52 protein-coding genes (1 of these 52 running past the window's edge) are annotated in these 56869 nt (G+C 58.4%); 31 read left to right on the top strand and 21 right to left on the bottom strand.

Translation table 11 applies throughout. The features are described from left to right. Positions 1–96 precede the first annotated feature (96 nt). The 3 genes from feoA to feoC are packed head-to-tail and all read left to right on the top strand — an operon-like array spanning position 97 to position 2920. Entirely contained in the window at positions 97–324 is a 228-nt protein-coding gene (feoA, locus tag HCH49_RS18075; protein ID WP_008503050.1) for a ferrous iron transporter A, read from the top strand. Positions 325–354: 30 nt separating this feature from the next. Beyond that, the gene (gene feoB / locus HCH49_RS18070; RefSeq protein WP_221703152.1) at positions 355–2673 is read left to right on the top strand and encodes a Fe(2+) transporter permease subunit FeoB; all 2319 of its coding nucleotides are present in this window, start codon (positions 355–357) and stop codon (positions 2671–2673) included. 10 nt (positions 2674–2683) lie between these two features. Next, positions 2684–2920, top strand: coding sequence for a [Fe-S]-dependent transcriptional repressor FeoC (gene feoC / locus HCH49_RS18065; RefSeq protein ID WP_048976275.1), 237 nt, complete (start codon positions 2684–2686; stop codon positions 2918–2920). A gap of 33 nt (positions 2921–2953) precedes the next feature. On the opposite strand, the gene HCH49_RS18060 is transcribed toward feoC, so the two are convergent. Next, positions 2954–3223 carry a YdgH/BhsA/McbA-like domain containing protein gene (locus tag HCH49_RS18060; RefSeq protein ID WP_033146824.1) on the bottom strand — a complete coding sequence of 90 codons (270 nt, stop codon included), beginning with the start codon at positions 3221–3223 and terminating at the stop codon, positions 2954–2956. Positions 3224–3334: 111 nt separating this feature from the next. After that, positions 3335–4108, bottom strand: coding sequence for a pimeloyl-ACP methyl ester esterase BioH (gene bioH / locus HCH49_RS18055; protein WP_045888430.1), 774 nt, complete (start codon positions 4106–4108; stop codon positions 3335–3337). A gap of 36 nt (positions 4109–4144) precedes the next feature. Here bioH and gntX point away from each other — a divergent pair, with 36 nt between their 5' ends. From gntX to gntT, 3 genes are all read left to right on the top strand, one after another. Then, positions 4145–4828 (top strand): DNA utilization protein GntX, encoded by a 684-nt coding sequence (gene gntX, locus HCH49_RS18050; protein WP_033146826.1) that lies wholly within the window; start codon positions 4145–4147, stop codon positions 4826–4828. Between the two features lie 61 nt (positions 4829–4889). Continuing rightward, positions 4890–5465 (top strand): Fe-S biogenesis protein NfuA, encoded by a 576-nt coding sequence (gene nfuA, locus HCH49_RS18045; RefSeq protein WP_008503055.1) that lies wholly within the window; start codon positions 4890–4892, stop codon positions 5463–5465. Between the two features lie 390 nt (positions 5466–5855). Next, positions 5856–7172 carry a gluconate transporter gene (gntT, locus tag HCH49_RS18040; RefSeq protein ID WP_039263070.1) on the top strand — a complete coding sequence of 439 codons (1317 nt, stop codon included), beginning with the start codon at positions 5856–5858 and terminating at the stop codon, positions 7170–7172. A gap of 80 nt (positions 7173–7252) precedes the next feature. Here gntT and malQ read toward each other — a convergent pair whose 3' ends face one another. Both malQ and malP read right to left on the bottom strand, forming a co-directional pair. Then, positions 7253–9334 carry a 4-alpha-glucanotransferase gene (gene malQ / locus HCH49_RS18035; RefSeq protein ID WP_221703151.1) on the bottom strand — a complete coding sequence of 694 codons (2082 nt, stop codon included), beginning with the start codon at positions 9332–9334 and terminating at the stop codon, positions 7253–7255. A gap of 9 nt (positions 9335–9343) precedes the next feature. Further along, positions 9344–11737 (bottom strand): maltodextrin phosphorylase, encoded by a 2394-nt coding sequence (gene malP / locus HCH49_RS18030; protein ID WP_221703149.1) that lies wholly within the window; start codon positions 11735–11737, stop codon positions 9344–9346. 586 nt (positions 11738–12323) lie between these two features. On the opposite strand from malP, the gene malT reads away from it, so the two are divergent. After that, positions 12324–15029 (top strand): HTH-type transcriptional regulator MalT, encoded by a 2706-nt coding sequence (gene malT, locus HCH49_RS18025; protein WP_221703145.1) that lies wholly within the window; start codon positions 12324–12326, stop codon positions 15027–15029. A 61-nt stretch (positions 15030–15090) separates the two neighbouring features. On the opposite strand, the gene HCH49_RS18020 is transcribed toward malT, so the two are convergent. The 3 genes from HCH49_RS18020 to glpE are packed head-to-tail and all read right to left on the bottom strand — an operon-like array spanning position 15091 to position 17076. Then, entirely contained in the window at positions 15091–15849 is a 759-nt protein-coding gene (locus tag HCH49_RS18020; RefSeq protein ID WP_008503060.1) for a DeoR/GlpR family transcriptional regulator, read from the bottom strand. A gap of 16 nt (positions 15850–15865) precedes the next feature. Further along, entirely contained in the window at positions 15866–16696 is an 831-nt protein-coding gene (gene glpG / locus HCH49_RS18015; protein WP_045888427.1) for a rhomboid family intramembrane serine protease GlpG, read from the bottom strand. Between the two features lie 47 nt (positions 16697–16743). Then, complete coding sequence (gene glpE, locus HCH49_RS18010; protein ID WP_006177908.1) at positions 16744–17076, bottom strand: thiosulfate sulfurtransferase GlpE; 333 nt, start codon at positions 17074–17076, stop codon at positions 16744–16746. 250 nt (positions 17077–17326) lie between these two features. On the opposite strand from glpE, the gene glpD reads away from it, so the two are divergent. After that, the gene (gene glpD, locus HCH49_RS18005) at positions 17327–18835 is read left to right on the top strand and encodes a glycerol-3-phosphate dehydrogenase (protein WP_069303382.1); all 1509 of its coding nucleotides are present in this window, start codon (positions 17327–17329) and stop codon (positions 18833–18835) included. Positions 18836–18930: 95 nt separating this feature from the next. Here the strand turns inward: glpD and glgP are convergent, their stop codons facing one another. The 6 genes from glgP to asd all read right to left on the bottom strand — a co-directional run bounded on the left by glgP (position 18931) and on the right by asd (position 29652). Continuing rightward, positions 18931–21378 (bottom strand): glycogen phosphorylase, encoded by a 2448-nt coding sequence (glgP, locus tag HCH49_RS18000; protein ID WP_029740650.1) that lies wholly within the window; start codon positions 21376–21378, stop codon positions 18931–18933. An 18-nt stretch (positions 21379–21396) separates the two neighbouring features. Then, the gene (gene glgA / locus HCH49_RS17995) at positions 21397–22830 is read right to left on the bottom strand and encodes a glycogen synthase GlgA (RefSeq protein ID WP_023309509.1); all 1434 of its coding nucleotides are present in this window, start codon (positions 22828–22830) and stop codon (positions 21397–21399) included. Further along, on the bottom strand, positions 22830–24125 hold the full coding sequence (glgC, locus tag HCH49_RS17990; RefSeq protein ID WP_023337914.1) for a glucose-1-phosphate adenylyltransferase: 1296 nt from the start codon (positions 24123–24125) through the stop codon (positions 22830–22832). Before glgC ends, glgA begins: the two co-directional genes overlap by 1 nt. Positions 24126–24142: 17 nt before the next feature. Next, positions 24143–26116 (bottom strand): glycogen debranching protein GlgX, encoded by a 1974-nt coding sequence (glgX, locus tag HCH49_RS17985; RefSeq protein WP_047059850.1) that lies wholly within the window; start codon positions 26114–26116, stop codon positions 24143–24145. Further along, positions 26113–28299, bottom strand: coding sequence for a 1,4-alpha-glucan branching enzyme (gene glgB, locus HCH49_RS17980; RefSeq protein WP_047059922.1), 2187 nt, complete (start codon positions 28297–28299; stop codon positions 26113–26115). The genes glgX and glgB overlap by 4 nt, the downstream gene beginning before the upstream one ends. 249 nt (positions 28300–28548) lie before the next feature. Next, positions 28549–29652 carry an aspartate-semialdehyde dehydrogenase gene (asd, locus tag HCH49_RS17975; protein ID WP_033146834.1) on the bottom strand — a complete coding sequence of 368 codons (1104 nt, stop codon included), beginning with the start codon at positions 29650–29652 and terminating at the stop codon, positions 28549–28551. Positions 29653–29831: 179 nt separating this feature from the next. Between asd and yhgN the strand changes: the two genes are divergently transcribed. Continuing rightward, a complete protein-coding gene (gene yhgN / locus HCH49_RS17970; protein WP_003861574.1) occupies positions 29832–30425 on the top strand; it encodes an NAAT family transporter YhgN in 594 nt (197 codons plus the stop codon). Between the two features lie 153 nt (positions 30426–30578). Here the strand turns inward: yhgN and tusA are convergent, their stop codons facing one another. Beyond that, positions 30579–30821 (bottom strand): sulfurtransferase TusA, encoded by a 243-nt coding sequence (gene tusA, locus HCH49_RS17965; RefSeq protein ID WP_008503071.1) that lies wholly within the window; start codon positions 30819–30821, stop codon positions 30579–30581. A gap of 167 nt (positions 30822–30988) precedes the next feature. On the opposite strand from tusA, the gene HCH49_RS17960 reads away from it, so the two are divergent. Further along, complete coding sequence (locus tag HCH49_RS17960) at positions 30989–31654, top strand: 7-cyano-7-deazaguanine/7-aminomethyl-7-deazaguanine transporter (RefSeq protein ID WP_033146835.1); 666 nt, start codon at positions 30989–30991, stop codon at positions 31652–31654. Between the two features lie 72 nt (positions 31655–31726). Next, a complete protein-coding gene (locus HCH49_RS17955) occupies positions 31727–32284 on the top strand; it encodes a DcrB family lipoprotein (RefSeq protein WP_023309515.1) in 558 nt (185 codons plus the stop codon). 4 nt (positions 32285–32288) lie between these two features. Here the strand turns inward: HCH49_RS17955 and HCH49_RS17950 are convergent, their stop codons facing one another. Continuing rightward, complete coding sequence (locus HCH49_RS17950; RefSeq protein ID WP_039263064.1) at positions 32289–33506, bottom strand: MFS transporter; 1218 nt, start codon at positions 33504–33506, stop codon at positions 32289–32291. Positions 33507–33651: 145 nt separating this feature from the next. Between HCH49_RS17950 and HCH49_RS17945 the strand changes: the two genes are divergently transcribed. The 20 genes from HCH49_RS17945 (at position 33652) to acpT (ending at position 50744) form a co-directional block, all read left to right on the top strand. After that, positions 33652–34701, top strand: coding sequence for an AI-2E family transporter (locus HCH49_RS17945; RefSeq protein ID WP_032662225.1), 1050 nt, complete (start codon positions 33652–33654; stop codon positions 34699–34701). Positions 34702–35038: 337 nt separating this feature from the next. Continuing rightward, positions 35039–35428, top strand: coding sequence for a hypothetical protein (locus tag HCH49_RS17940; protein WP_221703143.1), 390 nt, complete (start codon positions 35039–35041; stop codon positions 35426–35428). Between the two features lie 69 nt (positions 35429–35497). Then, positions 35498–36562, top strand: coding sequence for a class I SAM-dependent methyltransferase (locus HCH49_RS17935; protein WP_221703142.1), 1065 nt, complete (start codon positions 35498–35500; stop codon positions 36560–36562). Between the two features lie 66 nt (positions 36563–36628). Continuing rightward, complete coding sequence (locus HCH49_RS17930) at positions 36629–37351, top strand: beta-ketoacyl synthase chain length factor (protein ID WP_069303387.1); 723 nt, start codon at positions 36629–36631, stop codon at positions 37349–37351. Continuing rightward, entirely contained in the window at positions 37348–38163 is an 816-nt protein-coding gene (locus HCH49_RS17925; protein ID WP_221703140.1) for a 1-acyl-sn-glycerol-3-phosphate acyltransferase, read from the top strand. The genes HCH49_RS17930 and HCH49_RS17925 overlap by 4 nt, the downstream gene beginning before the upstream one ends. Next, positions 38144–38401, top strand: coding sequence for a phosphopantetheine-binding protein (locus tag HCH49_RS17920; RefSeq protein ID WP_008503081.1), 258 nt, complete (start codon positions 38144–38146; stop codon positions 38399–38401). Before HCH49_RS17925 ends, HCH49_RS17920 begins: the two co-directional genes overlap by 20 nt. Positions 38402–38411: 10 nt before the next feature. Then, positions 38412–38663, top strand: a complete 252-nt coding sequence (locus tag HCH49_RS17915; RefSeq protein ID WP_024908875.1) for an acyl carrier protein — start codon at positions 38412–38414, stop codon at positions 38661–38663. 6 nt (positions 38664–38669) lie between these two features. Next, positions 38670–39257: a hypothetical protein gene (locus tag HCH49_RS17910; protein ID WP_221703139.1), complete on the top strand. Its 588-nt coding sequence runs from the start codon at positions 38670–38672 to the stop codon at positions 39255–39257. Continuing rightward, a complete protein-coding gene (locus HCH49_RS17905) occupies positions 39250–40611 on the top strand; it encodes an AMP-binding protein (protein ID WP_221703137.1) in 1362 nt (453 codons plus the stop codon). The genes HCH49_RS17910 and HCH49_RS17905 overlap by 8 nt, the downstream gene beginning before the upstream one ends. Then, positions 40598–40951, top strand: coding sequence for a hydroxymyristoyl-ACP dehydratase (locus HCH49_RS17900; protein ID WP_069303391.1), 354 nt, complete (start codon positions 40598–40600; stop codon positions 40949–40951). Before HCH49_RS17905 ends, HCH49_RS17900 begins: the two co-directional genes overlap by 14 nt. Continuing rightward, entirely contained in the window at positions 40942–42633 is a 1692-nt protein-coding gene (locus HCH49_RS17895; RefSeq protein ID WP_221703135.1) for a glycosyltransferase, read from the top strand. The genes HCH49_RS17900 and HCH49_RS17895 overlap by 10 nt, the downstream gene beginning before the upstream one ends. A gap of 3 nt (positions 42634–42636) precedes the next feature. Beyond that, a complete protein-coding gene (locus HCH49_RS17890) occupies positions 42637–43059 on the top strand; it encodes a thioesterase family protein (protein WP_023309526.1) in 423 nt (140 codons plus the stop codon). After that, a complete protein-coding gene (locus HCH49_RS17885) occupies positions 43056–43661 on the top strand; it encodes an outer membrane lipoprotein carrier protein LolA (protein ID WP_094934873.1) in 606 nt (201 codons plus the stop codon). Before HCH49_RS17890 ends, HCH49_RS17885 begins: the two co-directional genes overlap by 4 nt. After that, a complete protein-coding gene (locus tag HCH49_RS17880) occupies positions 43630–45954 on the top strand; it encodes an MMPL family transporter (RefSeq protein ID WP_221703133.1) in 2325 nt (774 codons plus the stop codon). The genes HCH49_RS17885 and HCH49_RS17880 overlap by 32 nt, the downstream gene beginning before the upstream one ends. Beyond that, positions 45951–46529 (top strand): DUF3261 domain-containing protein, encoded by a 579-nt coding sequence (locus HCH49_RS17875; protein WP_221703132.1) that lies wholly within the window; start codon positions 45951–45953, stop codon positions 46527–46529. Before HCH49_RS17880 ends, HCH49_RS17875 begins: the two co-directional genes overlap by 4 nt. Before the next feature lies 1 nt (position 46530). Beyond that, positions 46531–47700, top strand: a complete 1170-nt coding sequence (locus tag HCH49_RS17870; RefSeq protein WP_221703131.1) for a beta-ketoacyl-[acyl-carrier-protein] synthase family protein — start codon at positions 46531–46533, stop codon at positions 47698–47700. Further along, positions 47697–48170 carry a 3-hydroxy-fatty acyl-ACP dehydratase gene (locus HCH49_RS17865; protein WP_033146847.1) on the top strand — a complete coding sequence of 158 codons (474 nt, stop codon included), beginning with the start codon at positions 47697–47699 and terminating at the stop codon, positions 48168–48170. Before HCH49_RS17870 ends, HCH49_RS17865 begins: the two co-directional genes overlap by 4 nt. Continuing rightward, positions 48167–48898, top strand: a complete 732-nt coding sequence (locus HCH49_RS17860) for a 3-ketoacyl-ACP reductase FabG2 (protein ID WP_032662188.1) — start codon at positions 48167–48169, stop codon at positions 48896–48898. The genes HCH49_RS17865 and HCH49_RS17860 overlap by 4 nt, the downstream gene beginning before the upstream one ends. Next, a complete protein-coding gene (locus HCH49_RS17855; protein ID WP_058842005.1) occupies positions 48895–50124 on the top strand; it encodes a beta-ketoacyl-ACP synthase in 1230 nt (409 codons plus the stop codon). Before HCH49_RS17860 ends, HCH49_RS17855 begins: the two co-directional genes overlap by 4 nt. 2 nt (positions 50125–50126) lie before the next feature. Then, a complete protein-coding gene (gene acpT, locus HCH49_RS17850; RefSeq protein WP_221703130.1) occupies positions 50127–50744 on the top strand; it encodes a 4'-phosphopantetheinyl transferase AcpT in 618 nt (205 codons plus the stop codon). Here the strand turns inward: acpT and arnF are convergent. The 6 genes in view from arnF to arnC are tightly spaced (each overlapping or abutting the next) and all read right to left on the bottom strand, a layout consistent with a single transcriptional unit that may run on beyond the window. Next, on the bottom strand, positions 50692–51081 hold the full coding sequence (gene arnF / locus HCH49_RS17845) for a 4-amino-4-deoxy-L-arabinose-phosphoundecaprenol flippase subunit ArnF (protein WP_221703127.1): 390 nt from the start codon (positions 51079–51081) through the stop codon (positions 50692–50694). The genes acpT and arnF overlap by 53 nt on opposite strands. Further along, a complete protein-coding gene (arnE, locus tag HCH49_RS17840; RefSeq protein WP_039263049.1) occupies positions 51078–51413 on the bottom strand; it encodes a 4-amino-4-deoxy-L-arabinose-phosphoundecaprenol flippase subunit ArnE in 336 nt (111 codons plus the stop codon). The genes arnF and arnE overlap by 4 nt, the downstream gene beginning before the upstream one ends. Continuing rightward, positions 51413–53068, bottom strand: coding sequence for a lipid IV(A) 4-amino-4-deoxy-L-arabinosyltransferase (gene arnT / locus HCH49_RS17835; protein WP_221703124.1), 1656 nt, complete (start codon positions 53066–53068; stop codon positions 51413–51415). Before arnT ends, arnE begins: the two co-directional genes overlap by 1 nt. Further along, positions 53065–53967: a 4-deoxy-4-formamido-L-arabinose-phosphoundecaprenol deformylase gene (gene arnD / locus HCH49_RS17830; protein ID WP_023309538.1), complete on the bottom strand. Its 903-nt coding sequence runs from the start codon at positions 53965–53967 to the stop codon at positions 53065–53067. The genes arnT and arnD overlap by 4 nt, the downstream gene beginning before the upstream one ends. Next, positions 53964–55946 carry a bifunctional UDP-4-amino-4-deoxy-L-arabinose formyltransferase/UDP-glucuronic acid oxidase ArnA gene (gene arnA / locus HCH49_RS17825; protein ID WP_221703123.1) on the bottom strand — a complete coding sequence of 661 codons (1983 nt, stop codon included), beginning with the start codon at positions 55944–55946 and terminating at the stop codon, positions 53964–53966. Before arnA ends, arnD begins: the two co-directional genes overlap by 4 nt. Next, positions 55943–56869: the 3' portion of an undecaprenyl-phosphate 4-deoxy-4-formamido-L-arabinose transferase gene (arnC, locus tag HCH49_RS17820; protein WP_047059886.1), read on the bottom strand. Its footprint extends 57 nt past the window's final position; only the last 927 of its 984 coding nucleotides appear in the window; its start codon lies off the right edge, out of view — the gene reads right to left on this strand; its stop codon occupies positions 55943–55945. The genes arnA and arnC overlap by 4 nt, the downstream gene beginning before the upstream one ends.

The raw sequence follows: 56869 nt of genomic DNA, 5'->3' as shown, positions 1-56869 counted from the left end.
AAACAACATTCCGTCACAGTTTTAATATTGCTGATAAAAACTATTCTCATTATCATCCCATAGTAGATAATTTAACCTTTCGTGGAATCAGGCGTTATGCAATTCACTCCAGACAGTGCATGGAAGATTACCGGTTTTACCCGCGAAATTAGCCCAGCCTATCGGCAAAAGCTGCTGTCGCTGGGCATGCTGCCCGGCTCGTCATTCCAGGTCGTGCGCGTGGCGCCGCTGGGCGATCCGGTTCATATCGAAACCCGCCGCGTGAATCTGGTGCTGCGTAAGAAAGACCTCGCGTTAATAGAAGTCGAAGCCTTATCCCGATAACAAGCCAGCGGTTTCAGTGAGTCTAAAAAAATGAAAAAGTTAACTATTGGCTTAATTGGCAATCCTAATTCCGGCAAGACTACGCTTTTTAACCAGCTAACCGGAGCCCGCCAGCGAGTGGGCAACTGGGCGGGCGTGACGGTTGAACGTAAAGAGGGCCAGTTCACGACAACGGACAACCAGGTGACGCTGGTTGACCTTCCCGGCACCTACTCCTTAACCACCATTTCGTCGCAAACCTCGCTCGATGAGCAGATTGCCTGCCACTATATTCTTGGCGGCGACGCGGACCTGCTGATCAACGTGGTCGACGCATCCAATCTCGAACGTAACCTTTATCTGACGCTGCAGCTGCTGGAGCTGGGCATCCCCTGCATCGTGGCGCTCAACATGCTCGACATTGCGGAGAAACAAAAGCTTCGTATCGACGTCGATGCCCTCTCCGCGCGCCTGGGTTGCCCGGTCGTTCCGCTGGTCTCGACGCGCGCTCGCGGTATTGATGCGCTGAAGCTGGCCATTGACCGTCACCAGGGAAATCATGACATTGAGCTGGTGCATTACGCGCAGCCTCTCCTGCGCGAAGCCAATGTGCTGGCGCAGGAGATGGACAAAAGCATGCCTGCGAAACAGCGCCTGTGGCTTGGCCTGCAGATGCTGGAAGGGGATATCTACAGCCGCGCTTACGCCGGGCATGCGGCTGATAAGCTGGACGCGACGGTGGCCCGTCTTAGCGACGAGCTGGACGACCCGGCGCTGCACATCGCCGACGCGCGTTACCAGGCCATCGCCTCGATTTGCGACGTTGTCAGTAACGCGCTGACGGCAGAGCCCAGCCGCTTTACGGCAGCGGTGGATAAGGTCGTGCTTAACCGCTTCCTCGGTTTGCCCATCTTCCTGCTGGTGATGTACGTGATGTTCCTGCTCGCCATTAACATCGGCGGCGCCCTCCAGCCTATTTTCGACGCCGGTTCCGTCGCGGTCTTCGTTCACGGAATTCAGTGGGTGGGTTACACTCTGCACTTCCCTGAATGGTTAACCATCTTCCTCGCACAGGGGATCGGCGGCGGTATCAACACCGTTCTGCCTCTGGTGCCGCAGATCGGCATGATGTATCTGTTCCTCTCGTTCCTGGAAGATTCCGGCTACATGGCGCGCGCCGCGTTCGTGATGGATCGTCTGATGCAGGCGCTGGGTCTGCCAGGTAAATCCTTCGTCCCGCTGATTGTCGGCTTCGGCTGTAACGTACCGTCGGTGATGGGCGCACGCACCCTGGATGCGCCGCGTGAACGTCTGATGACCATCATGATGGCGCCGTTTATGTCCTGCGGTGCCCGTCTGGCCATCTTTGCGGTCTTTGCCGCAGCCTTCTTTGGTCAGCAGGGCGCGCTGGCGGTCTTTTCGCTGTACGTGCTGGGCATCGTGATGGCTATTCTTACCGGTTTAATGCTGAAGCACACCATCATGCGCGGTGAAGCGTCGCCGTTTGTGATGGAGCTGCCGGTGTATCACGTGCCGCATCTGAAAAGCCTGGCGATCCAGACCTGGCAGCGCCTGAAGGGCTTTGTGCTGCGCGCCGGTAAGGTGATTGTCATCGTCAGCATTTTCCTGAGCGCGCTGAACAGCTTCACCCTCAGCGGGCAGGCGGCAGATAACATCAACGACTCTGCCCTCGCCTCCGTCAGCCGCGTCATCACGCCGGTCTTCAAACCGATTGGCGTGCATGAGGATAACTGGCAGGCAACCGTCGGGCTATTCACCGGCGCGATGGCGAAAGAGGTGGTTGTCGGCACCCTGAACACGCTTTACACCGCAGAGAACATTCAGGAACAGGAATTTAATCCGGCAGAGTTTCATCTCGGTCATGAACTGCTGGGTGCCGTAGAGGAGACCTGGCAGAGCCTGAAAGACACCTTCAGCCTGAGCGTGCTGGCGAACCCTATTGAGGCCAGCAAAGGTGACGGCGAAATGGCAACAGGTGCCATGGGCGTGATGGGCGAGAAATTTGGCAGCGCGTCCGCGGCCTACAGCTACCTCATCTTTGTCCTGCTCTACATTCCGTGCATCTCCGTGATGGGGGCGATTGCCCGCGAGTCCAGCCGCGGCTGGATGGGCTTCTCCATCCTGTGGGGGTTAAACATTGCGTACTCGCTGTCGACGCTCTTTTATCAAACCGTTAATTTCAGCCAGCATCCGCGCTACAGCCTGGTCTGTATTCTCGCGGTTGTGCTGTTTAACGTGATAGTGCTCGGTTTGCTGCGGCGTGCGCGCAGCCGCGTCTACATCGACCTGCTGGCAAACCGTAAAACCGCCGCGACCTGCTGCAGCAGCCCGGCGGGCGACTGTCACTAAGGAGCAAACCATGGCATCGTTGATTCAGGTTCGTGACCTGCTGGCACTGCAAGGGCGAATGGAGGCGAAACAGCTGAGCCTCAGCCTGCATACGCCGCAGCCGATGATCGATGCCATGCTGGAAAGACTGGAAGCCATGGGGAAAGCCGTGCGGATTCAGGAAGAAGCGGACGGTTGTCTCTCCGGCAGTTGTAAAAGCTGTCCGGAAGGAAAGGCCTGCCTCAGGGAGTGGTGGACGCTGCGTTAACAAAGCCGGGCATCGCTGCCCGGCTTTATCGTATTACTTGTAGACGTCCGCCGTTGCGCGTACGTTTTTGGTCTGTTTTTCTGCACTGGTGACGACGTAGTACGTTCCGCCCAGCTCATCCGCTTTCTTCGACAGCTCTCTGCGAGCATCCATCGGCGCGGTGGTGTCAGACGTAGAAATCTCACCAATTTTCGTCAGATTCATGCCGGCAACTTTATCTTTTTCCAGCTCTTTTGCCGCAAAGACGCCAAATGACAGTGACCCAATAACCAGAGAAGTGACAATACCTGTAACAAGTTTCATAGCCTGACTCTCCATAGGATTGTTGTTTTGATTATCGTAGGCAGAACAACCGCAACGACATCTGGAGTATGGTTGCGGTGTGTTACTTTTTCCAGGCAGGATAGAAAATAATCAGTCGAAACGTTGACTTAACGCAATCAGCGCTGAACAAAATTCCGTCGGATGAGAGATAAACGGGGCATGTGCGGCTTTGGCAATAATCTGCGATTCACTCTCCGGCCAGAGCGAATCCAGCAGCGGAACCACTTTGCGCGGCACAATCCCGTCGAGATAACCGTAGATACGCAGGTGCGGCACCGTCAGCGCGGCCAGCGGCTCGCGCAGGTCAACCGTTTTCAGGAGCTCAAGTCCGCCGTTTAGCACCTCAACCTCCGGCATCGGCAGCGAAAGCACGGTCTGCTTCAGCGTTCGGGCATCCTTACGCGCGGTGTCAGTGCCCATTGTCTGCAATGCCAGGAACCGCTCTACGGTCCGCTGGAAATCTTCGCTCAGCTGCTGCTGGAAGCCCGCCAGCACGTCAGGCTTGATCCCCGGCCACTCTTCCTGCGCGCTAAAACAGGGCGATGACGCCACCGTCACCAGCGCTTTTACGCGTTCAGGCCGCGACAGCGCAATCTGGCTCGCCACTAGCCCGCCCAGGCTCCAGCCCAGCCAGACCGCGTTTTGCGGCGCAGCGTCCAGAACCTGCTGCGCCATTTCATCAAGCGACAACGCGCCATACCCGCGGCTGCGGCCAAAGCCGGGTAAATCCACCAGATGCAGCGTGAAATGCGAGGCAAGTTCCTCACGTATGCAATGCCATATCTCCGCATTCAGGCCCCATCCGTGCAGCAGCACAAGATGGCAATTTCCTGTCCCGACGGTCTGCCACCACAGCGTCTTCATCAGTTACTGTTCTCTTTTTTCACATGGAGGTTGCACATGCTAACAGTACCCGGCTTGTGCTGGCTATGCCAAATGCCGCTGGCGCTCAGCGGGTGGGGCGTCTGCTCCGTCTGCACGCGATCGCTGCAATGGCGTATCGGGATCTGTCCACAATGTGGTTTACCGGCCACGAACCCCTCGTTGCCCTGTGGCCGCTGCCTGAAAAAATCCCCGCCGTGGAGTGCGCTGGTGGCAGTGGATGATTATGTTCCGCCGCTGAACAGGCTGATCCACGCGCTGAAGTTTTCCGGGCAGAGCTCGCTGGCACAGCCCCTTTCCCGACTGCTGTTGCTGGCGGTTTTGCAGGCGCGACGTCACCGGGCACTGCCGAAAATTGACATGGTGGTGAATGTCCCCTTATACCGCCGTCGGCACTGGCGGCGCGGCTATAACCAGAGTGACCTGCTCTGCCGTCCCCTCGCGCGGTGGCTCGGCTGCCGGTATGAGGCCCGCGCGCTGACACGCGTTCATGCCACCGCCATCCAGCATCAGCTCAGCGCACGGCTTCGCAAAAGAAACCTCAAAAATGCCTTTCGCCTTGAATTGCCGGTTGACGGTCTCCATATCGCGATTGTGGATGATGTCGTCACCACGGGCAGTACCGTTGCTGAACTTTCCCGACTGCTTTTGCGAAGCGGCGCCGCGTCGGTTCAGGTATGGTGTCTGTGCCGTACCTTGTAGCCCTTCTTCAATGGGCGTATGATTATACCCAGGTAATTTAGTCAACTATTAGGCCAAAGCTATGATCCGTATTTCCGATTCTGCACAAGCGCACTTTGCCAAACTGCTGGCAAATCAGGAAGAAGGGACGCAGATCCGCGTGTTTGTGATTAATCCAGGCACTCCGAATGCAGAATGTGGTGTTTCTTATTGTCCTCCGGATGCTGTGGAAGCGACTGACACTGCCCTTAAATTTGAACAGCTCACCGCCTACGTTGATGAGCTGAGCGCACCGTATCTTGAAGATGCGGAGATCGACTTCGTCACCGATCAGCTGGGTTCTCAGCTGACCCTGAAAGCGCCGAACGCGAAAATGCGTAAAGTGTCTGACGATGCCCCGCTGATGGAGCGCGTTGAGTATCTGCTGCAATCCCAGATCAACCCACAGCTGGCGGGCCACGGCGGTCGTGTTTCCCTGATGGAAATCACCGACGAAGGTTTTGCCATTCTGCAGTTTGGCGGCGGCTGTAACGGCTGCTCAATGGTCGATGTAACGCTGAAAGAAGGGATCGAGAAGCAGCTGCTGAACGAGTTCCCGGAACTGAAAGGCGTGCGTGACCTGACCGAGCACCAGCGCGGCGAGCACTCTTACTACTAATTCAGTATCCGTCTGTATCGCCCGGTGGCGCTGCGCTTACCGGGCCTACAGAAATAGTGAGGTCTGATGCCCTCACCCCCGGCCCTCTCCCACGGGAGAGGGTGAAAACATTAAAAACGGTAACCTCATGGTTACCGTTTTGCGTTTACCTCCCATATGTTGACCTGCGTCTCATAATTCAAATTTAGCCTCCCAGGGTGATTCTCAATCGAGCCATGTTACCCGTATCATTCTCGTGGGCACTCAGCATCCTTATAACAGCCGACTAAACTTAATGGTTTCGAAGGCATCAGTATGAGTGCCGTTAACACTCTGTTCCCAGTTGGGACAATCGGAATTTGTCGTTGAAACAATGACGTTACCCATAACAATTCAAAGGCCAGGTAAATCATGCCATTAGTCATCGTTGCTATCGGTGTTGTGTTATTACTGCTCTTGATGATCCGTTTCAAAATGAACGGATTTATCGCTCTGGTTCTGGTGGCACTTGCAGTCGGTCTGATGCAGGGTATGCCGCTGGTTAAAGTTATCAGTTCCATCAAAGCCGGCGTCGGCGGTACGCTCGGCAGCCTGGCGTTGATCATGGGCTTCGGCGCCATGCTCGGCAAAATGCTGGCAGACTGCGGGGGCGCGCAGCGAATCGCCACCACGCTGATTGCCAAATTTGGCAAGAAGAACATCCAGTGGGCGGTGGTATTAACCGGTTTTACCGTCGGCTTCGCGCTGTTCTATGAAGTGGGCTTCGTGCTGATGCTGCCGCTGGTGTTCACCATCGCGGCTGCGGCAAACATCCCGCTGCTGTATGTCGGTGTGCCAATGGCTGCGGCGCTGTCCGTGACTCACGGCTTCCTGCCGCCGCACCCGGGTCCAACCGCTATCGCAACCATTTTCCACGCGGATATGGGTAAAACCCTGCTGTTCGGTACGATTCTGGCGATCCCAACCGTGATTCTGGCGGGCCCGGTTTATGCCCGCTTCCTGAAAGGCATTGATAAGCCGATTCCGGAAGGTCTGTACAGCGCCAAAACCTTCACCGAAGAAGAGATGCCGGGCTTTGGCGTCAGCGTCTGGACCTCTCTGGTACCGGTGATCCTGATGGCGATGCGTGCCGTGGCGGAGATGATTCTGCCGAAAGGTCATCCGTTCCTGTCCGTTGCGGAATTCCTCGGTGACCCGGTCATGGCAACGCTGATTGCGGTGCTGATCGCGATGTTCACCTTCGGCCTGAACCGCGGTCGTTCAATGGATCAGATCAACGACACGCTGACCTCGTCCATCAAAATCATTGCCATGATGCTCCTGATCATCGGCGGTGGCGGCGCATTCAAGCAGGTTCTGGTCGACAGCGGGGTGGATAAATACATCGCTGCCATGATGCATGAAACCAACGTATCGCCGCTCCTGATGGCCTGGTCTATTGCCGCGGTTCTGCGTATTGCGCTGGGTTCTGCGACCGTTGCGGCAATCACCGCGGGCGGTATCGTTGCCCCGCTGATTGCGACCACGGGTGTTAGCCCTGAGCTGATGGTTATCGCCGTCGGTTCCGGTAGCGTGATTTTCTCTCACGTTAACGACCCTGGCTTCTGGCTGTTCAAGGAGTACTTCAACCTGACGATCGGTGAAACCATCAAGTCCTGGTCCGCGCTGGAAACCATTATTTCGGTGTGCGGTCTGGTCGGGGTACTGCTGTTGAATATGGTGGTTTGATGTAAAAAAGCCGGGTAGCGCTGACGCTTACCCGGCCTACATTCTATTCCCTCTCCCTCCGGGAGAGGGTTAGGGTGAAACTACCGCTTCTTGCCCACCGCCCTTCTGTGTTTGTCCAAATCCTTAATCAGCTTGTTCACCCCGTCATCGGCAAACATCTTCTCAAGCGATGTGGACAGCTTGCGACGCCAGTTCTTGTACTGATAGCTGGTGCCCGGAATGTTCACCGGCTCCGCCATATCAATCCAGTCTTCCGGCTGCAGACCCAGCAGGGCGCTGTTGCTGTCGGCAATATAGCGCTGCAAGCCGCGATTGAGGGTAGCGGTCATCGACATCAATGACGCCTTATGTCCGGCACGTTTCGGCAGACAGCCCTGCTTGTGCAGCGCATCCAGCAGCCCCTGTTTGGAGAGCTCGCGATCCTGATACAGGCCGCGCAAAACCTCTTCATCAGGGTACAGCCCGAGCGTTTTGCCGAGCGTCAGATCGCCGCTTTCCCAATAGCCACGAAGCGTAGGAAGGTCATGCGTCGTCGCGACTGCCATTGACTGTTCAGGGTACGCTTTCGGCGCGCGGAAGGTTTTCTCATGGTCGTTTTCAAAATAGAGCACTTTATAGGAGTAGACGCCGCTGTCGCGGAGCTTGCTGACAATTTCCACCGGCACGGTACCGAGATCTTCACCGATCACCATGCACTGGTGGCGTTTACTTTCCAGGGCCAGGATCGACAGCAGATCGTCAACCGGATACTGCACGTACGCCCCGTGATCGGCCGTTTCACCGTACGGGATCCACCACAGACGCAGCACGGACATCACGTGGTCGATACGCAGCGCGCCGCAGTTCTGCATGTTCGCGCGCAGCAGGTCGATGAACGGCTCGTAGGCGCGCGACGCCATGACGTGCGGATCCATCGGCGGCAACCCCCAGTTCTGACCGAGCGGCCCAAGAATATCCGGCGGCGCGCCGACGGAGGCTTTCAGACAGTAAAGCTCACGGTCGCACCAGGTTTCCGCGCCGCCCTCTGCCACGCCGACGGCCAGATCGCGATACAGGCCGATCGGCATCTTATAGCCCTGGCTCACCTGCCAGCAGGCGGCAAACTGGCTGTACGCCAGCCACTGCAGCCACAGGTAGAAGTCCACTTCATCGGCATATTTTTTACAGAACGCTTTTACTTCAGGCGTGTCGACAGACTGATACGCTTCCGGCCAGACCGGCCAGCCCCAGCGCATTTCGTCCTCCTTCACCTGATACGCGTGCAGCGCATCAAACGCCGCCTGCCAGTACAGGCTCTCGCCCTCCTGCGTCACAAACTGGCGGAACGCGGCCATCTGCTCGTCATCGCGCTGCGAAAAGCCTTTCCACGCCAGACGCAGCGCGGCCATTTTCAGCGCCGTGACGGTGGAATAGTCCACCCACTCCGCGTCGCGCGCCTGCTTCAGGGCCTGCTGCGTGGTGCTGAGTTTCCACCACGCCTGCGCCTCTTTGCTGTTTTTGAAGTCATCTAACGCGTTAACGTCGATATAAATCACGTTCAGCCAGCGACGGGACGACGGGCTGTACGGGCTGGCGCTCTCCGGATTGGCCGGATAGAGCGCGTGGATCGGGTTGAGCCCGATAAACGCGCCGCCGCGCTCGCCCACATCCACCAGCATCTTTTTCAGATCGCCAAAATCACCGATGCCCCAGTTGCTGTCGGAGCGCAGCGTATAGAGCTGCACGCAGGCGCCCCACAGCTTTTTGCCTTCGAGCAACGCCTGCGGCTCGTAGCAGCGTTTTGGCGCGACGATCACCCGGCAGTGGAAACGACGATCGTCCTGGGTGAGCGTTAAGGTGTGATACCCCTCCGGCAGCTTCGCCGGAAGGTTTAACGTTTTGCCGCCGGTGGCGTGGCCTTTGTGCTGATGCCCCTCTTCGGTGGTAAGCAGCCAGCTAAACTCGCCGCGCCCCTCCACCGCCAGCGGCATCTTTTTGCCTGCGGTGAACACCTTCACGTTCGGCACCGGCGCAACCGACGCTTTCGCGTCGGCTTTGTGCATGGCATCCAGCAAACGTCTTTTGGTGTCGGCGCCAATAGACTGCGGTTTGCCGTGCGCATTAATGTAACTGAGGCTGATCCCCGCCGCCTGCGCGGCGCTGTCCAGACGTTTACTCTCCATCGCGCTTCCTTAGCGTTTTGCCTGCCAGATACGGGCCTGATAATCACGGATTGAACGGTCAGAGCTGAACATACCGCAGCGGGCGGTGTTCAGAATGCACGCGCGGGTCCACGCCTCCTGGTCACGATACAGCACGTCGACCTGCTTTTGCGCTTCTACATAGGCCGTGAAGTCCGCCATCACCAGATACGGGTCACCGCCGTGTTTGTCCATGCTGTGCAGCATCTGGTCAAACGCGTGCTTGTCGCCGTCGCTGTATTTACCGCTTTCCAGCTCCTTCAGCACCGCGTCGAGCACTTTGTCTTTCTTACGCCATTTCACCGGGTCATAGCCTTTGGCCTTGATGGCCTTCACCTCTTCCACGGTGTGGCCGAAGATAAAGATATTCTCTTCCCCGACCTTCTCGGCGATTTCGACGTTTGCCCCGTCGAGCGTACCGACGGTCAGCGCGCCGTTCAGCGCCAGCTTCATGTTGCCGGTACCGGACGCTTCTTTACCTGCCGTCGAGATCTGCTCGGAAATATCCGCCGCCGGGATCAGCATTTCAGCCGCCGAGACGCAGTAATCCGGCAGGAACACCACCTTCAGCTTGTCGCCCACTTTCGGATCGCTGTTGATCGCCGCCGCCACTTTATTGATGGCGAGGATAATGTTTTTCGCCAGGTAATAGCCCGGTGCCGCTTTCGCACCGAACAGGAACACGCGCGGCACGCGGTCGGCCTGCGGGTTCTCGCGGATCTCTTTGTACAGCGCCAGAATATGCAGCAGGTTCAGGTGCTGGCGTTTGTACTCGTGCAGACGTTTGATCTGGATATCGAAAATGGCATTCGGGTTGATCTCAATGCCGGTACGCACTTTCACAAACTCCGCCAGGCGAACCTTGTTCTCCAGCTTGATCGCGCGGTACTGCTCGCGGAATTTCGCGTCGTCAGCGTATTTTTCCAGGTTGATGAGCTGGTCCAGATCGTTGGCCCACTCTTTCTTCAGGGTCTTATCCAGCAGACCGGCCAGCAGCGGGTTGCACTGCTTGATCCAGCGACGCGGCGTGATGCCGTTGGTCACGTTGTGGAATTTGGTCGGCCAAAGCTGGTGGTATTCCGGGAAGAGATCTTTGACCACCAGATCCGAGTGCAGCGCCGCCACGCCGTTCACCGCAAAGCCGCTGACCACGCACATGTTCGCCATGCGCACCTGCTTGTCATGCACAACCGCCAGCTTCGCCCAGACCGCTTTGTTGCCTGGCCAGGTTTTATCCACCAGGGTTTTAAACTGGTCGTTAATCTTGTTGATGATCTGCATGTGGCGCGGCAGCAGCGTTTTCACCAGCTTCTCATCCCAGCACTCGAGCGCTTCTGGCATCAGGGTGTGGTTGGTGTAGGCAAAGGTACGGCTGGTGATGGCCCAGGCGTCATCCCAGCTCAGCTGGTGCTCGTCGATCAGCACGCGCACCAGTTCCGGGATCGCAATCGTCGGGTGCGTGTCGTTGAGCTGAATCACTTCGAAGTCCGGCAGCTGCGCCAGCTTGCGGCCCGCCAGATGATGGCGACGCAGAATGTCCGCCACGGAGCAGGCGCACTGGAAGTACTGCTGCATCAGGCGCAGCTTTTTACCGGCCAGGTGGTTGTCGTTCGGGTAGAGGACTTTGGTCAGCTTCTCGGCGTCGATGCCCTGCTGCTCGGCGCGCAGGAAATCGCCGTCGTTGAATTTGGTCAGGTTAAACGGATGCGCGTGCTTCGCCTGCCACAGACGCAGCGGCTGCGCCACGCCGTTACGGTAGCCGAGCACCGGCAGATCCCAGGCTTCACCGGTAATGGTGAACGCCGGTTCCCAGAGCCCCTGCTTTGTCACTTTCCCGCCAATACCGACCTGCACATCCAGCTGCGCGTTGTGGCGGAACCACGGATAGGTATTGCGATGCCAGTCGTCCGGCGCTTCCATCTGATGGCCATCGGCAAACGACTGACGGAACAAGCCATACTGATAGTTCAGGCCATAGCCAATTGCCGACTGGCCGACGGTCGCCATGGAGTCGAGGAAACAGGCCGCCAGACGTCCCAGACCGCCGTTGCCCAGCGCCGGGTCAATCTCTTCTTCCAGCAGGTCGGTCAGGTTAATGTCGTGTTCTTTAAGGACGTCACCAACGTCCTGATACCAGCCGAGGTTCAACAGGTTGTTGCCCGTCAGGCGGCCAATCAGGAATTCCATTGAAATGTAGTTTACATGGCGCTGGTTCTTCACCGGCTTTGCCAAAGGTTGAGCATCCAGCTGTTCTGCGAGCGCACCGCTCACGGCCTGCCACCACTGGTGAGGCGTCATCTCGTTTGCAGCATGAAGGCCAAAACGCTGCCACTGACGCGTCAGGGCAGCCTGGAATTGAGCTTTGTTGAAGGTAGGCTGTGACATAGGGGATCGGCATCCTTTAGAAAGAAAACACAAGTTGGCGCTAGTGTGCCTGGCTCATTTCCCCTCTTCCTCCTCCTGTGGGGGATTAGACAGGGAGGAGTAGCGGGGATGAGCATAAAAGTGTGATCGAGGCCACTCTCAGAGCATAGTTCGAGTGTGCCCGGAAGATAAAAAAGTAACCGGGGAGAATGTCAAAGAAATGAAATGCAGTTTCGGGTGAAATTAATCCGTTCTGAAATGATTACTTACGTAGAATAATAATTTAGCCATCGGGACAGATCTCAAAAGACTATTACTCTCACTCAACTTTACCCGCACTTTATTAAATTTGACGTCACTATACCTTTCTGAAACCAGTTTCAGCGCAGCGGCAATGTATACAGACAAACCAGCAGTGACGCGGCGTTACGGCCCTTTCGAGAAAGTTCCAACATTTGCCTGAATGTTTTGTGACAGAGTGCAAATTCAGAACCACAAAACCCAGACATAACTTGCAATAGTTCTCTTTCTGTTCGACCTTATATCGTATTAATTACGAAGCGCAAAAAAAATAAAATCTCTCGTTCCCCACAGTGAAGTGAAACCTATGTTGATTCCGTCTAAATTAAGTCGCCCGGTTCGTCTTGACCATACAGTGGTCCGCGAGCGTCTGTTGGCTAAACTTTCCGGCGCGCATAATTTCCGACTGGCGCTGGTTACGAGCCCTGCAGGCTATGGAAAAACAACGCTCATTTCGCAATGGGCCGCGGGTAAAAGCGATCTTGGCTGGTACTCCCTCGACGAGGGCGATAACCAGCAGGAGCGTTTTGCCAGCTATCTGATTGCCGCCATACAGCAAGCCACCCATGGACACTGCGTCGCCAGTGAGGTGATGGTGCAAAAGCGCCAGTACGCCAGCCTTTCCTCCCTTTTCTCTCAGCTGTTTATCGAACTGGCCGAATGGCATCGTCCGCTTTACGTGGTGATCGACGATTACCATCTCATCACGAATCCGGTGATTCATGAATCGATGCGTTTCTTCCTGCGCCATCAGCCGGAAAACCTGACTTTAGTGGTGCTGTCACGCAACCTGCCGCAGTTGGGTATTGCCAACCTGCGCGTGCGCGATCAGCTTCTGGAAGTGGGCAGCCAGCAGCTGGCCTTTACCCACCAGGAAGCGAAACAGTTCTTTGACTGCCGCCTGACATCACCGATTGAGGCCGCCGAGAGCAGCCGTCTGTGTGATGACGTTGCCGGCTGGGCCACGGCGCTGCAGCTTATCGCGCTCTCTGCCCGACAAAACAACAGTCCGGCGCATCAGTCTGCGCGGCGTCTGGCGGGCATCAACGCCAGTCACCTTTCCGACTACCTGGTGGATGAGGTACTGGACAGCGTCGATCCCTCGACGCGTAATTTCCTGCTGAAAAGCTCTCTGCTGCGCTCCATGAACGATGCGCTCATCGTGCGCGTGACGGGCTGTGAAAACGGTCAGCTGCAGCTCGAAGAGATTGAACGTCAGGGCCTTTTCCTGACGCGCATGGACGATCCCGGCGAGTGGTTTAGCTATCACCCGCTGTTTGGCAGCTTCCTGCGCCAGCGCTGTCAGTGGGAACTGGCGGTTGAACTGCCGGAGATCCACCGCGCCGCTGCCGAAAGCTGGATGGCGCAAGGCTTCCCGAGCGAGGCCATCCACCACGCGCTGGCCGCCGGTGATGCCAGCATGCTGCGCGATATCCTCCTCAACCATGCGTGGGGCCTGTTTAACCACAGCGAGCTGACCCTGCTGGAAGAGTCTCTCAAAGCCCTGCCGTGGGAAAGCCTGCTGGAGAACCCGCGTCTGGTGCTGCTGCAGGCCTGGCTGATGCAGAGCCAGCACCGCTACAGCGAAGTGAACACCCTGCTGGCGCGCGCCGAGCAGGAGATGGAAAGCGAAATGGATACCACCCTGCACGGCGAGTTCAACGCGCTGCGCGCTCAGGTGGCCATTAACGACGGCGACCCGGACGAAGCTGAACGGCTGGCGATGGTCGCGCTGGATGAACTGCCGCTGGCTAACTTCTACAGCCGCATCGTGGCGACCTCTGTGCACGGTGAAGTGCTGCACTGCAAAGGCGACCTCACGCGTTCGCTTTCACTGATGCAGCAAACCGAACAGATGGCGCGTCGTCATGATGTCTGGCATTACGCGCTGTGGAGCCTGATCCAACAGAGCGAGATTTTATTCGCGCAGGGATTCCTGCAGGCCGCCTGGGAAAACCAGGAAAAAGCGTTCCAGCTGATTCGTGAACAGCACCTGGAACAGCTGCCGATGCACGAGTTCCTGTTGCGTATTCGCGCTCAGCTGCTGTGGGCATGGTCGCGTCTGGATGAAGCAGAAAACTGCGCCCGCCAGGGTGTGGATGTCCTTTCCAGCTTCCAGCCTCAGCAGCAGCTGCAGTGTCTGGCGCTGCTGGTACAATGCTCGCTGGCACGCGGCGATCTCGATAACGCCCGCAACCATCTGAACCGCCTGGAGAACCTGCTCGGCAACGGTCAGTATCACAGCGACTGGGTCTCAAACGCCGATAAGGTCCGGGTGATTTACTGGCAGATGACCGGCGATAAAAAATCCGCCGCCAACTGGCTGCGTCAGACGCCAAAACCCGAATTTGCGAACAACCACTTCCTGCAGAGCCAGTGGCGCAACATTGCCCGCGCGCAGATCCTGCTCGGTGAATTAGAGCCCGCAGAGATTGTGCTGGAAGAGCTGAACGAGAACGCGCGCAGCCTGCGTCTGATGAGCGACCTGAACCGCAACCTGCTGCTGCTGAACCAGCTTTACTGGCAGGCGGGTCGTAAAAACGATGCCCAGCGCGTGCTGCTGGAAGCGCTGCAGCTGGCTAACCGCACCGGTTTTATCAGCCACTTTGTAATTGAAGGTGAAGTGATGGCGCAGCAGCTGCGTCAGCTTATTCAGCTCAACACGCTGCCGGAGCTGGACCAGCATCGCGCCCAGCGCATTCTTCGCGAGATTAACCAGCATCATCGACACAAGTTCGCGCATTTTGATGAGAACTTCGTTGAACGTCTGCTGAACCACCCGGAAGTGCCGGAGCTTATCCGCACCAGTCCGCTCACCCAGCGCGAATGGCAGGTTCTGGGTCTGATCTATTCAGGCTACAGCAACGAGCAGATTGCCGGTGAGCTTGCGGTGGCGGCGACCACCATCAAAACGCATATCCGCAATCTGTATCAGAAGCTGGGCGTGGCGCATCGTCAGGATGCGGTGCAGCATGCGCAGCAGCTGTTGAAGATGATGGGGTATGGCGTTTAGGACCTCTGCGGTCTGATGCCCTCACCCCGGCCCTCTCCCACTGGGAGAGGGTGAACGGCTTTTAACACAACTCTAACTGCAAATTATTATCTTTAATCACCTGCATCACGCCCGCCGGCGGCATCACGTCGGTATAAACAGCATCCACCATGCTGATGCTGCCCATGTTTACCATCGCATTTCGGCCAAACTTCGAATGGTCGACCACCAGCATCACGTGACGTGAGTTCTCAATAATCGCGCGCTTGGTGCGCACCTCGTGATAATCAAACTCCAGCAGCGAGCCGTCGCTGTCGATGCCGCTGATCCCGAGAATGCCGAAGTCGAGGCGGAACTGAGAGATAAAATCGAGGGTCGCTTCGCCGATAATGCCGCCGTCGCGGCTGCGCAGTTCGCCGCCCGCGAGGATGATGCGGAAGTCATCTTTCTGCATCAGGGTATTGGCCACGTTCAGGTTGTTCGTGACCACGCGCAGGTTCTCGTGATCCAGCAGCGCATGGGCGACCGCTTCCGGCGTGGTGCCGATATCAATAAACAGCGTCGCCCCGTTCGGGATCTGGCTGGCGACCTTGCGGGCAATGCGCTCTTTCTCTGCCGTCTGCGTGGCTTTACGGTCATGCCAGGAGGTATTGACCGAACTGGACGGCAGCGCCGCCCCGCCGTGGTGGCGAAGAATGCGGTTCTGATCGGCCAGGTCGTTCAGGTCACGACGGATGGTTTGCGGGCTGACGGCAAACTGCTCCACCAGCTCTTCGGTGCTAACGTATCCCTGTTTTTTTACCAGTTCGATAATAGCGTCATGACGTTGTGTTTGTTTCATCAATTATCCCTGAGAATTATGTTCGTTTTCGCGCATGGAGCGTGTCGGCAAAGGCCATCGCCAGCCCCACGGCCAGCCCGGCGACGTGCGCACCGTTGGCAATAGACATACCAAACAGATCAAACCATCCGGCAATAAGCCATATTAACGCAAAGGTTATTAATCCGCGCTGCAGATAGATGCCGCTTTCCGGATCGCGCTCCCCGCGAAGCCAGACATAGCCCATCAGGGCATACACGACGCCCGACAGCCCGCCGAACCACGGCCCGCTGAACTTGTGCTGCACATAGCCGCTCAGCAGGGCGCTGATAAGGGTGATAACGATCAGCTTGCCGCTGCCCAGACGCTTTTCAACAGCGCCGCCGAGATACCACCACCAGAGCAGGTTGAAGAGGATATGCATCACCGAGAAGTGCATCAGCGCGTGGCTAAAGTAGCGCCAGACGTCAAACTCAAGAGACGGGTCATAGGGCCAGGCCAGGGCAATCATCACGCTCTGGTCGCCCACCACGTTCATAATGATGAAAACGATAATGCAGGCCGCCATCAGCAGCAGCGTAAACGGGCCGGCGCGCTCGCGGATGGTGGCGAGGAAGGGAAAACGGCTGTAGTGCAGTCCGCTGTCGGTCTGCCCGGACTGCCAGCTGGCCGCCAGATAGCGCGGGTCGCCGGGGTTCTCAAGAAAACGCGCCAGCTCTTCGTTTACGCGCGCGGCCTGGCTCTCGTCGGCCAGCCAGACGTCGGTCTGCGTATGTTGCTGAATGGTCAGAATAACGCCCTGCGTCGCCATATAGTCGACAAACGCCTGGGCGACGCGCGGGTTGGTAAAAGAGGTGATCATCAACATGGGCAGCGGTCGCTTATTTCCACACAAAAGGGGACAGTATAGCGGGATCAGCGCTCAAAAGCGTATTCCACTTCTGCCGGGAAATGACGATGCCAGGCATCGAAGCCGCCGTCGACGCTGTACACCGCGTCGTAGCCCTGCTGAAGCAGATACTGCGCCGCGCCTTTGCTGCTGTTGCCGTGGTAGCACATGACCATCACCGGCGTCTCGAAGTCGTTATCGCGCATAAACGCGCCCAGCGTGTCGTTAGTGAGATGAAACGCGCCCGGCGTGTGGCCCATCGCAAAACTCTGCGGATCGCGGATGTCCACCAGCACCGCTTTTCCCTGGTGCATCTTCTGGTGGGCTTCTTCTACGTTAATACATTCAAACTGATCCATGGTGTTCTCTTTCTGTTGTTCAGGTTGGGTGCGCGCTGATGCCCTCACCCCAGCCCTCTCCCACGGGGAGAGGGAGAAAAGTTAGTCGCACTATTTTACCCCGTAGTGTACGTCCTGGCGGCGGGTAAACGCCATTATGTTATCCATATCACTCTAAATTGTTTTTTTGATGTTACCAAAAGCGCGTTCCTTTGCTATTATGAGCGATATCGAACATTTTTGAGCTTTAACGAAAGTGCATGAGGGTGTTATGGAAACCAAAGATCTGATTGTGATAGGCGGTGGCATCAACGGTGCCGGTATTGCGGTCGATGCCGCAGGACGCGGTTTATCCGTACTGATGCTGGAAGCTAACGACCTCGCCTGCGCGACGTCGTCCGCCAGCTCCAAACTGATTCACGGTGGCCTGCGCTACCTGGAACACTACGAATTCCGCCTGGTCAGTGAAGCACTGGCCGAACGTGAAGTGCTGTTGAAAATGGCCCCGCATCTGGCGATTCCGATGCGCTTCCGCCTGCCCCATCGCCCGCATCTGCGTCCGGCGTGGATGATTCGAATCGGTCTGTTTATGTACGATCATCTGGGTAAACGCACCAGCCTCCCGGGTTCGACAGGTTTGCGTTTTGGCTCAGAATCGGTCCTTAAGCCTGAAATCGTGCGCGGTTTCGAATATTCCGACTGCTGGGTGGACGATGCGCGTCTGGTGCTGGCGAATGCCCAGATGGTCGAGAAGAAAGGTGGCGAGGTGAAAACCCGTACCCGTGCGACCTCTGCCCGTCGTGAAAACGGCCTGTGGATTGTAGAAGCGGAAGACATCGATACCGGCGAGAAATTCAGCTGGAAAGCGCGCGGTCTGGTGAACGCCACCGGCCCGTGGGTGAAGCAGTTCTTCGACGACGGCATGCATCTGCCTTCGCCGTACGGCATTCGCCTGATCAAGGGCAGCCACATTGTGGTACCGCGCGTGCATACGCAAAAGCAGGCCTACATTCTGCAGAACGAAGACAAGCGCATCGTGTTTGTGATCCCGTGGATGGACGAGTTCTCGATCATCGGTACCACCGACGTGGAGTACAAAGGCGATCCGAAGAACGTCGAGATCGACGAGAGCGAAGTGAACTACCTGCTCAAAGTGTATAACACGCACTTCAGGAAACAGCTGTCACGCGACGACGTGGTCTGGACCTACTCCGGCGTGCGTCCGCTGTGCGATGACGAGTCTGACTCACCGCAGGCGATTACTCGCGACTACACGCTCGATATTCACGACGTTGACGGTCAGGCGCCGCTGCTTTCCGTGTTTGGCGGCAAGCTGACCACCTACCGCAAGCTGGCCGAGCACGCGCTGGAAAAACTGGCACCGTACTATAAAGGTATTGGCCCGGCGTGGACCAAAGGCGCGGTACTGCCCGGCGGTGATATCGGCGACAATCGCGATGATTACGCCGCGAAGCTGCGCCGTCGCTTCCCGTTCATCACCGAAGGGATGGCGCGCCACTATGCCCGCACCTACGGCAGCAATACCGAGCTTTTCCTGGCCGACGCGAAGGACATTGCGGATCTGGGCGAACATTTCGGCCACGAGCTGTACGAAGCCGAGCTGCGCTACCTGGTTGAGCACGAGTGGGTTCGTCGTCTGGATGATGCTATCTGGCGTCGTACCAAAGAAGGGATGTGGCTCAACGCCGAGCAACAGTCTCGCGTGGCGCAGTGGTTACAGCAAAATGCGGGGAAGCGTGAGCTGTCGCTGGCGTCGTAATACGATCGGTGCGGGCTGATGCCCTCACCCTGACCCTCTCCCACAGGGAGAGGGAACAAACACTAAAAACGGCAACCGAGGTTGCCGTTTTGCTTTTACAACCTCACCGGATCAATATGCCAGATCGTCTCGGCATACTCCTTGATGGTCCTGTCGGACGAGAAATAGCCCATATTGGCGATGTTATACATCGCGGCGCTGGTCCACTTCTCCTGCTGACGGTACAGCTCGTCAACCTTATCCTGACAGTCCACGTAGCTGCGATAGTCCGCCAGCACCTGGTAGTGATCGCCAAAGTTAATCAGCGAATCGACCAGATCGCGATAGCGGCTCGGTTCATCCGGGCTAAACACGCCGGTCGCGATCTGCGTCAGCACCTGACGTAACTCTTCATCCTCTTCGTAATATTGACGCGGCGAGTAGCCTTTCCTGCGCAGCGCCTCCACCTCTTCCGTCGTATTACCGAAGATAAAGATATTTTCTTCGCCCACGTGCTCCAGCATCTCGACGTTCGCCCCGTCAAGCGTACCAATGGTCAGCGCGCCGTTAAGAGCAAACTTCATGTTACTGGTGCCGGATGCTTCCGTACCCGCCGTGGAAATCTGCTCAGAGAGATCCGCCGCCGGGATGATCATCTGCGCCAGGCTTACGCTGTAGTTTGGAATGAAAACCACCTTCAGCTTGTCGCCAATGTCCGGATCCTGGTTGACCACCTTCGCCACGTCGTTGATGAGATGAATGATGTGCTTCGCCATGTAGTAGGCGGAGGCCGCCTTACCGGCGAAGATCTTCACGCGCGGCACCCATTCGGCCGTTGGATCGGCCTTAATGCGGTTGTAATGGGTGATCACGTGCAGCACGTTCATCAGCTGACGCTTGTATTCGTGGATGCGTTTGATCTGAACGTCAAACAGCGCTTTCGGGTTTGCCACCACGTTGAGGTGCATCGCCAGCCAGACCGCCAGACGCTTTTTGTTCAGCAGCTTGGCTTCGCGCACGGCTTTGTTCACCGTCGGGAAATCAATATGCTGTTCCAGCTCGCTCAGCTGGCTCAAGTCGGTACGCCAGGTACGGCCGATATTCTCGTCCAGCACCTCAGAGAGCGGCTGGTTGGCCAGCGCCAGCCAGCGGCGCGGCGTGACGCCGTTGGTCACGTTGCAGAACCGCGTCGGGAAGATTTTCGCGAAGTCCGCAAAAAGCGACTGCACCATCAGGTTCGAGTGGAGCTCGGACACGCCGTTGACCTTGTGGCTGATGACGACCGCCAGCCAGGCCATGCGCACGCGGCGCCCGTTCGATTCATCAATGATGGAAGCGCGGCTCAGCAGCCCGGTATCGTTCGGGTATTGCTCCTGCAGGGTCTTGAGGAAGTAGTCGTTAATCTCAAAGATAATCTGCAGATGGCGCGGCAGGATTTTGCCGAGCATGTCTACCGGCCACGTTTCCAGCGCTTCGCTCATCAGCGTGTGGTTGGTGTAGGAGAATACCTGACAGGTCACTTCAAACGCGTCATCCCAGCTGAACTTGTGTTCGTCGATCAGCAGGCGCATCAGCTCCGGAATGGAGAGCACCGGGTGGGTGTCGTTAAGGTGGATCGCGGTTTTCTCCGCCAGGTTGGCGTAGGTTTTGTGCAGCTGATGGTGGCGGCTGAGGATGTCCTGAATCGTCGAGGAGACGAGGAAATACTCCTGACGCAGGCGCAGCTCGCGACCTGAGTAGGTCGAGTCATCCGGGTACAGCACGCGGGACACGTTTTCGGAGTGGTTTTTGTCTTCCACCGCCGCAAAGTAGTCCCCCTGGTTGAATTTACCGAGGTTGATTTCGCTACTGGCCTGGGCGCTCCACAGGCGCAGCGTGTTGGTGGCATCGGTGTCATAGCCGGGGATAATCTGATCGTAGGCCACGGCCAGGATCTCTTCCGTTTCTACCCAGCGGGATTTTTTGCCTTCCTGCTGGATACGTCCGCCAAAGCGCACCTTGTAGCGCGTATTGTGGCGCTTAAACTCCCACGGGTTGCCGTACTCCAGCCAGTAGTCCGGCGACTCTTTCTGGCGCCCGTCGACGATGTTCTGTTTGAACATACCGTAGTCGTAGCGAATACCGTAGCCGCGGCCCGGCAGCGCCAGCGTCGCCAGCGAGTCGAGGAAGCAGGCGGCGAGACGCCCCAGACCGCCGTTGCCGAGGCCCGGGTCGTTCTCTTCGTCGATCAGCTCTTCTAAATCTAACCCCATCTCTTCGAGTGCGGTTTTGACGTCGTCATAAATACCGAGCGACAACAGCGCGTTGGACAGCGTGCGGCCAATCAAAAATTCCATCGACAGGTAGTAAACCTGACGCGTTTCCTGCGAGAGCTGGGCGCGGTTTGAGCGCAGCCAGCGTTCAACTAAGCGGTCACGCACCGCAAACAGGGTGGCGTTCAGCCACTCGTGCTTGTTGGCGATAACCGGATCTTTCCCGATGGTGAACATCAGCTTGTAGGCGATGGAGTGCTTTAACGCCTCAACGCTGAGCGTGGGTGAAGAGTAGCTAAATGGAGCGTTCATATCAGTAACTTCGCCTCGTTACATCAAGCGTTGATAGAGATCGCGGTATGACTGCGCCGCAACATGCCAGCTAAAGTCCATGGACATCGCCTGACGCTGAACGTAACGCCAGAGCGATGGACGGGACCACAAGACGAAAGCACGCCGAATCGCCCGAAGCAGCGACCAGGCATTACTGTCCTCAAAGACAAACCCGCTGGCGATACCGTCCGCCAGGTTTTCCAGAGAGCTATCGGATACGGTATCCGCCAGTCCGCCCGTGCGGCGCACCAGCGGCAGCGTGCCGTATTTCAGGCCGTAAAGCTGCGTCAGGCCGCAGGGTTCGAAACGGCTCGGCACCAGGATGACGTCCGCGCCTCCCATGATGCGGTGCGAGAACGCTTCGTGATAGCCAATCTGCACGCCCACCTGCCCCGGATGTTCCGCCGCAGCGGCAAGGAAGCCTTCCTGCAGCACCGGGTCGCCCGCGCCGAGCAGCGCCAGCTGTCCGCCCTGCTCCAGTAAACCGGGCAACGCCTCCAGCACCAGATCCAGCCCTTTCTGGCTGGTCAGGCGGCTGACCACCGCGAACAGCGGCACTTTATCGTTAACCTTCAGGCCCATTGCAATCTGCAGCTGGCGTTTGTTCTCCGCTTTGTCTTCCACGGAATCACGGCCATAGCGCGCCGCCAGCAGGAGATCGGTTTCCGGGCTCCAGATCTGTTCATCCACGCCGTTCAGAATGCCTGACAGGCGGCCTTCGCGGTGGCGCTGTTGCAGCAACCCTTCCATGCCGTAGCCAAACTCCGGCTGGGTGATCTCACGCGCGTAGGTTGGGCTCACGGCGGTAATATGATCGGCGTAATACAGCCCGGCTTTCAGGAACGAGATCTGCCCGTTAAATTCCAGCCCGTGCATGTTATAGAACGATAATGGCAGATCGATTTCACTCATGTGATGGGCATAGTACATCCCCTGATACGCCAGGTTATGCACGGTAAAGACCGATTTCGCCGGATGGCCGCGCGCCGCGAGATACGCCGGGGCAAGCCCGGCGTGCCAGTCGTGCGCGTGCACCACATCCGGGCGCCAGAACGGATCCAGCCCCGTCGCCATTTCTGCCCCGACCCAGCCGAGCAGCGCAAAGCGCAGCACGTTATCGGTGTAGGCGAACAGGTTCGTATCGTGATACGGGCTGCCCGGTCGATCGTATAAGTGCGGCGCGTCGATCAGGTAAATCCCTACGCCATTGTAATGTCCAAACAGCAGGGTGATGCGTCCGGCGAAGGTCTCACGGCGGGTCACCACTTTTGCATCGGGAATTCCACGCCGGATATCCGGAAAGGCGGGCAGCAGGACTCGGGTATCCACGCCTCCGGCGATTTGCGCTGCCGGTAATGCACCCAGAACATCTGCCAGACCGCCCGTTTTTAACAACGGGAACATCTCAGAACATACATGTAAAACCTGCATCATCGCTCCTGTTTGATCTGCAGCTTCCGCAACATTTCCCGTGTGACTAACACGATCCCCTCTTCCGAACGATAGAAACGACGCGCGTCTTCTTCCGCGTTCTCACCAATCACCATCCCTTCTGGAATGACGCAGGCACGATCGATAACGCAGCGACGCAGACGGCACGAGCGCCCTACCCAGACATCAGGCAGTAAGACTGCCGAATCGATATTACAGAATGAATTTATCCGCACACGGGGGAACAGCACCGACTGCACCACCACAGAGCCTGAAATAATGCACCCGCCGGACACCAGCGAGTTCAGCGTCATACCGTGGCTGCCGGAGCGGTCCTGCACGAATTTGGCCGGCGGCAGCGATTCCATATGGGTACGAATCGGCCAGTTCTGGTCGTACATATCCAGCTCAGGCGTGACCGACGCCAGGTCGAGGTTCGCTTTCCAGTACGCTTCCAGAGTTCCCACATCGCGCCAGTAAGGTTCCGCATTGGGGTCGGACTGCACGCAGGACAGCGGGAAAGGATGTGCATAGGCCATGCCAGCTTTAGTGATTTTCGGAATGATGTCTTTACCGAAGTCGTGGCTGGAGTTTTCGTCTTTGTCATCGTCTTCCAGCAGCTCATAAAGATAATCTGCATCAAAGACATAAATCCCCATGCTGGCGAGCGATTTGGTGTCATCGCCGGGCATGGTTGGCGGGTTCGCCGGCTTTTCAACAAAGTCGATAATTTTGTCGTCGGCATCCACGTGCATCACGCCAAACGCCGTCGCTTCAGCAACGGGCACAGGCAGACACGCTACGGTGCAGCGCGCCCCTTTTTCGACGTGGTCGATGAGCATGTGGGAGTAATCTTGCTTGTAGATATGGTCCCCGGCGAGGATCACGATGTATTCCGCGTTATAGCGGCGAATGATGTCGAGGTTCTGCGTCACTGCATCCGCCGTTCCGCGGTACCAGTTCTCACCGTGGACGCGTTGCTGAGCGGGAAGGAGATCGACAAACTCGTTCATCTCTTCGCTGAAGAATGACCAGCCGCGCTGGATATGCTGAACCAGCGTGTGCGACTGATACTGCGTAATGACGCCAATACGGCGAATGCCCGAGTTAAGGCAGTTGGAGAGCGCAAAGTCGATGATACGGAACTTACCACCAAAGTGAACGGCCGGTTTCGCGCGCTTGATGGTCAAATCTTTCAGACGGGTACCACGTCCACCCGCAAGTATCAGGGCAACCGTTTTTAATGGTAGCTGGCGCGCCAACATTAAGGGATCGTTCTTCTCTAATCTAACCATGACTAACTCCTTTTTTATCATCTTTGGAATACGCACACTCCGTGCGCAGGCCCGTGCCAGACAGCCATTACTACCGGATTATCCGCTCCGGCAAAGGGGGGAACAGCTCGCCATTCCCCTTCAGGTAAAACAATCTCTGCGACGTCATCCGTCGCGTTCAGCGTGACCAGCCATTTATCCGACAGCAGGATTTGCAGGCGTGGTACGCCGTGTTGCCACTCTTGCGCGCTTAACGGTTGCGCGTCTTGATTCAACCAGCGAACGTTGCCGTCACCCTCTTCCCACCAGCGGTCGGCGGTCAGCGCGGGGATCTGCTGGCGAAGATGGATCAGCGCAGCGGTAAAATGAATCAGCCCGCTGTTGGCTTCACCCCAGTCGAGCCAGGTTAACGTGTTGTCCTGGCAATACGCATTGTTGTTACCGTGCTGGCTGTGGCCGTGTTCATCGCCTGCCAGCAGCATCGGCGTGCCCTGCGACAATAAAAGCGTTGTCAGCAAAGCGTGAACGCTGGCGCGTCGCCGCTCGATGACGTCAAGGCTTCCGCCTAACCCTTCTATACCATGATTAAAGCTATGGTTATTGTTAGTACCATCGCGATTCTCTTCGCCGTTTGCCTCATTGTGTTTCTGATTGAAACAAACGCAGTCCCTGAGCGTAAAACCGTCGTGTGCCGTCAACAGATTGACGGTGGCCGACGGGCGTTTGCCGTCGCGCTTAAAGAGATCGCTTGAAGCGGCAAAGCGTCCGGCGAACTCCCCCAGCGAAAGATTCCGTTCCAGCCAGAAGCGGCGCGCGGCATCGCGGTAGTGATCGTTCCACTCGGCAAACAGCGGCGGGAAATTCCCGACCTGATAACCGCCTTCCCCGATGTCCCACGGCTCGGCAATGAGCTTCACCTGCGAGAGCACCGGACAGTTTTTTATCGCCTCAAACAGCGGCGCCTGCTGGCTGAACGCTGGCGTGCGCCCCATCACTGGCGCCAGATCGAAACGAAAACCGTCGACGTGGAACGTCTCCACCCAGTATTTCAGGCATTCATAAGCAAAATGCGTGACCGCCGGATGGCTGAGGTTGAGCGTGTTACCGCAGCCGGTCCAGTTCTCATAATCGCCATCCTGCCTGATCCAATAATAGCTACGGTTATCAATTCCGCGCATGGAGAGCGTCGGACCGTCGAGATCGCTTTCGGCACTGTGGTTGAGCACGACGTCCAGAATGACCTCAATGCCCGCCGTATGGAGCGCCTTCACCGCATCGCGAAACTCGTCCCGCGCCTTTTCCGGATGGGCGGCATAGCGTGGCTCAAGCGCGAACATCGCCAGCGGGTTGTAGCCCCAGTAGTTGCTTAGCCCCAGCCGCTGCAGGCGCGGCTCGCTGGCAAAGTGGGCGACGGGCAACAGTTCCAGCGCGGTGATGCCGAGGTGTTTCAGGTAGGCAATCATGGTGGGATGCCCGAGCGCCTTATAGGTGCCGCGCATCTCTTTGGGGATCGACGGGTGCAGGTACGTCAGCCCTTTGACGTGGGCTTCATAAATGACGGTATTGCCCCACGGCGTCTGCGGCGGGGCATCGTCTTCCCAGTCATAAAGATCGTTTACCACCACGCTTTTTGGCGCGACGGGCGCGCTGTCGCGGTGGTCGGGCTCGCCGTAGCCCACGTGGAACAGCGGGTCGTCTTTAAATTCGCCGTCCACGCGGTGCGCGCACGGGTCAATCAACAGCTTCGCCGGGTTAAACCAGTGCCCCTGCGCCGGATCCCACGGACCATGTACGCGAAAGCCATAGTGCATGCCTGGCCGTCCTCCGGCCAGGTAGCCGTGCCAGGTATCCCCCGTGCGCGCGGGTAAATCGTAACGGTGCTCGTTACCTTCCCCATCAAACACGCACAGTTCTACCCGCTCAGCGTGAGCGGAAAAGAGGGTGAAATTGACACCCTTTCCGTCAAAACGTGCGCCGAGCGGTTCGGGTTTACCTGCCGTAAGCTGCGTCATTCGCCCTCCCGCATCAGCCAGATGGTGCCAAGCGGCGGCAGCGTCAGGCTCAGGGAGTTGGGTCGCCCGTGGCTTTCGATGGCGTCGCTCTGGACCAGCCCGCCGTTACCGGCGTTGCTGCCGTGATAGTGCATCGAGTCGGTATTCAGGATCTCGCGCCATTTGCCCGGTTGGTTAATGCCGAAGCGGTAATGTTCGCGCGGCACCGGCGTGAAGTTGCTGGCGACGACGATCTCGTTACCCGCTTTGTCACGACGCACAAAGACAAACACCGAGCGCTCGTGGTCGTCCACCACCAGCCACTCAAAGCCGTACGGATCGAAGTCGAGCTCGTGCAGCGCTTTGTGGTGGCGGTAGGTCAGGTTCAGGTCGCGCACCAGACGCTGCACCCCGTGGTGCCAGTTGTCGCCGCCTTCCAGCAGGTGCCAGTCGAGGCTGGCGTCGTGGTTCCACTCGCGTCCCTGGGCGAACTCATTGCCCATAAACAGCAGTTTCTTGCCCGGAAAGGCAAACATCCAGCCGTAGTAGGCGCGCAGGTTGGCAAACTTCTGCCACGCGTCGCCCGGCATGCGGTCGAGAATGGATTTTTTGCCGTGCACCACTTCATCGTGCGACAGCGGCAGCATGAAGTTTTCGGTGTAGTTGTAGAGCATCCCGAACGTCAGCTTATCGTGATGATACTTACGGTGAACCGGATCCAGCTTCATGTAGTCGAGCGTGTCGTGCATCCAGCCCAGGTTCCACTTATACCAGAACCCCAGGCCGCCTGATGACGGCGGACGGGAGACGCCCGCAAAGTCGGTCGACTCTTCCGCCATGGTCACGGCACCGTCCACCTGTTCGCCGATAATCCGGTTGGTATTGCGCAGGAATTCAATCGCTTCCAGATTTTCACGGCCGCCAAACTCGTTCGGGATCCACTCGCCCTCTTTGCGGCTGTAGTCGCGGTAGATCATCGACGCCACCGCATCGACGCGCAGGGCATCAATGCCAAACCGCTCGATCCAGTACAGGGCATTCCCGACCAGGTAGTTTGCGACCTCACGGCGACCGTAGTTATAGATCAGCGTGTTCCAGTCCTGGTGATAGCCTTCGCGCGGGTCGCTGTGCTCGTACAGCTTCGTGCCGTCAAACTCTGCCAGCGCAAAGTCATCCGACGGGAAATGGCCCGGCACCCAGTCGAGGATGACGTTCAGCCCGGCGGCATGCGCGGCATCAATGAAATAGCGGAAGTCATCGCGCGTGCCGAAGCGGCGCGTTGGCGCATACAGCCCGGTGGGCTGATAGCCCCAGCTGCCGTCGAACGGATGCTCGTTGACCGGCAGCAGTTCAAGGTGGGTAAAGCCCATCCATTTGGCGTAGGGCACCAGCTGGTCGGCAAGCTCCCGGTAGCTGAGCCAGAAGTTGTTATCGGTATGGCGACGCCAGGAGCCAAGGTGTACCTCATAGACGGAGATCGGCGCATCAAAGCGGTTGGCCTGTTTGCGCTCCTCCGTCTGGACGACCTTCTCCGGCAGGCCGCAAATCAGCGACGCGGTATCCGGGCGCATCTGCGCTTCGAAGGCATACGGGTCAGCTTTAATGCGCAGCTTGCCGTTGGCGTCGATCATCTCGAATTTATAAAGCTGCCCGGGGTGCGCTCCAGGGATAAACAGCTCCCAGATGCCGCTTTCCCGGCGCAGGCGCATCGGATGGCGGCGACCGTCCCAATAGTTGAACTGGCCGACAACGGAGACGCGCTGGGCGTTAGGCGCCCACACGGAGAATCGCGTGCCGGTAATGCCGTCCATGGTATCGGCATGGGCACCCAGCGTTTCATAAGGGCGAAGATGCGTTCCTTCGGAGAGCAGCCAGGCATCCATCTCTTTAAGCAGCGGGCCAAAGCTGTAAGGATCGTCAATCAGGTTTTGCTGACCGTGCCAGAGAACGGCGAGCTGATAGCGAAAAGGGTTTTTACGGCGGGGCATCACGCCCGAGAAAAAGCCACGGGAATCGAGGCATTCAAGATTACCGACCTTGCGGCCGGTTTTGGGTTCAATCACCCAGACTTCTGTGGCATCCGGTAACAGTGCCCGAACTTCAAGGCCATCCTCAGTTTGATGCATCCCAAGCACAGAAAAGGGGTCAGCAAAATGACCCGCAATAAGCGCATTAATCACGTCTCTATCCACACGATCGGACATGGTATTCATCCTGTTTTTTATGTCGTCCTTTTTAAGCGCTCCGGGACGACTTTTAATGTGACCTGAACGGGACAGCACAAAAATGTGCATCCATTCTGCTCCGTTCGAACCTCAGGTAAGAAATGACTCTTCCTTAAAGCATAGCCAACGCTCTAGATGACTCCTGATAAAAAATAAGACATACGCGTGTTACTCCATGTAGTACGCAAAAAAAGGGGGTGAAAATCACCCCCGGTAGTTAACAAATTATTACGCCAGCTGGCGCAGCATGCGGCGCAGCGGCTCGGCGGCGCCCCACAGGAGCTGGTCGCCGACGGTGAACGCGGAGAGATACTCCGGCCCCATGTTCAGCTTGCGCAGACGGCCAACCGGCGTGGTCAGCGTGCCGGTAACGGCAGCCGGGGTCAGCTCGCGCATGGTGATATCGCGATCGTTTGGCACCACTTTCGCCCACGGGTTGTGCGCGGCCAGCAGCTCTTCAACGGTCGGAATAGACACATCTTTTTTCAGTTTAATGGTGAAGGCCTGGCTGTGGCAGCGCAGCGCGCCGATACGCACGCACAGGCCGTCAACCGGAATGGTGTTCGCGGTCGCGAGGATTTTGTTGGTCTCAGCCTGGCCCTTCCACTCTTCGCGGGTCTGGCCGTTATCCAGCTGTTTGTCGATCCATGGGATCAGACCACCGGCCAGCGGTACGCCGAAGTTGTCCACCGGCAGCTCGCCGCTGCGGGTCAGCTGAGTGACCTTACGTTCGATATCAAGGATCGCGGACGCCGGGTTTGCCAGCTCGGTCGCGACGCTTTGGTGCAGCTGGCCCATCTGGGTCAGCAGCTCGCGCATGTGACGCGCGCCGCCGCCGGACGCCGCCTGGTAGGTCGCCACGGAGACCCACTCCACCAGATCCTGCGCGAACAGGCCGCCGAGGGACATCAGCATCAGGCTGACGGTGCAGTTACCGCCGACAAAGGTTTTCACGCCGTTGTTCAGGCCGTCGGTGATGACGCCCTGGTTCACCGGGTCAAGAATAATGATGGCATCGTCTTTCATACGCAGCGAAGAGGCCGCGTCAATCCAGTAGCCCTGCCAGCCGCTTTCACGCAGCTTTGGATAGATTTCGTTGGTATAATCGCCGCCCTGGCACGTCACAATAATGTCGAGTGCCTTCAGCGCTTCCAGATCGTAAGCATCCTGCAACGTGCCTGTGGTACCACCAAAGGACGGAGCAGCCTGGCCGAGCTGGGAAGTGGAGAAGAAGACCGGGCGGATAGCGTCGAAATCGCGCTCTTCAACCATGCGTTGCATGAGTACAGAGCCGACCATACCGCGCCAGCCGATAAAACCAACGTTTTTCATAGCATTTTTTTCCTGCTGAGGGTGTGTGCTGATTGTGCAAGCCAGTATTGAACTGGGATATGCTTCACATTACAAAATGCTGCCAAAGTCGCAAGCGAAATTAATCGATGATTGCCCGGCAATCAGAAAAAGCGCTAATCATCGGAATAACACTACTAAGTATCAGGGATAATTTAAAGATGAGTGAAATCATTTCCGCGGCGGTTTTATTGATCCTGATTATGGATCCACTGGGAAATCTGCCTATCTTCATGTCGGTGCTGAAGCACACCGAGCCGAAGCGCCGCCGGGCGATCATGATCCGCGAGCTGCTCATCGCCCTGCTGGTGATGTTTATCTTCCTGTTTGCCGGTGAAAAAATTCTCGCGTTCCTGAACCTGCGCGCCGAAACCGTGTCGATTTCCGGCGGGATTATTCTGTTCCTGATTGCTATTAAGATGATTTTCCCAAGCGCGGAAGGCAGCAGCAGCGGCCTGCCCGCGGGTGAAGAGCCGTTTATCGTGCCGCTGGCGATTCCACTCGTCGCCGGGCCGACCATTCTGGCCACGCTGATGCTGCTGTCGCATCAGTATCCGAACCAGATGAGCCATCTGGTGATTGCCCTGCTGATCGCCTGGGGCGGGACGTTTATCATCCTGCTGCAGTCGTCGCTGTTCCTGCGCCTGCTGGGTGAGAAAGGAGTGAACGCGCTGGAGCGCCTGATGGGGCTGATTCTGGTGATGATGGCAACGCAGATGTTCCTGGACGGGATCCGCGCGTGGATGAAAGGCTAGGTAAACGCAAAACGGCAATCAAAGATTGCCGTTTTTAGTGTTTGCACCCTCTCCCCGTGGGAGAGGGGCGGGGTGAGGGCATCAGGCCGCAGAGGACACATATTCGTCGGGTGGCGGCCTCGCCTTACCCGACCTACAGCAACGCCAGCCCATCTACCCCTTACGAATCAAATACCGGTACGGCAGCGCCTCGGTCTGCTGTGCCACCAGCTCATGCTCCATAAAGGTACAAAAACCGGGAATATCGCGGGTCGTGGCCGGGTCGTCGGCAATAATCAGCAGCGTTTCACCGGTCTGCATGTTGCGCACGGTTTTGCGTACCATCATTACCGGTTCCGGGCAGCGAAGGCCCTGGGCATCAAGAGTGTGGTCTGGGCTGGAAAACAGGTCGGTCATGGTCTTCTCGGTCTGGTAAAAACGGCTGTAGTTTACGCCCGGTTGCGATCAATGCAAACCAGGTTAACGATTGCGTAAAAACTAACCATTGCAATGTCCTGCCAAAGCAGTATCATGCTGCGGTTTTTATTGGGTTCCCTCACCCCAACGTATAAAAAGGTCACAATATGACGTCGTTTTCTGAATCACAGCGCGTAAAAGCGTTGTTCTGGCTTTCGCTTTTCCATTTGCTGGTGATCACCTCCAGCAACTATCTGGTGCAGCTCCCAATCTCCATCTTTGGTTTTCATACCACCTGGGGCGCATTCAGCTTCCCGTTTATTTTCCTCGCGACGGATTTGACCGTGCGTATCTTTGGCGCATCGCTGGCTCGCCGTATTATTTTTTCGGTCATGCTCCCGGCGCTGTTCATCTCGTACGTGGTTTCGTCACTGTTTTATATGGGAAGCTGGCAGGGCTTTGAGGCGTTAACCCACTTCAACCTGTTTGTTGCCCGTATCGCCGCGGCAAGCTTTATGGCCTACGCGCTGGGGCAGATCCTCGACGTGCATGTGTTTAACCGCCTGCGTCAAAATCATCGCTGGTGGATGGCGCCAACCGCCTCCACGCTGTTCGGTAACGTGAGCGATACGCTGGCCTTCTTCTTCATCGCCTTCTGGCGCAGCCCGGATGCGTTCATGGCCGAACACTGGATGGAAATCGCGCTGGTGGACTACTGCTTCAAGGTCCTTATCAGCATTGTGTTCTTCCTGCCGATGTACGGCGTGCTGCTCAATATGCTGCTGAAAAGGCTGGCAGATAAATCTGAAATCACGGCATTGCAGGCTGGTTAAGGGTTCGCTTTATCAGTTGTGATAAGATGAGCGAATGAGCCGTTATGGCCGTTTATCGAAAGGAAGAAGTCAATGCGCAATCTGGTTAAATATGTCGGGATTGGCCTGCTGGTTGTGGGTCTTGCAGCCTGTGATAACAGCGACACGAAAACGCCTGCTCAGGGCGCATCCGCAGAGAGCAACGCGACCGGCCAGCCGGTGAATCTGATGGATGGCAAACTCAGCTTCTCTCTGCCAGCCGATATGACCGATCAGAGCGGCAAACTGGGCACCCAGGCGAATAACATGCACGTTTACTCCGACGCAACCGGGCAGAAAGCGGTCATTGTGATTGTGGGCGACGACACCAGCGAAGACCTGGCCGTCCTGTCCAAACGTCTGGAAGATCAGCAGCGCGGCCGCGATCCTCAGCTGCAGGTCGTGACCAATAAATCCATCGAGCTGAAAGGCCACACGCTGCAACAGCTCGACAGCATCATCTCTGCAAAAGGCCAGACCGCCTACTCTTCTGTGGTGCTGGGCAAGGTTGATAACAAACTGCTGACCCTGCAGATCACCCTGCCAGCCGAAGATCAGCAGAAAGCGCAGACGGCTGCTGAAAACATCATTAACACCATCGTGATCCAGTAACGCTTCACGACGATGACGTGGCCTCCGGTGCCTGCACCGGGGGCCATTTTTTTAGCCGCCACGTCAGCAGCAGCGCAATCACCACCAGACCCGCCGCGGCAAGATAGATCACCGGAACCCCTGCCCAGGCCATCACCAGCCCCGCCAGCGGGCCGGTAATGCCTAAAGACATATCCATAAACACCGTATAGGTCGCCAGCGCCGCCCCCTGATTCTGCTGCGGCACGGCTTTTACCGCCACCACGCCCAGCGCCGGGAAGACCAGGGAAAAGCCTGCCCCCGCGAGGAACACACCCACTTTCGCGACCCAGGGCACCATCGCAATTCCGGTCAGCAGCAGCCCGACAATCTCTATCGCAAAGCAGATCATCGCCACATTCAGCCCGCCAAGGCGGTTGATGCCGTTAGGGAAAAGCAGGCGGGCGCCAACAAACGCACAGCTAAACAGGGTTAACGCAAAGGCTGCGCCGTCCCAGCCTTTGGCGTCGTAGAACAGGGTAATGAAGGTCGCAATCACGCCGAAGCCGGTGGTCGCCAGCGCCAGCGCCATGCCGTACGGCCAGACGCGCCCCAGCACCGCCCGAAACGGCAGCGGCTTGCCTTTGCTGGCCTTCACTTTCGGACGCGGCAGCGCAAAGAGGATTGCCAGCAGCGCGACCGCCATAATGGTGATGGAAAGCCCATACAGCCCGCCAAGCGCATAGCAGGCCACGCCGAGCGGCGCCCCGAGCGCCATCGCACCGTAGGTGACAATCCCGTTCCAGGAGATCACCCGGCCAATGTGCGGCGCGCCTACCACCCCCACGCCCCACAGCGTCGAGCCGGTTCCCGCCAGACTTTGCCCAATGCCCAGAATGACGCGGCCCAGGCAGAGCAGCGCTAGGCTGACCAGCGGCCAGTGGCCGGTTGCGGCAGCCAGCAGGTAGCTCAGGCCACTGAGGAAACAGCCGCACAGTCCCACCACCACGATGCTTTTTGGACCGAACGCGTCCGCGTAGCGCCCGGCATGCGGGCGGCTGAGGAGCGTGGCGAAATATTGCAGGCTAATCACCAGCCCCGCCCAGAAGGCGCTGAAGCCCATCACGTCATGGACATAGCCCGGCAGGACCGCCAGCGGCAGGCCGATGGTCAAATAGCTGGCAAAGTTGAAAATCACAACGGAAACGATGCGCAGATTGAGGCGCAGTCCGCTCAGTGCCGGTTCAGCGGCAGGTTCGGGCATGGGGTTCTACCTGGATTTTTTACAACAGTGTTTCACTATTACCACGGCGCAATAAGAAAATCAGCCCCGACTTTCAGATTAACGGTGCCAGACGAAGCGAAGCCCGGGCACTACACTTATCGGGTCATCATATTAAGGAACACGCATGATCGCTAACCCGTCCGACAAAGCAGGACTCCACATCTTATTAAAACTCGCCTGTCTGGTGGTTATCCTTGCGGGTATCCATGCTGCCGCTGACATTATTGTTCAGCTCCTGCTGGCGCTCTTTTTTGCCATCGTGCTTAATCCTCTGGTCACCTGGTTTTTACGCCGGGGCGTCAGCCGTCCGGTAGCCATCACCATCGTGGTTATTGTCATGCTGATTGGCCTGACGGCGCTCTTCGGCGTGCTGGCGGCATCGCTGAGCGAATTCTCCACCATGCTGCCGCAGTACAACAAAGAGCTGACGCGTAAAATTGTCGCGCTGCAGGAGATGGTGCCATTCCTCAATCTGCATATCTCACCCGAACGGATGCTGCGCAGGATGGACTCCGAGAAGGTCATGACCTACGCCACCACCTTGATGACGGGGCTTTCCGGCGCGATGGCCAGCATTCTGCTGCTGGTCATGACGGTGGTGTTTATGCTGTTCGAAGTTCGCCACGTACCCTATAAGCTGCGCTTTGCGCTGAACAATCCGCAAATTCACATTGCCGGGCTACACCGGGCCCTGAAGGGCGTCTCCAAATATCTGGCGCTGAAAACGCTCCTGAGCGTCTGGACCGGGGTGATTGTCTGGCTGGGGCTGATGCTGATGGACGTGCAGTTCGCGCTGATGTGGGGCGTGCTGGCCTTTCTGCTGAACTACGTGCCCAATATTGGCGCGGTGCTTTCCGCCGTGCCGCCGATGATTCAGGCGTTTCTGTTTAACGGTTTCTACGAATGCATGCTGGTCGGCGCGCTGTTCCTCGTCGTGCATATGGTGCTGGGCAATATTCTTGAACCGCGCATGATGGGACACCGTCTGGGCATGTCGACGCTGGTGGTGTTTTTATCCTTACTGGTTTGGGGCTGGCTGCTGGGCCCGGTCGGTATGCTGCTGTCGGTCCCCCTGACCAGCGTATGTAAAATCTGGATGGAAACCACCAAAGGCGGCAGCAAGCTGGCGATCCTGCTCGGGCCGGGGAGGCCGAAAAGCCGGTTACCCGGCTAACCGACCTACCTGTACAGGTAGGTTTAAACCGTCAGTAATACACCGTAAATTACCGCGTCCCTAATCCGTCGCGGTATTTTTATTTGCGTTAAGGCGATACTCATTCTGTTTTTAATTACGCCGCGCGCATTACGTTGAAACGCAACTCATGATTTAACGCAAATTATAAAAAATGAAATTCTTATTTATTTTCCATGTTATTATGCCCGTCTTCGCGTCAACGTAATGTAAACATTAATATTGATTAAAAAATACACCCAGCGATAACAAAAAGCCGGATGAATATTATTTGTAAAAAACACTACCTTTAATTGTTATTATTGATATGGAGTTGTTGATGAAAAAGATCGTTAAATGGTGTGCTGCTGCCGTATTCGTTGGCGCACTGGCAGGCTGTGCGCGCACCGCCCCAATTGCTCAGGTTCACTCTATTGTAAGCGCGGGCCATACTGCCGATCAGGTAAAAACGGCAATTTTGAAAGCAGGCCAAAAACGCGACTGGATCATGACGGAAACCGGCCCGGGAATGATTAAGGGGCGTCTGCAGTCACGCGATCACTCGGTCCAGGTGAGTATTCCGTACACGACCACAAGCTATTCAATCAACTATGAAAACAGCCTTAACCTGAAAGCGGCAGACGGTAAAATTCACAAAAATTATAACCGTTGGGTAAATAACCTCGACCACGATATTCAGCTGAACCTCTCCGCTGGCGCCGCGCTGTAATATTTTTCTAAAGTCGGGCCGCGTATGGCCCGATAACCTCTCTTTATTAGCTTCAAAGGTTACGCAGGAATGTACGAAAAGGACACACTCAGCGCACTGGATGCCATTACCGAAGCGCAGCGCATCGCCTTTGCCCCGATGTTATTCCAGACTGCGCTTTGTCTGCGTAACTCAGGCGTTCTCGCCTGGCTCGATAAACAAGGTAAAAAAGGGGCAAGCCTCGAGGAAATAACCGAACACAGCACGCTCGGCAGCTATGGCGTCAGCGTACTGCTGGATATGGGATTAAGCGGTCGAATCGTTACCCAACAGAATGGACGTTATTTCCTGGCGAAAGTGGGCCATTTTTTACTGCACGACGAAATGACCCGCGTAAATATGGATTTCACCCAGGACGTTTGTTATCAGGGGCTATTTCACCTGGCGGACGCCCTGCAGGAGGAAAAACCTGCCGGATTAGCCGTGTTTGGCAACTGGCCAACCATTTACCCGGCGTTATCCCAATTACCTGCTCCGGCGAAAGAGAGCTGGTTCGCCTTCGATCATTACTATTCTGACGCCGCTTTTGACGCTGCGTTGCCATATATATTCGCAAGCTCGCCGACAAAATTGTACGATGTGGGCGGAAATACGGGTAAATGGTCGTTACGCTGCTGCCGCTATGACAAAAATGTTGCCGTGACGATCCTCGATCTGCCGCAGCAGATAGCGCTGGCGCAGGAAAACATCGCAAAAGCAGGTTTTTCTCATCGTATTGCATTCCATGCTGTCGATATGCTTAGCCCAGCAACATTGCCGGGTGACGCCGACGTCTGGTGGATGAGCCAGTTCCTGGATTGTTTCTCTCCGGATCAGATTGTCGCCATGCTGACGCGCGTCGCACAGGCCATGAAGCCAGGCGCATGTTTGTGCATCATGGAGCTTTTCTGGGATGCTCAGAAATTTGAAGCTGCCTCTTTCAGCCTGAATGCCACCTCGCTCTATTTCACCTGTATGGCGAATGGCAATAGCCGGTTTTACAGCGTAGAGAAGTTCTATCGCTACCTGGAGAGCGCAGGTTTCAGCGTTGAACAGCGGCTGGACAACCTTGGGGTCGGTCATACCCTGCTGATATGCACCAAACGTGAACAATAGAGCAGCTTAGCTGCCGGGTGGCCCAGTCTGCCCTTTGAATACGGTTTTTTTCGCGGACGCGCGTAGATGAAATTTTCACTGAACATTATCGACTGGCAGGCGAGAGCGCCAGGACTCAGCGATGCCACAGAGTGGCAGGCATGGTCGCGCCTGCAGCTGGCCGTTGACCCAGCGGCCCCGCTTCCCCGCCTGACCGCTTTACCCATGATGACCGCGCGCCGCCTCAATTCAGGCAGTAAGCTGGCGGTGGATATTGGTCTGGCCATGCTGCAAAACCACGCCATTGATGCCGTCGTCTATTCCAGCCGCCACGGCGAGCTGGAGCGCAACTACCGTATTCTGCATGCTCTGGCGACCGGGCAGTCCGTTTCACCCACCGACTTCGCGATGTCCGTGCACAATTCCGCGGTGGGCAATCTCACGATCACCGCACGCCAGGCCATCGTCTCGTCATCCATTTCTGCCGGGCTGGACACCTTCCAGCAGGCCCTATGTGAAGTGCTGAGCCTGCTGCATGCGGGCTATTCCCGCGTCCTGCTGGTCGATTTTGACGGCGCGCTGCCGGAATTTTACCATCCGGCGCTACCGCCGCAGATGCCCACCTGGCCCTACGCGCTGGCGCTGGTGATTGAATCCGGCAACGGATTGCAGTGTGAAACCCGCAGTGGCAGCACGGGTGAAGAACCCGCCCTGCCGCAAAGCCTGATGTTCCTGCAGCGCTATCTCAGCGAGGAACGTCAGTTTGCGGTGCCTGGCGAACGTTTGCTGTGGCAATGGACGCGCGCATGAACCGCCTGGCTGCCCGTATCAACTGGTTATGGCGTCTGGTGATGACCGGCTTCTGCTTCGCGCTGTTTGGCGTGGGCGGGCTGCTGCTGTCGCTGGTCTGGTTCAACCTGCTGCTGATCGTCCAGCGCGACCGCGCCAGCCGTCGCCGCCTGGCGCGTCGCAGCATTGCGGCCAGCTTCCGCTTCTTCCTGACCGTTGCGCGCGGCCTCGGCGTACTGGACTATCGCATTCACAATCTTGACGCGCTGCGCAGCGATCGGGGTTGTCTGGTGGTGGCTAACCACCCCACGTTAATTGACTACGTGATTCTGGCGTCGGTGATGCCCGAAACCGACTGCCTGGTGAAAAGCGCGCTGCTGCGCAACCCCTTTGTCAGCGGCGTTATCCGCGCGGCGGATTATCTGATTAACAGCAAAGCCGAGCCCCTGCTCGCGGCCAGCCAGCAGCGTCTGGCTCAGGGCGACACGCTGTTAATCTTCCCGGAAGGCACGCGTACCCGGTTTGGCGAGGCTATCTCCCTCCAGCGCGGCGCGGCAAATATCGCCGTGCGCTGTAACAGCGATCTGCGGGTGGTGCTGATCCACTGTAGTGAACACCTGCTGGATAAAAAAAGTCACTGGTATGATGTACCGCCAGAAAAACCTGTTTTCACCGTGGATGTCCGCGACCGCGTGAACATCGACGAATTTTACGATGCAAATGAACAAGAACCGGCGCTGGCGGCAAGGCAGTTAAACCGGCATCTGCAGCATCGATTAACATCAGGCCTTCAATCTTTGTCAGGAATTAATGATGCAAGCGCTTTATCTTGAAATTAAGAATCTCATTATCACCACGCTGAATCTGGACGAGCTTACCGCAGAGGATATTGATACCGATGCCGCGCTGTTTGGCGATGGGCTGGGTCTGGACTCCATTGACGCGCTGGAACTGGGTCTGGCGGTAAAAAACCAGTATGGCGTGGTGCTTTCTGCCGAAAGCGAAGAGATGCGCCAGCACTTCTTTTCCGTCGCCACGCTGGCGTCCTTTATCAACGCTCAACGCGCCTGAGATGTGAACGATGACTGAACAAGAAACCATTTATCAGGAAGTCTGCGGCCTTCTGACCAAGCTCTTTGAAATCGACCCGCAGGACATTACGCCCGAAGCCCGTCTTTACGAAGACCTGGAGCTGGACAGCATTGATGCGGTGGACATGATTGTTCATCTGCAGAAGAAAACGGGCAAGAAAATCAAGCCGGAAACCTTCAAGTCGGTTCGTACCGTTCAGGATGTGGTAGACGCCGTCGAACAGCTTCTGCGCGAAGAGTAAGACGTCGTGCGTGGTGGACGGACGTTCCCGGTCATCCCACTGCTGACGGGGCTGATGCTGCTGGCGTGGCCCTTCCTGATTGGATTTGGGCTAACGCACAACAGCCTGCAGTGGCTGTTGCCGGTGATGCCGCTGGTATTGCTGCTGCGGCTGCGCCAGGCGCGACGGAACGCTGGCCCGATGCGGTATGTGGTGCAGTGCGTGGCGCTCGCGGGCATCGCGCTCTGCGCGGCCAGCTACCTGCTGAAAACCCACCAGTGGCTGCTGTTCTACCCGGTGGTCGTCAACCTTGTGATGCTGGCCGTGTTCGGCGGTTCGCTGTGGACCGCGATGCCGCTGGTCGAACGGCTGGCGCGCTTGCGCGAGCCGAATTTGCCCCCGGAGGGCGTGCGCTATACCCGCAAGGTGACCCTCGTCTGGTGCGGCTTTTTCATCGGAAACGGCGCGATGGCGCTGTTCACCGTGCTCCACGGCGACATGCATCTGTGGACGCTGTGGAACGGTATGGTGGCCTACATCCTGATGGGAACGCTGATGGCGACCGAGTGGCTGGTGCGCCAGCGGGTGATAAAAAAAGAGATGCACAATGACTAACCCCCTTCCGCTGGGCCAGTGGCTAAACGCGCCCCGTCCTGACGACATGCCCGTTGCCTGGCTTGACGATCGTACCTGGACGCTTGGCCAGCTGCGCCACGACGTGACCTTGCTGGTCGACACTCTGCATCAGCAGGAAGGCGAGCGCTGGGCGCTGTGCTTTGAAAACAGCTACCTGTTTGTCGTTGCGCTGCTGGCCTCGCTGCATGCCGGTAAAACGCCGGTCATTCCCGGCCATAGCCGCGTCTCGCAGCTTGAAGAACAGCAGGCGTTGTTTAGCGGCATCCTGAGCGATCGCTCTCTCGATTTCCATGGCAAGCTGATTGTGGTGGCCTCCAGCCATCAGACCGCTCGCCGCTGGGCGCCCCTGCCGGCCATTGACGAAAGCCGCTTCGTTGAACTGTTCACCTCCGGCTCAACGGGTACCCCGCGCCGGGTGATTAAGCACATCGTCAGCCTGGATCGTGAAGCCCGTCTGCTGGCTGACCGCTTCGGCGAGCGGCTGACCGGCTGTAGCGTTGTCGCCTCGGTCGTACCGCAACATCTGTACGGCCTGACCTTCCGCATCGTATTGCCGATGGCGCTGGGCCTGCCGCTGCATGCCGCAATGCTCTACTACGCCGAGCAGCTGGCCGCCCTTCCTCATGACCGGCATTACCTGTTCATCAGCAGCCCGGCGTTCCTGAAGCGCCTGGATACGGAACTGCCCGCGCCGCCCGTCAGGATGCTGATTTCAGCAGGCGGAATGCTGCCGTGGTGTGACGTCACCACCACCGCTGGCTGGCTTAACATCTGCCCGGATGAAATTTATGGCAGCACCGAAACCGGCATCCTCGCCTGGCGCCATCGCCAGCAGGATAACGTCCCGTGGCTGGCCTTCCCCGGCGTTATCTTCCATCAGGAAGATGACGCCTGTCGCGTCACGTCGCCACTGATCCACGAGGCTGAAGGACTCCAGCTGGACGATATCCTGCACTTCGACAGCGAGGGGCTGTTCAGCATCGCCGGTCGTCGCGGGCGGGTGGTCAAAATTGAAGAAAAGCGCATCTCGCTTAACGAGATCGAACGTCGCCTGCTGGAGCTCGACGGCATTTGCGAAGCGGCTGCGCTGCCGGTCACGCGCGGAGGCCGTCAGGGGATTGGCGCACTGCTGGTCCTGGACGAAGCGGTTCGCCAGCGCGGCTATATGCAGGATAAAAAAGCGCAGGAGTTCGCCTGGCGTCGCGCCCTGCTGCCGTGGCTTGAGCCGGTCGCCGTTCCGCGCTACTGGCGCATTGTCGATGAAATGCCGGTAAACAGTATGAACAAGCGTGTCTATGCGCAGCTAGAGGAGTTATTTCATGAAAATTCATGAACTTGAGCGCCGCCAGACACAGCCGGAGAAGCTGGAAATCATTTTGCATCTCGACGCGGCGCTGTTCTGGTTTCAGGGCCATTTTGCCGTACAGCCTCTGCTGCCCGGCGTTGCGCAGCTTGACTGGGTGATGCACTACGCCACGACGTTACTGGCGCCGGGCTACCGCTTTCACAGCATTCAAAACGTGAAGTTCCAGGCGCCTCTGCTGCCGGAAACCACGGTGACGCTGGTGCTTGAGTGGCATGCCGAACGTCAGATGCTGACCTTCAGCTACCAGCGTCACGCCGGGGCGGAGCGCCATACCGCCAGCAGCGGGAAAATTCGGCTATGTCAGTAACCTTCCGCCCCTGCGTGCTGATCCCGTGCTACAACCACGGCGCCATGATCGCCCGCGTGCTGTCGCGTCTCGCACCGTTCGGCCTGCCGTGCCTGGTGGTGGATGACGGCAGCGAAGCGAGCACCCGTCAGGAGCTCGAGCGCCTGGCGGCAGAGCAGCCGCAGATGACGCTGATCCGCCTGGCGCAAAACGCCGGGAAAGGTGCCGCGGTCATCAGGGGGCTGGAGGAGTGCGCGCGCGCGGGCTATACCCATGCCGTGCAGGTGGACGCGGACGGTCAACACGCCATCGAAGATATCCCCAAACTGCTGGCGCTGGCGGAGCGCCACCCGGACGCGCTGATCTCCGGCCAGCCCATTTATGATGATTCCATTCCGCGCTCGCGGCTCTACGGGCGCTGGGTAACCCACGTCTGGGTGTGGATTGAGACCTTATCCCTGCAGCTTAAAGACAGCATGTGCGGCTTTCGAGTCTACCCGGTCTCGCCCACGCTGCGCCTGGCGGCGCGCGAAACGCTCGGCAAACGGATGGACTTTGACACCGAAGTGATGGTCCGTCTCTACTGGCAGGGCAACGCCAGCGTCTTTCTGCCCACCCGCGTCACCTACCCGCAGGACGGGTTGTCCCACTTCGACGCGTTAAAAGATAACGTGCGGATCTCCCTGATGCATACCCGGCTGTTCTTCGGCATGCTGCCCCGCATGCCCGGCCTGCTTTTCCGTCGACGCCGCCAGCACTGGGCGCAGCAGGACGAGGTCAAAGGCCTGTGGGGCATGCGCCTGATGCTGCGCGTCTGGAAGCTGATGGGGCGGCGGGCCTTTACCGTGCTGCTGTGGCCGGTAATCGGCGTGTACTGGCTTATCGCACGTCCGGCGCGGCTGGCCTCGCGGCAGTGGATTGGGAGAGTGAAGCAAGAACTGCGTCAGCGGAACATGCCCGTTCCCCCGCGGCTCAACAGCTTTTTCCATTTCATGCGCTTCGGCAACGCGATGCTGGATAAAGTCGCCAGCTGGCGCGGTGAGCTGCAGTTTGATCGCGACGTGGTCTTTGCCCCCGGCGCGAGCGAAACGCTTAATATCGCGGCACCGCAGGGCAAGCTGCTGCTGGCCTCGCATCTTGGCGACGTAGAGGCCTGCCGGGCGCTGGCCCAGCTGGACGGCAGCAAAACTATCACCGCCCTGGTCTTCAGCGAGAACGCCCGGCGTTTTAAGCAAATCATGAGCGAAATGGCGCCCCAGGCGGGCGTGAATTTGATGTCGGTTACCGACATCGGCCCGGACACCGCGATTGCCATCAAAGAGAAGCTTGAGCGGGGAGAATGGGTCGCGATTGTGGGCGACCGCATCGCGGTGAATCCGCAGCGTGGCGGCGAGTGGCGGGTGATCTGGAGCCCGTTCATGGGCCAGCCAGCGCCATTCCCACAGGGGCCGTTTATCCTGGCCTCCATCCTGCGCTGCCCGGTGGTGCTGATTTTTGCCCTGCGCCAGCAGGGTAAGCTCGTCCTGCACAGCGAACCGTTTGCCGACCCGCTGCGCCTGCCGCGCGGCGAACGCCAGCAGGCGCTGCAGGAGACCGTCGATCGCTACGCGCAGCGGCTGGAGCATTACGCCCTCCTGTCGCCGCTCGACTGGTTTAATTTTTTCGATTTCTGGCATCTGCCAGAGTCCAGAGAGAAGGAGTAAAGGGTGCTGACCGATCCCCGCTTTACGACTGAAGTTGAGATCACCGTTCCGTTCCACGACGTCGATATGATGGGCGTGGTCTGGCACGGTAACTATTTCCGCTACTTTGAGATCGCCCGCGAGGCGCTGCTCAATCAGTTTGACTATGGCTATCGCCAGATGAAGGCCTCCGGCTACGTCTGGCCCGTCGTCGATACCCGGGTGAAATACCGCGATGCGGTGACCTTTGAGCAGCGTATTCGCGTCCGCGCGCACGTTGAAGAGTATGAAAACCGCCTGCGCATTGCCTATCAAATTTTCGATGCGCAGACCGGCAAACGCACCACGACCGGCTACACCATCCAGGTAGCGGTGGAAGAAGCCACCCGCGAAATGTGCTTTGTGAGCCCGGCAATACTGTTTGAACGAATGGGAGTGACGCCATGAAATGGTGGCCTTTGCTGGCGCTTCTCGTCAGCCCGCTGGTCAGCGCCGTGACGCTGGATGAACTGCAGCAGCGCTTCACCGGGCAGCCCGTCGTGCGCGCGCACTTCGAGCAGGTTCGCACCATAAAAGATATGCCGCAGCCGCTGCGCTCGCAGGGCGAGATGCTGATCGCCCGCGACAGCGGCCTGCTGTGGGATCAAAAAGCGCCGTTTCCGATGACGCTCCTGCTGGACGACAAGCGGATGGTTCAGGCCATTAACGGCCAGCCGCCGCAGACCGTCACCGCCGACAATAATCCGCAGATGTTCCAGTTCAACCATCTTCTGCGGGCCCTGTTCCAGGCCGACCGCAGGGTGCTTGAAGAGAACTTCCGCATCGATTTTAAAGACCTGGGCGCGGGCCGCTGGTCGCTGGTGCTTACGCCAAAAACGACGCCGCTGGACAAGATTTTCGCCACCCTCGATCTGGGCGGCGCGACCTATCTGGAGACGATTCGCCTCAACGATAAACAGGGCGACCGTACCGATATCGCCCTTTCACGCCACCAACTGACGCCCGCCAGCCTGACCGATGACGAACGCCAACGCTTTGCCGCACCGTAAATCCCTGCGCCCGGCGCTGCTGTGGGCCACGCTATGCCTGATTCTGCTGGGCGTGCTGCTGTCGCTGCTGCCCGGCGCGCGTCTGAACAGCAGCGTGCTGGCCATGCTGCCGAAGCAGACGCTGGGGGCGATCCCGCCGGCGCTCAACGACGGGTTTATGCAGCGTCTCGACCGCCAGCTGGTCTGGCTGGTCAGCCCCGGCAAAGAGCCCGATCCGCGCGTGGCGCAGCAGTGGCTGGCGTTGCTGCAAAGCAGCGATTCGCTCAGCGAGGTCAAAGGCCCGATGGACGCCGCCGGGCAAAAGGCCTGGGGAGAGTTCTTCTGGCAGCACCGAAATGGCCTGATCGATCCCGCCACCCGCGCCCGCCTGCAAAACGGCGGAGAAGCGCAGGCGCAGTGGATTTTATCTCAGCTCTATTCGGCCTTCTCCGGCGTCAGCGGCAAAGAGCTGCAAAACGATCCCCTGATGCTGATGCGCGGCTCGCAGCTCGCTCTGGCGCAAAATGGCCAGAAGCTGCGGCTGATGGACGGCTGGCTGGTCACACAGGATGAGGCGGGAAACTACTGGTATCTGCTGCACGGCGAGCTGGCGGGCTCGTCATTTGATATGCAGCAGACCCACCGGCTGGTGACGACGCTTAACGCGCTGCAGGAGAGGCTAAAAGCGCGTTACCCCCAGGCGCAGCTGCTTTCGCGCGGGACCGTGTTCTACAGCGATTACGCCAGCCAGCAGGCCAAACGCGACGTCTCGACGCTGGGCATCGCCACCCTGCTTGGCGTGTTCCTGCTCATCGTGGCGGTGTTCCGCTCCCTGCGCCCGCTGCTGCTGAGCGTGCTCTCCATTGCCATCGGCGCGCTGGCGGGTACGGTGGTGACGCTGCTGCTCTTTGGCGAACTGCACCTGATGACGCTGGTGATGAGCATGAGCATCATCGGAATTTCAGCCGACTACACGCTCTACTACCTGACCGAACGGATGGTGCACGGCGCGGAATATTCCCCCTGGCAAAGCCTGGCCAAAGTACGCAATGCGCTGCTGCTGGCGCTGCTGACGACCGTTGCCGCCTACCTGATTATGATGCTGGCCCCCTTCCCCGGGATCCGCCAGATGGCGGTGTTCGCCGCCGTGGGGCTGAGCGCCTCCTGCCTGACGGTGATTTTCTGGCATCCGTGGCTGTGCCGGGGTTTACCGGTGCGCCCGGTTCCGCTGATGGTTATCATGCTGCGCTGGCTGGCCGCGTGGCGACGCAATAAAAGACTGTCCGTTGGTTTGCCCGTCGCGCTGGCGCTGCTCTCCGCCGTGGGGATGAGCACCCTGAGGGTGGACGACGACATCGCCCAGCTGCAGGCGCTCCCGAAAGATATTCTGGCCCAGGAGAAGGCCATTACCGCCCTGACCGGACAGAGCGTCGATCAAAAATGGTTTGTGGTGCATGGCGCCTCGCCTCAGCAAACGCTGGAGCGGCTGGAAGCCTTTACCCCGGCGCTGGCACAGGCGCAGAAAGCCGGAGAGATCGCCCGCTGGCGTACGCTGCCGCTGAACTCGCTGGCCCGCCAGAAAAGCGATCTGAAGCTGCTGCGCGAGGCTGCCCCTGCGGTAACTAACGTGCTGAAAAGCGCCGGGCTCAACGCCGTATCCCCGAATCTCGACGCCATGCCGGTCAGCGTGGACGCGTGGCTTAAAAGCCCGGCCAGCGAAGGCTGGCGTCTGCTCTGGCTGACCCTGCCCAACGGGGAAAGCGGCGTGCTCGTGCCGGTGGACGGCGCGAAAAATAGCGCTCACCTCGGTGAACTGGCCGCGCGCCATGACGGCGTCGTCTGGGTCGATCGCAAAGCCAGCTTTGACAGCCTGTTTGCCCTCTACCGCACGCTGCTGACGGGGCTACTGTTTGCCGCGCTGGCAGTGATTGCCTGCGGGGCGATGCTGCGCCTCGGCTGGCGTAAAGGGCTGATAAGCCTGGTGCCGTCCGTGCTGTCGCTGAGCTGCGGCCTGGCGGTGCTGGCCGCAACGGGCCACCCGGTGAATCTGTTCTCACTGCTGGCGCTGGTACTGGTGCTCGGCATTGGCATTAACTACACGCTGTTTTTCAGCAACCCGCGCGGTACGCCGCTGACCTCGATGCTGGCGATTACGCTGGCCATGATGACCACGCTGCTGACGCTGGGCATGCTCGTCTTCAGCGCCACCCAGGCCATCAGCAGCTTTGGCATCGTGCTGGTGAGCGGTATTTTTACCGCCTTCCTGCTGGCTCCGCTGGCGATGCCGGATAAGAAAGAGAGAAAACGTAAATGAACGCTTTTTATCGCGCCGTTGTGCTGGCCGCGGCGCTGCTGCTGGCAGGCTGCAGCCATTCGACCGATACCAAAGAGACGCGGCCTCAGGCCTGGCTCCAGCCGGGAACTAAAGTTATGCTGCCGCCGCCCGGCATTAGCCCGGCGGTGAGCTCCCAGCAGCTGCTGACCGGCAGCTTTAACGGACAAACGCAGTCCCTGCTGGTGATGCTCAACGCGGATGCGCATAAGGTCACACTGGCCGGGCTCTCTTCCGTGGGCATTCGTCTGTTCCTGGCAACGTACGATGAGACAGGTATTCATACCGAGCAGTCGATCGTCGTGCCGCAGCTGCCGCCCGCCAGCCAGGTGCTGGCCGACGTGATGCTCAGCCACTGGCCGATTAGCGTCTGGCAGCCGCAGTTGCCGAAGGGCTGGACGTTAACGGACAATGGCGATCGGCGCGAGCTGCGTAACGCCAGCGGCAAGCTGGTGACGGAGATTGTCTACCTGCAGCGCAAAGGCAAGCGCGAGCCGATCAGCATCGAGCAACACGTCTTTAAATACCACATCACCATTCAATATCTGGGTGACTGAGATGATTTATATATCCGCTGTTGGCATGGTCAACGCGCTGGGCAACTCGCCTGACGAGATTGCCGCGAACCTGACGGCAGGCGTGGCGCCGGGGATGCACGCCCGGACCGGCTGGTTGCAGGGTTTACCCGAAGCCGTTCTGGGCGGCGTGGAAGGCGAGCTTCCGCACATCCCGGACGCCTTCGCCGCACACCGTACCCGCAATAACCAGCTGCTGCTGGCCGCGCTGTCGCAGATTCAGCCCGCCGTTGACGAGGCCATCGCCCGCGTCGGTCGCGACCGCGTAGCCGTGGTGCTGGGAACCAGCACCTCCGGGCTGGACGAAGGCGATGAGCACGTTAGGCGCATGACCGACGGCGAGAGCAGTACGCGCTGGCAGTATCCGCAGCAGGAGCTTGGCGATCCGTCCCGCTTCCTCGCCAACTGGCTTCAGCTCGAAGGCCCGGCCTATACGATCTCCACGGCCTGCTCTTCCAGCGCGCGGGCGATGATCGGCGGTAAACGTCTGATTGAAGCCGGGCTGGTGGACATCGCCATTGTCGGCGGAGCCGATACCCTGAGCCGGATGCCCGTCAACGGCTTTAACAGCCTTGAATCTTTCTCCCCTACGCTCTGCGAGCCGTTTGGTCGCGACCGCCGGGGGATCACCATTGGTGAAGCCGCCGCGCTGATGGTATTGAGCCGGGAGTCCGCGGACGTGGCGCTGCTCGGAACGGGCGAATCCAGCGATGCGTACCATATTTCCGCTCCGCATCCGCAGGGTGAAGGGGCGATAAGGGCTATCGCGCAGGCGCTTAACGAAGCGGGCATGCAGCCGCAGGATATCGGCTACATCAACCTGCACGGCACGGCCACGCCGCTCAACGATCAGATTGAATCGCAGGTGGTTCACGATCTCTTCGGGGAAAGCGTGCCGTGCAGCTCAACCAAACACCTTACCGGCCATACGCTGGGCGCCGCCGGTATTACCGAAGCGGCCCTGAGCTGGCTGATTCTGACGCGCGATCTGCCGTTGCCGCCGCAGGACTTCGCCCGCTACGCGCCGGACGACACGCTAGCGCCGTGCGGCCTGCTGCACCAGCGAGCCGCTCTGAAAAAACCGGTCATTTTGTCTAACTCGTTCGCGTTTGGCGGCAATAACGCCAGCATCCTGCTGGGGAGAGCCTCATGAGCTACTTATCACCCGAAGCCTATTTGCCGCACGAGGCGCCAATGATGCTGCTGGGATCCGTTGAGAACGTTACGGACGACACGGCGGTCTGCCGCGTTGCGGTCAACGGGCAAAGCGTGCTGGCGCCGTTTCTCAATGCCGATGGCGACCTGCCGGGCTGGTACGCGCTCGAGCTGATGGCGCAGACCGTCGGCGTCTGGTCAGGCTGGCATCGCCAGCAGCAGGGGCAGGAACATATCGCGCTGGGCATGGTGCTCGGCGCGCGCGAGCTGGTCTGCGCCAGCGGGCGTTTCGCCGCAGGCCTGACGCTGGACATCACCGTTAAGCTGCTGATGCAGGACGAACGCTTCGGCAGCTTTGAATGCGCGATTTCCGCTAATGAAGAGACGCTGGCCACGGGCCGGGTCAACACCTTCCAGCCGAGCGCAGAAGAATTAACATCGCTTTTTAATCAGGGATCTAACGCATGAGTCGTTCCGTACTGGTCACCGGGGCCAGCAAAGGCATAGGGCGCGCCATCGCTCGTCAGCTTGCCGCCGACGGGTTTACCGTAGGCGTGCATTACCATCGTGATGCCGCAGGCGCGCAGGAGACGCTGGACGCCATCACGCAGGCGGGTGGCAACGGTCGTTTACTCGCCTTTGATGTGGGCAACCGCGAACAGTGCCGCGAGGTGCTGGAGCAGGAGATTGAAGCCCATGGCGCATGGTATGGCGTGGTCAGCAATGCCGGAATTACGCGCGACGGCGCCTTTCCGGCGCTGAGCGAAGACGACTGGGACAGCGTGATCCACACCAATCTCGACAGTTTTTATAACGTCATTCACCCCTGCATTATGCCGATGATTGGCACCCGTAAAGGCGGGCGCATTATCACCTTATCGTCCGTGTCCGGCGTGATGGGCAACCGCGGACAGGTGAACTACAGCGCGGCCAAAGCGGGCATTATCGGCGCCACCAAAGCGCTGGCGATTGAGCTGGCAAAACGCAAAATCACCGTCAACTGCATTGCCCCCGGGCTGATTGATACCGGCATGATTGAGATGGAAGAGGCCGCGCTGAAGGAAGCCATGTCCATCATCCCAATGAAACGGATGGGCCAGGCTGAAGAGGTCGCCGGGCTGGCAAGCTATCTGATGTCGGATATTGCGGGCTACGTTACCCGCCAGGTCATTTCCATTAACGGAGGCATGCTATGACGCGTCGCGTGGTGATTACGGGCATGGGCGGCGTGACCGCCTTTGGCGAAAGCTGGCAATCCGTTTCCAGCAGGCTGCTGGCGTATGAAAACGCGGTGCGTAAAATGCCGGAATGGCAGGTGTACGATGGCCTGCATACCCTGCTGGGCGCGCCGATCGATGATTTCACGCTGCCGGAACACTATACCCGCAAGCGTATTCGTGCCATGGGCCGCGTGTCGCTGATGTCGACCCGCGCCACCGAGCTGGCGCTGGAGCAGGCGGGGCTGATTGGCGAAGCGGTGCTCACCAACGGTCAAACCGGTATCGCCTACGGTTCTTCGACTGGCAGCACCGGCCCGGTCAGTGAATTCGCGACCATGCTCACCGAAAAGCACACCAATAACATCACCGGGACAACCTACGTCCAGATGATGCCGCACACTACGGCGGTGAATACCGGCCTGTTCTTTGGGTTACGCGGCCGCGTGATCCCGACGTCGAGCGCCTGTACCTCCGGCAGCCAGGCGATTGGCTACGCCTGGGAGGCGATTCGCCACGGGTATCAGACCGTGATGGTCGCGGGGGGCGCGGAAGAATTGTGTCCGTCTGAAGCGGCGGTGTTTGACACGCTGTTTGCCACCAGCCAGCGTAACGACGAACCCAAAACCACTCCTTCTCCGTTCGATACGCAGCGCGATGGTCTGGTCATTGGGGAAGGCGCAGGCACCCTGATTCTGGAAGAGCTGGAGCACGCCAGAGCGCGCGGGGCGACAATCTACGGAGAGATCGTGGGCTTTGCCACCAACTGTGACGCGGCCCATATCACCCAGCCTCAGCGTGACACCATGCAGATTTGCATGGAGCAGTCGCTGGCCATGGCGGGATTAAGCGCCCGGGATATGGGGTATATCTCCGCGCACGGTACCGCCACCGATCGCGGCGATATCGCCGAAAGTCAGGCCACTGCCGCCATCTACGGTGACAGCGTGCCGGTTTCCTCGCTGAAGAGCTATTTTGGCCATACGCTGGGTGCCTGCGGCGCGCTGGAAGCGTGGATGAGCCTGCAGATGATGCGTGAAGGCTGGTTTGCCCCGACGCTCAATTTAACGCAGCCGGATGAGCAATGCGGTGCTTTAGATTATATTATGGGAGAAGCCCGCCAGATTGACTGCGAGTATCTGCAGAGCAATAACTTCGCGTTTGGCGGCATCAACACCTCGATTATCATTAAACGCTGGGCGTAACTATGTACCAGTTTGTACTGGGAAAAATCTCCACCCTTTGCGCGGACCCGCTGGCGTCAGCGCTCGCAGACAGGGCGCCTCAGGGTGCCCGACAGGCCTCCTGGCTGGCCGGGAGAACGCTGCTCGCCAGAACGTTATCCCCTCGCCCGCTCCCCGACATCATTTACGGCGAGCATGGGAAACCGGCCTTTGCGAAGGGTCATCCGCTGTGGTTCAACCTGAGCCACAGCGGTGACGATATCGCCCTGCTGATGAGCGATGAAGGTGAAGTCGGCTGCGATATCGAAGTGATTCGCCCGAGGAAGAACTGGCAGGCGCTGGCTAATGCGGTATTCAGCATGACCGAGCATGACGAGCTGGAGCGTGAAGCGCCCGAGGAACGGCTTTCCGCCTTCTGGCGTATCTGGACGCGGAAAGAAGCGATTGTGAAACAGCGTGGCGGCAGTGCCTGGCAGATTGTCAGCATCGACAGCACGGCGCAGACGCACGCGGTCAGCCAGCTACAGGTCGGCTCGCTGAGCCTTGCCGTCTGCACATCGACCCCTTATACCCTGACCCACGAGTCGATTATTCACCTCGGGACGTTCGGGGCAGAAAAATCACTAACACACCCAGAATAATAAACCCGACGCCCACCAGCCCGTGCCAGGAGAAGCGTTCTCCCCAGCCGGGCAGCAGGATCGCCGCGCCCCACACCAGAATATAGCTGAGGCTCAGCAGGGCATAGGCTTTGCTGAGCGCCATGCGATGCAGCGCCAGATACCAGCAGCCCATCGAGGCCACGTACCCCGTCAACCCCAGCAGCAGCGCGCCCGTGCCGGACGAGAAGTGCCACAGCGCGGAAACAAACGCCAGGATCTCACTGACCGGTGGCAATGCCTGCATGGCATTGCGCAGCAACAGCTGCGCCGCGCTGACTAACAGCACGCTGCATAAGGCCCAGAACGCTCCTTTCACAGGCTCCCTCCCAGGATAACAATCCCAATGATGATGAACCCTACCCCCAGCCAGTGATGCGCAGCAACGTGCTCACGCCAGAACGCCTTCGCCGCCAGCGTCACCCAGACAAAATTGAGGCTCAGCATAGGATACGCGATGCCGACAGGCAGGCGTTGCAGCACCACCAGCCAGACCAGCATCCCGCTGCCCAGCGCCAGCAGTGCCAGGCCAAGCCACAGCGCGATATGCGCCCCGCGCCGCCCGGCTTTCGCCGGACGGGTGGCCTGTTTCTGGCACAGCTGCCCCGCGCAGCTGAGCAGGCTTGCCAGTATCAGCCAGATCCAGGTCATCACTTCGGCAGGTACTCCAGCAAGGCCAGACGCCCCTGGATATAGAGATTGTCCGGCTGCGGTAAATTCGCCCGTGAAATATCGTCGCGTTTTGACAGCAGCATCACCAGCGACACGCGCCCCTGCTGACGATGCGCTGCCAGCCACTGCGCGAAGTCGTCCTCACTGACAAAACGATCTTTCACATCGGGATAATCCAGCCCGTAGCGCAGTTCGCCGCTCTGACCAAACAGCGTGATGTCATTGCGCTTCAGCTCCCACGCCAGGCCCGCGGCCACGCCCACGTTATTGGCCAGCACGAATCGGCTTTCCTGAAGCGGCTCGCGCACGGTATCGACCAGCGACTGCGGCTGTTTGGAATCCACCACCAGATTAGGAATGGCAAAACCAATCAGCAGCGCCAGCCCTGCGGGGCACAGTGCCGCCAGCCACCAGCGCTGCTGGCTCTGTCTGAAGGTAAACCAGCCTACCGCGGCCCAGATGAGGAACGCCACCACCGCACAGAAGACTTTATACAGTTCGACCGACGTCCAGACCGGATGCTTAGACAGTCCCCACGGCGAGACCACCAGCGCCGCCACCACGCCGATAACGCCAAACGCCAGGTTAATCCCGCCGTTAATGCGTAACGCTCTGGCACCTTTTTCCGCCGCGAGGCAGGCATAGCGCGCCATCAGGATCGCCAGCGGGGCAAAGCAGGGCAGGATGTAGGTCGGCAGCTTGCCTTTGGCGATGCTGAAGAACAGCAGCGGCATCACCACCCAACCCAGCAGATAGAACCCGCCACCCGCGTTTTGTCGGTCATTCCAGCCGAGACGAATCGCACCGGGCAAAAGCGCAAGCCACGGCAGGCTGCCCGCGATCAGGAACGGTATGTAGTACCAGAACGGGGCTTTGTGCTGCGCGTCGCTCTGGGCAAAACGCTGAATATGCTCAACCCAGAAGAAATAACGCCAGAAGTCAGGCTCACGCTGCGCAATAGCCAGCCCCCACGGCAGAACAATCAGCACACAGCTCAGGATCGCGAGCCAGCCAAAAATCAGCACCTCTTTCCAGCGCTTCTGGGCGATTACCCACGGCAGCACGCCAATCACCGGTACCGCCAGCGCCAGGAAGCCTTTGGTCATCACCCCCATCCCGCAGGCCAGCCCAAGCAGCACATAGCCGCCCGCTTTTCCGGCAACGGTTTGGGCCTGTGAGGCCAGCCAGAAGCTGCACATCGCCGCCACCAGCCACAGGGTGATGATAGGATCCAGCACCGCATACGTGCCGATGCCATACACCAGGAACAGGGTCAGGAAGATAAGACCGGAGAAAATGGCGGTCCGCTTATCTCGCCAGAGACGCCATGCCATCCAGATGACCAGCAGCGCCGCTAACCCGGTGGAGAATATAGAACCGGCGCGCACGGCGAGGTTGGTGTGCCCGAACAGCAACTGCCCGATGCTGTTGATCCAGTAGCCAGCAATCGGTTTTTCAAAGTAACGCAGCCCCAGAAAATGCGGGACTACCCAGTCTCCGGATGCCAGCATTTCGCGGCTGATTTCCGCATAGCGCGTTTCATCAGGCTGCCAGAGCAGACGAATATCGACCGGAATGAGGTAGTAAACGATAAACAGTGCGAGAAGCGCTAAGCCATAACGGGCTGTTTTCATGGGACCGGACTCACGGTTTGTTGATAGCCAAGCCAGCCTTCCCGGCCAGCCATTTCATTACGGACGACTTTGCCCACGGGCAGGGTGCTGAGGTCGTCCGGCAGCAGCTCGCTCAACGGACAAAATTCAATGCCCTCCTGAGCGGCCATCGTCAGCAGTTCGTCGAAATCATGCTGATACGCAATCCCTTCCACTTCGGCATGGATGGTATACACCGGCGTGCCGGCGTCACGATGGATGCGGTCCAGAATGTAGCGATTGAACTCATCCGCCTTCACCTCGCGCCCGACCACTTCATCCCAGGTGGGAAGCGTAACCGGAATTTGCACCGTTCCGTAGCGATTTTCGCCTAACAGCGGCAAAAAGGGCCCGGTTCCGCGACAGTCGCTGTTGTAGCGAAACGCAAAGGCTTCTTTGGCCTTCACGACGCGCTGATCCGCACGCCATCCCGCCACGGCGGAGCAACGCACGGGCTGACCGGTAATGGCCTCCAGCTCCAGCATCCCACGCTCGACCTCACGGGACAGGCGCGGGATATCCCAGACGCCCGCCCAGGCTTGCCAGGCATGGTGGTCCCAGGCGTGCAGACCCACCTCATGATGCTGCGCCGCCTCACGGATAACGGCTTCATTACCCGCGCCGATACGTCTGCCGGGCCAGGCGGTGCCAGCCAGCAAAATATCCCAGCCGTAGAGGGATGCTGCGCGCGAGCGCAGCATTTTGAACAGAAATGCCGGTTTAATCAGACGCCATAAATGGCGTCCCATGTTGTCAGGCCCCACGCTGAAGAAAATGCTGGAACGCACATCGTGTTTGTTCAGCAGTTCCAGCAGTTTGGGTACGCCGTCACGCGTTCCCCTGAAGGTGTCGACATCAATGCGTAAACCGACTTTTTTCATGAGGCCTGTTCCGACAGCTCCACGGTGCGCAGGAAGAAATCGAGCGTTTCGTCAATGGTCTGCTCCATCTTCACCGTCGGCGTCCAGTTCAGGCAGCGCTTCGCGTTGCGAATGCTTGGCTTACGGTGCTCAACGTCCTGATACCCTTTGCCGTAGTAGCTGCTGCTTTCCACTTCGCGGAAGCCGGCAAACGGCGGGAACTTGTCGCGCAGCGGATGGCGCTCAAAGCTGGCCAGCAGCATCTCTGCCAGCTCGCGAATGCTCGCTTCGTTGTCCGGGTTACCGATGTTGATGATTTCACCGTTGCAGCGGTTATCTTTGTTTTCGATGATGCGGAACAGCGCTTCGATACCGTCGCTGATGTCCGTAAAGCAGCGTTTCTGTTTCCCGCCTTCGATAAGCTTAATTGGCGAGCCTTCCACCAGGTTCAGGATCAGCTGGGTGATCGCACGGGAGCTGCCGATACGCGCCGCGTTGAGGTTATCCAGACGCGGGCCCATCCAGTTGAACGGACGGAACAGGGTAAAGCGCAGACCTTCTTTCTCGCCGTAGGCCCAAATCACGCGGTCCAGCAGCTGTTTGGAGACGGAGTAAATCCAGCGCTGTTTGTTGATCGGCCCGACCACCAGGTTGGAGGTGTCTTCATCGAAGTTCTTATCGGTACACATGCCGTACACTTCAGACGTGGACGGGAAGATGATGCGCTTGTCGTATTTCACGCAGTCGCGGATGATCTTCAGGTTCTCTTCGAAGTCCAGCTCGAACACGCGAAGCGGGTTACGGGTGTACTCGATTGGCGTGGCAATGGCGACCAGCGGCAGCACCACGTCGCATTTTTTAATGTGGTATTCAATCCACTCGGAATGGATGCTGATATCCCCTTCCACGAAGTGGAAACGCGGGTTGTCGAGGAAACGGCTGATGGCGTCAGAGCCGATATCCAGACCGTAAATCTCGTAGTTATCGTCCTTGAGCAGACGTTCCGTCAGGTGGTTACCGATAAAGCCGTTCACGCCGAGGATCAGCACGCGGGTACGGCGCTTGATGGCAACCACCGGCGCGCTGGTGATCAGCGCCCCGGCCACCAGACCCAGAGACTGTGCCAGCTGCGTGCCCTGCACGTACAGGCCGTTGTCGGTTTGTCCGGTGACGATCTCCAGCGCCTGCTCGCCGCAGCTCACGATCAGCGGAGAGACAGAGACGACGGTGCCCGGTTTGGCAGCCGGAATATCGTCACGCACGCGGGATTTCCAGACGATAAATTTGCTTACGCCCGCAAAGCTGTACGCGCCCGGCCACGGGTCGGTCACGGCACGCACCAGGTTGTGCAGCTGGCGGGCAGGCTTGTTCCAGTCCAGACGACCATCTTCCGGCGCGCGGCGGCCAAAGCAGCTTGCCTTGCTCTCATCCTGCGCGGTCTCGCTGAAGGTGCCATTGAGGATGCCTGGAAGTGCATCACGCAGCAGCGTCTGTGCCGTTGCATTCAGCTTTTGATGCAGCTGCAGCGCAGTTTCGTCCGCATCAATAGCGACCTTCTGCTGTGCCACGATAGCGCCCGCGTCAGCACGGCGCACCATGCGGTGCAGCGTCACGCCCGTTTCCGTTTCACCGTTCACCAGCACCCAGTTCAGCGGCGCGCGGCCGCGGTAGGCGGGCAGCAGAGAACCATGAAGATTAAAGGCGCCTTTTGCGGCCAGACCTAAGATCTCGTCAGAGAGCAGGTTGCGATAGTAGAACGAGAAGATTACGTCAGGCGCGAGCGCGCGGATGCGATCCACCCACAGCGGGTGGTTGACGTCGTCCGGTGCATAAACCGGGATCCCACGCTCGGCGGCGATACGCGCCACGGAGCCAAAAAAGTTATTCTCTCCGGTCGTGTCCGGATGGGTAAAGATTGCCGCAATGTCATAGCCCGCTTCCAGCAGGGCCAGCGTGCCCGTGCACCCCATATCGTGATAGGCAAATACAACAGATTTCATGGGTGAATTTCCTCTTGAGATGCTTTGTGTTCCTGACGGACAACACGTTGAATAAAGTAGCGCGGACGCGCGCGAACATCGTTATAAATACGGCCAATGTATTCACCGAGAAGGCCCATCCCGACAAACTGGGCGCCGATGAACATAAACAGCACGGCAAAGAGCATGAAGACCCCTTCCGCCGCCCACTGCGGGCCAAAGACCAGGCGCAGCACCACCAGCAGAACGGACAGCGCAAAACCGGCCACGGCGATGATGCTGCCGAACACGCTCAGCAGACGCAGCGGCGTGGTGGTCAGGCAGGTGATGAGGTCATACATCAGGTTGATGAGACGCATAAAGCTGTACTTCGACTCCCCGTGCTCGCGCTCGGCGTGCAGAACCGGAATCTCCGTTGCCTTGCGGGCAAAGGTGTTGGCGAGGATCGGAATAAAGGTGCTGCGCTCATGGCAGTGCAGCATCGCGTCGACGATATGGCGGCGGTAGGCGCGCAGCATGCAGCCGTAATCGCCCATCGCTTTACCGGTCGTGCGCTGGATAAGGCGGTTGATGGTGCGTGAGGCCAGCTTGCGGAACAGACTGTCCTGACGGTTCTGACGTACCGTGCCGACCACGTCATAGCCTTCATCGGCTTTGGCGACCAGACGCGGGATCTCTTCCGGCGGGTTTTGCAGGTCAGCGTCCAGGGTGATGACCAGATCGCCCGTAACGTGGCTAAACCCCGCCATAATCGCCGAATGCTGGCCGTAGTTACGGTTGAGCAGCACGGCAACAATATGGCTGCCTTCGGCCTGCGCGGCCTCGGTCAGCATCAGCGCGGAATTATCGCTACTGCCATCATCTACCAGCAGAATTTCATAAGCCTTGCCCATCGTGTCGCAGGCGGCGGTTGTACGACGGATCAGTTCGGGCAGGCTCTCCTG

The organism is Enterobacter sp. Y17 (assembly GCF_019730495.1).
GTDB lineage: Bacteria > Pseudomonadota > Gammaproteobacteria > Enterobacterales > Enterobacteriaceae > Enterobacter > Enterobacter asburiae_B.
The sequence above is the reverse complement of the archived record's forward strand: the minus strand, read 5'-3'. Positions and strand labels throughout refer to the sequence as shown.

What these genes read in the sequence shown, in the direction of transcription:
- feoA (WP_008503050.1), top strand. Translation starts at nt 97, where the DNA reads ATGCAATTCACTCCAGACAGTGCATGGAAGATTACCGGTTTTACCCGC.
- feoB (WP_221703152.1), top strand. Translation starts at nt 355, where the DNA reads ATGAAAAAGTTAACTATTGGCTTAATTGGCAATCCTAATTCCGGCAAG.
- feoC (WP_048976275.1), top strand. Translation starts at nt 2,684, where the DNA reads ATGGCATCGTTGATTCAGGTTCGTGACCTGCTGGCACTGCAAGGGCGA.
- HCH49_RS18060 (WP_033146824.1), bottom strand. Translation starts at nt 3,223, where the DNA reads ATGAAACTTGTTACAGGTATTGTCACTTCTCTGGTTATTGGGTCACTG.
- bioH (WP_045888430.1), bottom strand. Translation starts at nt 4,108, where the DNA reads ATGAAGACGCTGTGGTGGCAGACCGTCGGGACAGGAAATTGCCATCTT.
- gntX (WP_033146826.1), top strand. Translation starts at nt 4,145, where the DNA reads ATGCTAACAGTACCCGGCTTGTGCTGGCTATGCCAAATGCCGCTGGCG.
- nfuA (WP_008503055.1), top strand. Translation starts at nt 4,890, where the DNA reads ATGATCCGTATTTCCGATTCTGCACAAGCGCACTTTGCCAAACTGCTG.
- gntT (WP_039263070.1), top strand. Translation starts at nt 5,856, where the DNA reads ATGCCATTAGTCATCGTTGCTATCGGTGTTGTGTTATTACTGCTCTTG.
- malQ (WP_221703151.1), bottom strand. Translation starts at nt 9,334, where the DNA reads ATGGAGAGTAAACGTCTGGACAGCGCCGCGCAGGCGGCGGGGATCAGC.
- malP (WP_221703149.1), bottom strand. Translation starts at nt 11,737, where the DNA reads ATGTCACAGCCTACCTTCAACAAAGCTCAATTCCAGGCTGCCCTGACG.
- malT (WP_221703145.1), top strand. Translation starts at nt 12,324, where the DNA reads ATGTTGATTCCGTCTAAATTAAGTCGCCCGGTTCGTCTTGACCATACA.
- HCH49_RS18020 (WP_008503060.1), bottom strand. Translation starts at nt 15,849, where the DNA reads ATGAAACAAACACAACGTCATGACGCTATTATCGAACTGGTAAAAAAA.
- glpG (WP_045888427.1), bottom strand. Translation starts at nt 16,696, where the DNA reads ATGTTGATGATCACCTCTTTTACCAACCCGCGCGTCGCCCAGGCGTTT.
- glpE (WP_006177908.1), bottom strand. Translation starts at nt 17,076, where the DNA reads ATGGATCAGTTTGAATGTATTAACGTAGAAGAAGCCCACCAGAAGATG.
- glpD (WP_069303382.1), top strand. Translation starts at nt 17,327, where the DNA reads ATGGAAACCAAAGATCTGATTGTGATAGGCGGTGGCATCAACGGTGCC.
- glgP (WP_029740650.1), bottom strand. Translation starts at nt 21,378, where the DNA reads ATGAACGCTCCATTTAGCTACTCTTCACCCACGCTCAGCGTTGAGGCG.
- glgA (WP_023309509.1), bottom strand. Translation starts at nt 22,830, where the DNA reads ATGCAGGTTTTACATGTATGTTCTGAGATGTTCCCGTTGTTAAAAACG.
- glgC (WP_023337914.1), bottom strand. Translation starts at nt 24,125, where the DNA reads ATGGTTAGATTAGAGAAGAACGATCCCTTAATGTTGGCGCGCCAGCTA.
- glgX (WP_047059850.1), bottom strand. Translation starts at nt 26,116, where the DNA reads ATGACGCAGCTTACGGCAGGTAAACCCGAACCGCTCGGCGCACGTTTT.
- glgB (WP_047059922.1), bottom strand. Translation starts at nt 28,299, where the DNA reads ATGTCCGATCGTGTGGATAGAGACGTGATTAATGCGCTTATTGCGGGT.
- asd (WP_033146834.1), bottom strand. Translation starts at nt 29,652, where the DNA reads ATGAAAAACGTTGGTTTTATCGGCTGGCGCGGTATGGTCGGCTCTGTA.
- yhgN (WP_003861574.1), top strand. Translation starts at nt 29,832, where the DNA reads ATGAGTGAAATCATTTCCGCGGCGGTTTTATTGATCCTGATTATGGAT.
- tusA (WP_008503071.1), bottom strand. Translation starts at nt 30,821, where the DNA reads ATGACCGACCTGTTTTCCAGCCCAGACCACACTCTTGATGCCCAGGGC.
- HCH49_RS17960 (WP_033146835.1), top strand. Translation starts at nt 30,989, where the DNA reads ATGACGTCGTTTTCTGAATCACAGCGCGTAAAAGCGTTGTTCTGGCTT.
- HCH49_RS17955 (WP_023309515.1), top strand. Translation starts at nt 31,727, where the DNA reads ATGCGCAATCTGGTTAAATATGTCGGGATTGGCCTGCTGGTTGTGGGT.
- HCH49_RS17950 (WP_039263064.1), bottom strand. Translation starts at nt 33,506, where the DNA reads ATGCCCGAACCTGCCGCTGAACCGGCACTGAGCGGACTGCGCCTCAAT.
- HCH49_RS17945 (WP_032662225.1), top strand. Translation starts at nt 33,652, where the DNA reads ATGATCGCTAACCCGTCCGACAAAGCAGGACTCCACATCTTATTAAAA.
- HCH49_RS17940 (WP_221703143.1), top strand. Translation starts at nt 35,039, where the DNA reads ATGAAAAAGATCGTTAAATGGTGTGCTGCTGCCGTATTCGTTGGCGCA.
- HCH49_RS17935 (WP_221703142.1), top strand. Translation starts at nt 35,498, where the DNA reads ATGTACGAAAAGGACACACTCAGCGCACTGGATGCCATTACCGAAGCG.
- HCH49_RS17930 (WP_069303387.1), top strand. Translation starts at nt 36,629, where the DNA reads ATGAAATTTTCACTGAACATTATCGACTGGCAGGCGAGAGCGCCAGGA.
- HCH49_RS17925 (WP_221703140.1), top strand. Translation starts at nt 37,348, where the DNA reads ATGAACCGCCTGGCTGCCCGTATCAACTGGTTATGGCGTCTGGTGATG.
- HCH49_RS17920 (WP_008503081.1), top strand. Translation starts at nt 38,144, where the DNA reads ATGCAAGCGCTTTATCTTGAAATTAAGAATCTCATTATCACCACGCTG.
- HCH49_RS17915 (WP_024908875.1), top strand. Translation starts at nt 38,412, where the DNA reads ATGACTGAACAAGAAACCATTTATCAGGAAGTCTGCGGCCTTCTGACC.
- HCH49_RS17905 (WP_221703137.1), top strand. Translation starts at nt 39,250, where the DNA reads ATGACTAACCCCCTTCCGCTGGGCCAGTGGCTAAACGCGCCCCGTCCT.
- HCH49_RS17900 (WP_069303391.1), top strand. Translation starts at nt 40,598, where the DNA reads ATGAAAATTCATGAACTTGAGCGCCGCCAGACACAGCCGGAGAAGCTG.
- HCH49_RS17895 (WP_221703135.1), top strand. Translation starts at nt 40,942, where the DNA reads ATGTCAGTAACCTTCCGCCCCTGCGTGCTGATCCCGTGCTACAACCAC.
- HCH49_RS17885 (WP_094934873.1), top strand. Translation starts at nt 43,056, where the DNA reads ATGAAATGGTGGCCTTTGCTGGCGCTTCTCGTCAGCCCGCTGGTCAGC.
- HCH49_RS17880 (WP_221703133.1), top strand. Translation starts at nt 43,630, where the DNA reads ATGACGAACGCCAACGCTTTGCCGCACCGTAAATCCCTGCGCCCGGCG.
- HCH49_RS17875 (WP_221703132.1), top strand. Translation starts at nt 45,951, where the DNA reads ATGAACGCTTTTTATCGCGCCGTTGTGCTGGCCGCGGCGCTGCTGCTG.
- HCH49_RS17870 (WP_221703131.1), top strand. Translation starts at nt 46,531, where the DNA reads ATGATTTATATATCCGCTGTTGGCATGGTCAACGCGCTGGGCAACTCG.
- HCH49_RS17865 (WP_033146847.1), top strand. Translation starts at nt 47,697, where the DNA reads ATGAGCTACTTATCACCCGAAGCCTATTTGCCGCACGAGGCGCCAATG.
- HCH49_RS17860 (WP_032662188.1), top strand. Translation starts at nt 48,167, where the DNA reads ATGAGTCGTTCCGTACTGGTCACCGGGGCCAGCAAAGGCATAGGGCGC.
- HCH49_RS17855 (WP_058842005.1), top strand. Translation starts at nt 48,895, where the DNA reads ATGACGCGTCGCGTGGTGATTACGGGCATGGGCGGCGTGACCGCCTTT.
- acpT (WP_221703130.1), top strand. Translation starts at nt 50,127, where the DNA reads ATGTACCAGTTTGTACTGGGAAAAATCTCCACCCTTTGCGCGGACCCG.
- arnE (WP_039263049.1), bottom strand. Translation starts at nt 51,413, where the DNA reads ATGACCTGGATCTGGCTGATACTGGCAAGCCTGCTCAGCTGCGCGGGG.
- arnT (WP_221703124.1), bottom strand. Translation starts at nt 53,068, where the DNA reads ATGAAAACAGCCCGTTATGGCTTAGCGCTTCTCGCACTGTTTATCGTT.
- arnD (WP_023309538.1), bottom strand. Translation starts at nt 53,967, where the DNA reads ATGAAAAAAGTCGGTTTACGCATTGATGTCGACACCTTCAGGGGAACG.
- arnA (WP_221703123.1), bottom strand. Translation starts at nt 55,946, where the DNA reads ATGAAATCTGTTGTATTTGCCTATCACGATATGGGGTGCACGGGCACG.